Annotated in this window: 48 protein-coding genes; 28 read left to right on the plus strand and 20 right to left on the minus strand. The window is 68.5% G+C overall.

The window, feature by feature from the left end; translation table 11 throughout:
* Positions 1-1,616 (minus strand): Hsp70 family protein (locus NY1_RS38160; RefSeq protein WP_157762750.1); only part of this gene is annotated, 1,616 nt, incomplete at its 3' end.
* Positions 1,617-1,932: 316 nt separating this feature from the next.
* On the opposite strand from NY1_RS38160, the gene NY1_RS45255 reads away from it, so the two are divergent.
* The 3 genes from NY1_RS45255 (at position 1,933) to NY1_RS38175 (ending at position 8,465) form a co-directional block, all read left to right on the plus strand.
* A complete protein-coding gene (locus NY1_RS45255) occupies positions 1,933-4,407 on the plus strand; it encodes an IniB N-terminal domain-containing protein (protein WP_067722318.1) in 2,475 nt (824 codons plus the stop codon).
* A gap of 273 nt (positions 4,408-4,680) precedes the next feature.
* Positions 4,681-6,543: a dynamin family protein gene (locus tag NY1_RS45260; RefSeq protein WP_267888492.1), complete on the plus strand. Its 1,863-nt coding sequence runs from the start codon at positions 4,681-4,683 to the stop codon at positions 6,541-6,543.
* Positions 6,544-6,830: 287 nt separating this feature from the next.
* Positions 6,831-8,465, plus strand: a complete 1,635-nt coding sequence (locus NY1_RS38175; protein WP_067722399.1) for a dynamin family protein — start codon at positions 6,831-6,833, stop codon at positions 8,463-8,465.
* 17 nt (positions 8,466-8,482) lie between these two features.
* Here NY1_RS38175 and NY1_RS38180 read toward each other — a convergent pair whose 3' ends face one another.
* Both NY1_RS38180 and NY1_RS38185 read right to left on the minus strand, forming a co-directional pair.
* A complete protein-coding gene (locus NY1_RS38180) occupies positions 8,483-9,643 on the minus strand; it encodes a zinc-binding dehydrogenase (protein ID WP_067722320.1) in 1,161 nt (386 codons plus the stop codon).
* Between the two features lie 206 nt (positions 9,644-9,849).
* Positions 9,850-11,532, minus strand: a complete 1,683-nt coding sequence (locus tag NY1_RS38185; RefSeq protein ID WP_067722321.1) for an MFS transporter — start codon at positions 11,530-11,532, stop codon at positions 9,850-9,852.
* Positions 11,533-11,642: 110 nt separating this feature from the next.
* On the opposite strand from NY1_RS38185, the gene NY1_RS38190 reads away from it, so the two are divergent.
* From NY1_RS38190 to NY1_RS38200, 3 genes are all read left to right on the plus strand, one after another.
* Positions 11,643-12,152, plus strand: a complete 510-nt coding sequence (locus NY1_RS38190) for a MarR family winged helix-turn-helix transcriptional regulator (protein WP_233434667.1) — start codon at positions 11,643-11,645, stop codon at positions 12,150-12,152.
* A 72-nt stretch (positions 12,153-12,224) separates the two neighbouring features.
* A complete protein-coding gene (locus tag NY1_RS38195) occupies positions 12,225-13,088 on the plus strand; it encodes a haloalkane dehalogenase (protein WP_067722322.1) in 864 nt (287 codons plus the stop codon).
* 130 nt (positions 13,089-13,218) lie between these two features.
* Positions 13,219-14,082 (plus strand): RNA polymerase sigma factor, encoded by an 864-nt coding sequence (locus tag NY1_RS38200; RefSeq protein WP_067722323.1) that lies wholly within the window; start codon positions 13,219-13,221, stop codon positions 14,080-14,082.
* Between the two features lie 12 nt (positions 14,083-14,094).
* Here NY1_RS38200 and NY1_RS38205 read toward each other — a convergent pair whose 3' ends face one another.
* From NY1_RS38205 to NY1_RS43440, 3 genes are all read right to left on the minus strand, one after another.
* Complete coding sequence (locus NY1_RS38205; protein WP_067722324.1) at positions 14,095-14,988, minus strand: LLM class flavin-dependent oxidoreductase; 894 nt, start codon at positions 14,986-14,988, stop codon at positions 14,095-14,097.
* 236 nt (positions 14,989-15,224) lie between these two features.
* Positions 15,225-15,707 (minus strand): hypothetical protein, encoded by a 483-nt coding sequence (locus NY1_RS38210; protein ID WP_067722325.1) that lies wholly within the window; start codon positions 15,705-15,707, stop codon positions 15,225-15,227.
* 37 nt (positions 15,708-15,744) lie between these two features.
* On the minus strand, positions 15,745-16,218 hold the full coding sequence (locus tag NY1_RS43440; protein ID WP_067722326.1) for a hypothetical protein: 474 nt from the start codon (positions 16,216-16,218) through the stop codon (positions 15,745-15,747).
* 150 nt (positions 16,219-16,368) lie between these two features.
* Between NY1_RS43440 and NY1_RS38220 the strand changes: the two genes are divergently transcribed.
* The 7 genes from NY1_RS38220 to NY1_RS38250 all read left to right on the plus strand — a co-directional run bounded on the left by NY1_RS38220 (position 16,369) and on the right by NY1_RS38250 (position 24,312).
* Positions 16,369-17,460, plus strand: coding sequence for a DUF1707 SHOCT-like domain-containing protein (locus NY1_RS38220; RefSeq protein WP_218028546.1), 1,092 nt, complete (start codon positions 16,369-16,371; stop codon positions 17,458-17,460).
* 8 nt (positions 17,461-17,468) lie between these two features.
* Positions 17,469-18,242 (plus strand): DUF1707 SHOCT-like domain-containing protein, encoded by a 774-nt coding sequence (locus NY1_RS38225; RefSeq protein ID WP_067722327.1) that lies wholly within the window; start codon positions 17,469-17,471, stop codon positions 18,240-18,242.
* 315 nt (positions 18,243-18,557) lie between these two features.
* Positions 18,558-20,396, plus strand: a complete 1,839-nt coding sequence (dnaK, locus tag NY1_RS38230) for a molecular chaperone DnaK (protein WP_067722328.1) — start codon at positions 18,558-18,560, stop codon at positions 20,394-20,396.
* Positions 20,393-21,001, plus strand: a complete 609-nt coding sequence (gene grpE / locus NY1_RS38235) for a nucleotide exchange factor GrpE (RefSeq protein WP_067722329.1) — start codon at positions 20,393-20,395, stop codon at positions 20,999-21,001. Before dnaK ends, grpE begins: the two co-directional genes overlap by 4 nt.
* Positions 21,002-21,049: 48 nt before the next feature.
* Positions 21,050-22,225, plus strand: coding sequence for a molecular chaperone DnaJ (dnaJ, locus tag NY1_RS38240; protein WP_067722331.1), 1,176 nt, complete (start codon positions 21,050-21,052; stop codon positions 22,223-22,225).
* Positions 22,225-22,623, plus strand: a complete 399-nt coding sequence (locus tag NY1_RS38245) for a heat shock protein transcriptional repressor HspR (protein WP_157762751.1) — start codon at positions 22,225-22,227, stop codon at positions 22,621-22,623. Before dnaJ ends, NY1_RS38245 begins: the two co-directional genes overlap by 1 nt.
* Positions 22,624-23,142: 519 nt before the next feature.
* The gene (locus NY1_RS38250) at positions 23,143-24,312 is read left to right on the plus strand and encodes a globin domain-containing protein (protein ID WP_067722335.1); all 1,170 of its coding nucleotides are present in this window, start codon (positions 23,143-23,145) and stop codon (positions 24,310-24,312) included.
* 2 nt (positions 24,313-24,314) lie between these two features.
* On the opposite strand, the gene NY1_RS38255 is transcribed toward NY1_RS38250, so the two are convergent.
* The 3 genes from NY1_RS38255 to NY1_RS38265 form a co-directional block, all read right to left on the minus strand.
* Positions 24,315-25,100, minus strand: a complete 786-nt coding sequence (locus tag NY1_RS38255) for an FAD-binding oxidoreductase (protein WP_067722337.1) — start codon at positions 25,098-25,100, stop codon at positions 24,315-24,317.
* A 78-nt stretch (positions 25,101-25,178) separates the two neighbouring features.
* Positions 25,179-26,339, minus strand: a complete 1,161-nt coding sequence (locus NY1_RS38260; RefSeq protein ID WP_067722339.1) for an FAD-binding oxidoreductase — start codon at positions 26,337-26,339, stop codon at positions 25,179-25,181.
* A 135-nt stretch (positions 26,340-26,474) separates the two neighbouring features.
* Entirely contained in the window at positions 26,475-27,452 is a 978-nt protein-coding gene (locus NY1_RS38265; protein ID WP_067722341.1) for an NADP-dependent oxidoreductase, read from the minus strand.
* 246 nt (positions 27,453-27,698) lie between these two features.
* Here NY1_RS38265 and clpB point away from each other — a divergent pair, with 246 nt between their 5' ends.
* From clpB to NY1_RS38300, 7 genes are all read left to right on the plus strand, one after another.
* On the plus strand, positions 27,699-30,254 hold the full coding sequence (gene clpB / locus NY1_RS38270; RefSeq protein WP_067722343.1) for an ATP-dependent chaperone ClpB: 2,556 nt from the start codon (positions 27,699-27,701) through the stop codon (positions 30,252-30,254).
* A gap of 143 nt (positions 30,255-30,397) precedes the next feature.
* Positions 30,398-31,267: a DUF5666 domain-containing protein gene (locus NY1_RS38275; protein WP_067722345.1), complete on the plus strand. Its 870-nt coding sequence runs from the start codon at positions 30,398-30,400 to the stop codon at positions 31,265-31,267.
* A gap of 110 nt (positions 31,268-31,377) precedes the next feature.
* The gene (locus NY1_RS38280) at positions 31,378-32,478 is read left to right on the plus strand and encodes a TtfA family protein (RefSeq protein ID WP_067722347.1); all 1,101 of its coding nucleotides are present in this window, start codon (positions 31,378-31,380) and stop codon (positions 32,476-32,478) included.
* A gap of 223 nt (positions 32,479-32,701) precedes the next feature.
* On the plus strand, positions 32,702-33,514 hold the full coding sequence (locus tag NY1_RS38285; RefSeq protein WP_067722349.1) for an SDR family NAD(P)-dependent oxidoreductase: 813 nt from the start codon (positions 32,702-32,704) through the stop codon (positions 33,512-33,514).
* Between the two features lie 8 nt (positions 33,515-33,522).
* Positions 33,523-34,068, plus strand: coding sequence for an orotate phosphoribosyltransferase (gene pyrE, locus NY1_RS38290; protein WP_067722351.1), 546 nt, complete (start codon positions 33,523-33,525; stop codon positions 34,066-34,068).
* 88 nt (positions 34,069-34,156) lie between these two features.
* A complete protein-coding gene (locus NY1_RS38295; RefSeq protein ID WP_067722353.1) occupies positions 34,157-35,215 on the plus strand; it encodes a beta-ketoacyl-ACP synthase 3 in 1,059 nt (352 codons plus the stop codon).
* Positions 35,215-35,901, plus strand: a complete 687-nt coding sequence (locus NY1_RS38300) for a lysoplasmalogenase family protein (protein WP_067722355.1) — start codon at positions 35,215-35,217, stop codon at positions 35,899-35,901. Before NY1_RS38295 ends, NY1_RS38300 begins: the two co-directional genes overlap by 1 nt.
* On the opposite strand, the gene NY1_RS38305 is transcribed toward NY1_RS38300, so the two are convergent.
* From NY1_RS38305 to NY1_RS44935, 7 genes are all read right to left on the minus strand, one after another.
* Positions 35,902-37,353: a DUF1254 domain-containing protein gene (locus tag NY1_RS38305; RefSeq protein ID WP_169815467.1), complete on the minus strand. Its 1,452-nt coding sequence runs from the start codon at positions 37,351-37,353 to the stop codon at positions 35,902-35,904.
* 121 nt (positions 37,354-37,474) lie between these two features.
* On the minus strand, positions 37,475-38,566 hold the full coding sequence (locus NY1_RS38310) for a phosphotransferase enzyme family protein (protein ID WP_067722359.1): 1,092 nt from the start codon (positions 38,564-38,566) through the stop codon (positions 37,475-37,477).
* Positions 38,567-38,573: 7 nt separating this feature from the next.
* Positions 38,574-39,914: a purine-cytosine permease family protein gene (locus tag NY1_RS38315; protein ID WP_067722361.1), complete on the minus strand. Its 1,341-nt coding sequence runs from the start codon at positions 39,912-39,914 to the stop codon at positions 38,574-38,576.
* Between the two features lie 110 nt (positions 39,915-40,024).
* Positions 40,025-40,471 carry a hypothetical protein gene (locus NY1_RS38320; RefSeq protein ID WP_067722363.1) on the minus strand — a complete coding sequence of 149 codons (447 nt, stop codon included), beginning with the start codon at positions 40,469-40,471 and terminating at the stop codon, positions 40,025-40,027.
* Positions 40,472-40,505: 34 nt separating this feature from the next.
* Positions 40,506-41,108: a Uma2 family endonuclease gene (locus NY1_RS38325; protein WP_067722365.1), complete on the minus strand. Its 603-nt coding sequence runs from the start codon at positions 41,106-41,108 to the stop codon at positions 40,506-40,508.
* Between the two features lie 40 nt (positions 41,109-41,148).
* The gene (locus NY1_RS38330; protein WP_067722405.1) at positions 41,149-41,790 is read right to left on the minus strand and encodes a response regulator transcription factor; all 642 of its coding nucleotides are present in this window, start codon (positions 41,788-41,790) and stop codon (positions 41,149-41,151) included.
* 49 nt (positions 41,791-41,839) lie between these two features.
* Complete coding sequence (locus NY1_RS44935; protein ID WP_233434669.1) at positions 41,840-44,065, minus strand: sensor histidine kinase; 2,226 nt, start codon at positions 44,063-44,065, stop codon at positions 41,840-41,842.
* Between the two features lie 344 nt (positions 44,066-44,409).
* Between NY1_RS44935 and NY1_RS38340 the strand changes: the two genes are divergently transcribed.
* From NY1_RS38340 to NY1_RS38350, 3 genes are all read left to right on the plus strand, one after another.
* Complete coding sequence (locus tag NY1_RS38340; protein ID WP_067722367.1) at positions 44,410-44,748, plus strand: DUF4190 domain-containing protein; 339 nt, start codon at positions 44,410-44,412, stop codon at positions 44,746-44,748.
* Positions 44,749-44,766: 18 nt separating this feature from the next.
* The gene (locus tag NY1_RS38345) at positions 44,767-45,450 is read left to right on the plus strand and encodes a TrmH family RNA methyltransferase (RefSeq protein ID WP_067722369.1); all 684 of its coding nucleotides are present in this window, start codon (positions 44,767-44,769) and stop codon (positions 45,448-45,450) included.
* Positions 45,451-45,525: 75 nt separating this feature from the next.
* Entirely contained in the window at positions 45,526-46,668 is a 1,143-nt protein-coding gene (locus tag NY1_RS38350) for a glycoside hydrolase family 76 protein (protein WP_067722371.1), read from the plus strand.
* On the opposite strand, the gene NY1_RS38355 is transcribed toward NY1_RS38350, so the two are convergent.
* Positions 46,665-47,375, minus strand: a complete 711-nt coding sequence (locus NY1_RS38355) for a DedA family protein (protein WP_233035591.1) — start codon at positions 47,373-47,375, stop codon at positions 46,665-46,667. The genes NY1_RS38350 and NY1_RS38355 overlap by 4 nt on opposite strands.
* Before the next feature lie 7 nt (positions 47,376-47,382).
* The gene (locus NY1_RS38360) at positions 47,383-48,051 is read right to left on the minus strand and encodes a DedA family protein (RefSeq protein WP_067722411.1); all 669 of its coding nucleotides are present in this window, start codon (positions 48,049-48,051) and stop codon (positions 47,383-47,385) included.
* Positions 48,052-48,255: 204 nt separating this feature from the next.
* Here NY1_RS38360 and fbaA point away from each other — a divergent pair, with 204 nt between their 5' ends.
* From fbaA to NY1_RS38375, 3 genes are all read left to right on the plus strand, one after another.
* Positions 48,256-49,293, plus strand: coding sequence for a class II fructose-bisphosphate aldolase (fbaA, locus tag NY1_RS38365; protein WP_067722373.1), 1,038 nt, complete (start codon positions 48,256-48,258; stop codon positions 49,291-49,293).
* 105 nt (positions 49,294-49,398) lie between these two features.
* Positions 49,399-50,517, plus strand: a complete 1,119-nt coding sequence (locus NY1_RS38370; protein ID WP_067722413.1) for a BTAD domain-containing putative transcriptional regulator — start codon at positions 49,399-49,401, stop codon at positions 50,515-50,517.
* A 94-nt stretch (positions 50,518-50,611) separates the two neighbouring features.
* Positions 50,612-52,081: a glycoside hydrolase family 183 protein gene (locus tag NY1_RS38375; protein ID WP_067722375.1), complete on the plus strand. Its 1,470-nt coding sequence runs from the start codon at positions 50,612-50,614 to the stop codon at positions 52,079-52,081.
* 75 nt (positions 52,082-52,156) lie between these two features.
* Here the strand turns inward: NY1_RS38375 and NY1_RS38380 are convergent, their stop codons facing one another.
* Both NY1_RS38380 and NY1_RS44065 read right to left on the minus strand, forming a co-directional pair.
* Positions 52,157-53,200 (minus strand): fused (3R)-hydroxyacyl-ACP dehydratase subunits HadA/HadB, encoded by a 1,044-nt coding sequence (locus tag NY1_RS38380; RefSeq protein ID WP_067722377.1) that lies wholly within the window; start codon positions 53,198-53,200, stop codon positions 52,157-52,159.
* Positions 53,201-53,611: 411 nt separating this feature from the next.
* A complete protein-coding gene (locus NY1_RS44065) occupies positions 53,612-55,828 on the minus strand; it encodes an Rv0361 family membrane protein (RefSeq protein ID WP_157762752.1) in 2,217 nt (738 codons plus the stop codon).
* A gap of 81 nt (positions 55,829-55,909) precedes the next feature.
* Here NY1_RS44065 and NY1_RS38400 point away from each other — a divergent pair, with 81 nt between their 5' ends.
* Both NY1_RS38400 and NY1_RS38405 read left to right on the plus strand, forming a co-directional pair.
* Positions 55,910-56,353, plus strand: coding sequence for a DUF3151 domain-containing protein (locus tag NY1_RS38400; RefSeq protein WP_067722415.1), 444 nt, complete (start codon positions 55,910-55,912; stop codon positions 56,351-56,353).
* 68 nt (positions 56,354-56,421) lie between these two features.
* Positions 56,422-57,516, plus strand: a complete 1,095-nt coding sequence (locus NY1_RS38405; protein ID WP_067722417.1) for an FUSC family protein — start codon at positions 56,422-56,424, stop codon at positions 57,514-57,516.
* The last annotated feature ends 155 nt before the right edge of the window (positions 57,517-57,671 follow it).

The following is a 57,671-nucleotide window of genomic DNA, read 5'->3' on the forward strand; positions in this document are numbered from 1 at the left end:
GTCGTCGCCACCGGGTTGGCCGCGCCGCCGGGGCGGGCCGCCGCGCTCGTCGCGGGGTGTCCGGCAATGGCCCGGCCGGTCGCGCCGGATTGCGCGGCGGGGGTGTCCAGGGCGGCCACGGCGGTCGAAGACGGTTGCGGGGCAGTCGGATCCGAGGGGGCGGACTGCACGCCGGTGCCCATGGCCAGGGTGCCGGTGGCGAGCGCCGCCACCGCCGCGGCGGCCGCGCCGACGATCGCCACTCGCTTCCAGTGCGCGAAGCCGGTGGGTCGTTCGGCGGCCGTCGGCAGGGCGGGCAGGAGGGGGATACGGCGCTCGTCGTCGGTGTCGTCCGTGCCGGTACCGCTGCTGCACAGGGTGCCGTGATCGACGGCGATCGCCATCGTCTCGTCCGGCTGCTCGTCGTATCGCTCCGGTGCAGGCCTGTATTCCATTGCACCGGGACCGAGTTCGCTGATCTCCCGACGCAGCCGGTTCCGGCCGGCGGCCGAATCCTGGTACGGGACCGGGTCGTTCGGGTCCTCCAGATGATGCGGTGCGCCGAGTTCGGCATCACGGGCGGTGAGGCCCGGAATACGGCGCGGCAGGATGCGGGGCGCCGCGGACAGGGCCGGATGCGGTTCCGTCGCGGTGGTGTCGGCGAGCAGATCGGCGGCGAGCAGGGCCGCGCCGTGTGCGCTCAGGTGCGCGGGATCGGTGGCCGCGGCGACCGGGACGCCGAATTCGGTGGAGAGCAGTTCGGTGATCAGCGGGATGGCCGCGCCGCCGCCGGTCAGCAGGAAACCGTCCAGATCGCCCGGGCCGAGACCGGCGCGCCGGATGGCCTCGTGCACCAGATCGAGCGAACCCAGCAACGGGCCGCGGAACAGGTCCTCGAGTTCGTCGCGCACCAGGCGCACATCGACCGCGCCGAGTGCGGGCAACCGGACCGGGACGGTGGTCGCCGTATTCTTCGACAGCGTTTCTTTCGCGATTTTGCAGCGCACCCGCAGGGCGGCCAATTCCTGTTCCACCAACGGGTCGAAAGGATCGAAATCCTTTTCCCCCACCGCGAATGCGAGAACGTAACGCATGGTAAGTAAATCGAATTCGGCGCCCGCCACGGCAGTGGTACGTACCGGTTCACCGAGCAACCCGGACATTGCGCCGGTGCGCGCCACCGAAACGGTCAAACCGGTTGCGCCGAGGTCGTATACGACCATCGCACCGTCATGGGTGGATTCATGGACTTCCTGCAACCAGCGCATGGCCGCGGCCGGTTCCGGCACCAGCGCCACGCCGTCCAGACCGGCGGCGGTCAGCGCGGCCCGCTGCACCTCCACCGTGTGCTGCGACCACCACGCCGGATAGCAGGTCACCGCGGCGGCCGGGCGACCCGCGTCGTCCACCGCGCGCGCGACCGCCGCGACCACCAGATCCGCTGCGCGAACAGCGGATCCGTCGCGGGTGCGAATATCCACGGGATCCCCGACCCGGGACAGAAAACTCTCCGGTACCTCCGGTTCGGCGCCGAGCATGCTGGGCCGTACCGCTAGCCTGCGTTGTCCCCCCGAAGATGTCACGGCGACCGTGTTCGACGACCCGACGGTGATGCCGAGCGCCAGACCCTGACTCATTCGAGTTCCCCTGTCGATTCGAAACACGCGGCGAATGGATCGCGTGCGGCGTCGAAAGCTCTTGCGTCCGATTTGTGTGAAACGGCGTGCGGGCCGGGCGGCCCATGGTTCCTGTCGGTTGCTGCGGGGGCGTCGTTACCAATCTCCCCCCAGGTTCGGGGAAATTCCCCTAATGCCGCGAAACCCCCGTATCGGCGCGACACGCGATACGGGGGACTTCACCCCGTTTCGGCGTAACGGGTCGCGTTCCTAACGTGAAAGGCAATTGGAGCAGCGCGGGTCACCGGGGCCCGCCCCAGATAGGGAACGAGTTGTCATGAGCCCCAACGCAATTCTCGAGTTCATCCTCAACCTGCTGCGTGACCACGAAGCCGCCGTCGCCTACTGCACCAACCCCGGCCAAGCCCTCACCGCCGCCGGCCTCGACGCCGTCACCCCCGAAGACATCGCCGCCGTGGCCCCCATGGTCGCCGAATCCGCCCTGGTAGCCGGCGGTTCGCAACTCTCCGCCATCATCGCCGCCGGCCACACCGCAGCCGCCACCCTCAACGGTTCCAGCGCTCTCAACGGTTCCACCAGCGTCAACGGCTCCGCCGCCGTGACCGGTACCACCGCCGTGACTGGTGCCACCGCCGTGACCGGCACCACAACCGCCGCCACCACCGGCGCCGCCCTCACCACCGGCGCCGTAACCACCCCCGACCTCCACCTCGGCACCGAAGCAGCCGCCAACCTCGACCTCGGCCTCTCCACCGGCATCGGCGCAATTACCGGCGCAGCCACCAACCTGACCACCGCCCTCGACGCCGCCACCAATCTGAGCACCGATCTCCAAGCCGGCCTGACCGGAGTGACCGGCGTCGCCGCCACCCTCGGCACCGGCCTGGAAGCCGGTCTCACCGGCGCAACCAGCGTTGCCGCGACCCTCGGCACCGGTATCCAAGGCGGCCTCACCGCAGCCGCCGATGCCGCCGCAACCTTGGGCACCGGCCTGACCGCCGCCGCCGGCGCAGCCGCTGGAGTCGGCGCGACCCTCGGCGGCGGCGTGGACGCCGCCCTCTCCGGTGTAACCGGAGCCGCCGCAACCGCGAGCGCCACCCTCGGAACCGGCGTGTCCACAGCTCTCGATGCGGTCGCTGGCATTCATACAGGCGTGAATCTCGGCGCGGATCTGCACACCGCCGTGGCCGCCGCCACCCAAGCCGGCGCCGAACTTGCCGGAAATGTCGGCATCGCAGCGGATCTCGGTGGCCTGGCCGATGCTGCCGCCGGAGTCGGCACGACCCTCGGCAGCGGTCTGGACGCCGCGCTCACCGGCGTAGCCGGAGCCGCCACAGGCGCGAGCGCACATCTCGGGACCGGTATCGAAGCCGGCGTATCCACCGTTCTCGATGCAGTCGGTGGCACCCACGCAGGCGCGAACCTCGGCGCGGAAGTAAACGCCGCCACCCAGGTCGGTGCCGAGCTCGCCGGAAATGTCGGTGTCGCAGCGGGTCTCGGTGCGCAGACCGCAGCGGGCGCGAATGCGAGCCTCGCCGCTGCGGGCAATGCGGTCGCCGGAGCAGGTGCGAACCTCGGAAATGCCTTGGATGCCGGACTCTCCGGCGCGCTCGGTGCGGGCACCCATCTCGGAACCGGCCTCGAGGCAGGGCTTTCGACCGGTCTCGATGCGGTGGCCGATGCGGGGGCGCAGGCCGGGACGGGCCTCGATGCGGTTGTCGGCGCCGGAACGCAGGCCGGTGCGAACATCGGTGCAGGGCTTGGCGTGGCTGGCACAGCCGTGCACACGGCCGGTTCGACGACCACGAACCTCGGTACCGGCCTGAACGGTGAACTCGGCGGTGTGGTCGATGCGGGCACGCACGCGGCGGGTGTGGGGCTCAACGGTGGAGTCGATGCTGCAACCGGCTTCGGTGCGCAGGCGGGAGCAGGTCTCGGCGCAGGCGTGAACGCCGCCACCCAGGCTGGTGCCGAACTCGCCGGAAATGCCGGTGTCGCAGCTGGTCTCGGCGGAGTGGTCGACGCAGCAACGGACCTCGGTGTGCAGGCCGGGGCGGGTGCGAATGCGAGCCTCGCCGCTGCGGGCAATGCTGCTGCTGGCGCGGGCGCGAATCTCGGTGGTGGTTTGGATGCCGGACTCTCGGGCGTGCTCGGGGCTGCCTCCGATGCGGGCGCGAACCTCGGCACCGGGCTGAGCGGTGGTCTCGGCGGCGTGGTCGATGCTGGTACGCATGTGGCTGGTGGACTGGGCGCGGACCTCGGAAGTGGTTTGGATGGGGGGCTTTCCGGGGCGGTCGGGGTCGTGAATGGTGCGGGCGGTCAGTTCGGTACCGGGTTGGAGGCGGGGCTTTCGAGTGGGGTCGATGCGGGCACGCAGGTGGGTGGGGATCTCGGTGCGGGCATCGATTCGGTTGTCGGTGCCGGTACACATGCCGGTGCGGATCTCGGGGCGGGACTCGGCGGAAATGCCGGAGCTGTCGCTGGGGTCGGTGCGGATCTCGGGGCTCAGGCCGGGGGTGGCCTGGGGAGCGGGCTTACCGGGGTTGGGAATGCTGTGGCGGGGGTTTCGGATGGGGTGGCGGTTGGGTCGCATGGTGGGGGTGCGGTGGATGCGGGGCTTTCGGGGGGTGTGAATCCTTGGACTTCGGTGGATGTTTCGCAGGCGTTCGGGGCCGGGGTGCAGGGGAGTGGGATGGGGTCGGGGTTGTTCGGGGACGGTGGGGTGCACGGGGTCGGCGGTGCGGATGCGCAGGTCGGCGGCGACATCATCGGCGACATGCTGCATTCCTGACGGCTGCGGCCGTACTCGGGTGCGCTACCGAGATCCCGTTCACGGAACGGGATCTCGGGGCCGGCGGTGAGCCGGGACGGTGCGGCGCGGTGCGAGCTCCGGCGCGCCGGCCTCGTATTCCGGCGCGGGCCGGGTGCTTCGTGGCGGGCTTGGTGCTCCACGGCGCCCGCGTGTTCCGTGGCAGCCCGGCGTGGCTGGGCGAGCGCAGTCCTGACGGGTGTGGATCTAGGTAATGAAATCGCTGCTATCGGATGAGGAATGAGGTGTCGCGCGGTGAGCGGGATCGAGGCTGGGCGGCCTTTGCTGGGGTTGTTGGAGGAGGCCGTGGGGGTGGCGCGGGGTGCGGGGCGGGGGGATTTGGTGGGGCGGTTGGAGGGGTTGGCGGGGCGGGTTCGGGATCCGCGGCGGCGGATCGTGGTGGCGGGGTTGGGGAATCAGGGGAAGAGTCAGTTCGTCAATGCGCTGATCAATGCGGATGTTTGTGCGGTGGGGGATGACGTCACGACCACGGTGGTGACGCAGTTGGCGTATGGGGCGGAGGCGGGGGCGCGGTTGGTGGTGGAGGGTGAGGGTGGGGAGCCGGTGGAGGTTCCGGTGGCGTTCGAGGCGATTGGTGCGGATGGGAGCTGGGCGAGGGCGGCGCGGGGGCGGCGGGTGTTGCGGTTGGAGGTGGAGGTGCCCAATCGGCTGCTGGGGGATGGGGTCGTGGTGGTGGACACGCCGGGGTGGGGTGGATACGGGAAGGGCGGGGCGGCTGGGGTTTTGGGGAGTGTGCCGGGGGCCGATGCGGTGCTGGTGTTGAGTGATGCCTCGACCGAGTTGACCGCGCCGGAGGTGGATTTCCTGCGGCAGGTGCGGGAGTTGTGCCCGGCGGTGGCGGTGGTGTCGACCAAGGTGGATCTGTATCCGCATTGGCGGCAGGTGTTCGAGGCGAATCGAGAGCATTTGGCGCGGGCGGGAATCGACGCGCCGATGCTGCCGGTGTCGGCGGTGCTGCGGGCGCATGCCATGCGATTGCAGGATGAGCAGCTGGGGCGGGAGTCGGGGTTCGGCGCGGTGTTCGGGTTCCTGCGGGAGCAGGTGGTGGGTCCGGAGCGGTCGGCGCTGACGCGGGCGGTGGCGGTCGATATCGGTTCGGCGGCAGAGCATTTGGCGTTGACGCTGGGTAGTGAGCTGGTGGCGTTGCGAGATCCGGAGCGGGGTGCTGCGGCGATCCGGGAATTGCGGGCCGCCAAGGCTTCGGCGGAGCGGTTGCAGCGGAGTACGTCCGCGTGGCAGCAGACGCTGGGGGACGGGGTGACGGATCTGGCGGGGGATGTCGATCATGACCTGCGGAATCGGTTGCGGAATATCGCGAAGGAAGCCGAGGAGTGGATCGACGAGCACGATCCGGGCCGGCATTGGGACAGCATGGACGAATGGCTGACCGCGACCGTCGGCACCGCGGTCGGGGACAACCTGCTGTGGACGCGCACCCGGGCGGTGCGGCTGGCCGAACGGGTGGGCGGGCATTTCAGCGAGATCGAGCTGGAGTTGCCGGATGTGCGGGCGGGGTTGGATTCCGGTGCTTCCCGCACCGGCTCCTGCACCCTCGCCGACCTGGAACCCGATCTGGGTTTCGGGCACAAGGTGCTGGTCGGCGTGCGCGGTTCCTACGGCGGCGTGGTGATGGCAGGCCTGGTCGGCACCATGGCGGGCATGGCGCTGATCAACCCGCTGTCGCTGGGAGCGGGAGTCCTGCTGGGCGGCAAGGCCTTCCGCGACGACAAGCAGGCGCGGCTACTGAAACGCCGCGCCGACGCCAAAACCGCCGTACGCCGCTACCTCGACGATGTCGCCTTCCACACCGGCAAGGAAACGAAGGACCGCCTGCACCGCATCCACCGCCTGCTGCGCGACCATTTCACCGCCATCGCCGACCGCACCCTGCGTTCCCTCGACGAATCCCTGCGCGCCGCCCAGGAAGCCGCCAACCTCGAATCGGCCCGCCGCGCCGAACGCGCCACCGAACTCGAACGCCGCCTCCACGTAGTCGCCGAACTTCGCCGCCACGCCGACACCCTCCTCCCACCCGCTGCCCGGCCGGCCGTGACGGCACAACGGCCGCCGGCACTGCCGCCCGCCTCGGAAACGTGACCGGCGAGGCTCCGGCACGAGCCCGCCGGGACGACGACCGCGCGCCGGATGACGACCACGCGCGCGGGGAGGCCGTGCGTGCGGGGTGGGCCGTGCGTGCGGGGTGGCGACCGGGTGCGCGGGATGACGACGAGGCGCGTGGGCGGGGGTGGCGAGTGGGCGCACCTCGCGAGGACAACGGCGGCGGTGAGTGGGTGATGTGGTGCGGGTTCTGCTAACGCCGCGTAGGGTGCGCGCGAATGCCATGCGATGCGTGGAGGTGAGGTGTGCTCGGGAAGCGGGAGCCGATGAGCGGTGGCTTGGGAGAGGCCGGATACGGGCTGGTGCCGGAGACGCGCGGGTTGGTGGCGGCGGCCAGGCGGGCGCTGGGTGATCGTCCGCGGGTGCGCGCGCAGCTCGACGAATGCGCGCGGCGGTTGGACGAACCGCTGCGGGTGGCGCTGGCGGGGCAGCTCAAGGCGGGTAAGTCGACGCTGTTGAATGCGCTCGTCGGACAGGACATCGCGCCCACCGACGCGACCGAGTGCACGCGGCTCGTGACCTGGTATCGCGACGGCGCATCGCCGCGGGTGACCGCGTGTTCGGCCGATGGAGCCCGTGCCGATGTGGTGGTGCGGCGCGGTCGGACCGCCGAGGCCCCGGCCGCCGGTCTCACCTTCGATCTGTCGGCACTGCGCTGGAATGCCGCCGCCCCGCGCGCCGTCGACCATCTCGAAGTGGAATGGCCGTCGGCCGAATTGGCGCGCACCACGATCATCGACACCCCGGGCATCTCCTCGCTCTCCCGCGACGTATCGGCCCGCACCTCCCAACTGCTCACACCAGGCGAATCCGACGCACCGCTACCCAACGCCGACGCAGTCATCTACCTACTGCGCCGTCTCGATGCCGCCGATATCGACTTCCTCGAACACATCAACGTCGGCGGCAGCGGGGTTTCGGGATTCGGTGGGCCGGGCGGCCCTGCGGGTGGTGCGGGAACGGGTGGTGGGGTTTCGGGGTTTGGTGGGCCGCTCGGGGTGATCGGGGTGGTGTCGCGGGCCGATGAGATCGGGGCGGGGCGGATCGATGCGTTGCATTCGGCGCGGGAGGTGGCGGCGCGGTTTGCGGGGGAGTTGGAGCGGACGGGGTTGTGTCAGTCGGTGATTCCGGTGGCGGGGTTGCTGGCGTTTGCGGCGGCCACGTTGCGGCAGCGGGAGTTTGCGGCGTTCGAGGCGCTGGCCACGGTGCCGGCGGAGGAGTTGGGGGTGGCGCTGCTGTCGGCGGATCGGTTCGGGCGGGCGGAGCTGCCGTTGCCGGTGCCGGGGGAATTGCGGGTGCAGCTTGCGGAGCGGTTCGGGATGTTCGGGATTCGGCTGGCCGTCACGCTGATTCGGCTCGGGGTGCGTGACTCCGCTTCCCTTGCCGCCGAATTGGTGCAGCGCAGCGGGCTGGACGAATTGCGGACCGTGCTGGATGTGCAGTTCGCGCAGCGGGCTGAGGAATTGAAGGCGCATTCGGCGCTCACCGCGCTGGCGCGGATCCTGCTCGCGAATCCCGGTACGGCCGCGGATGCCCTGCTGCCCAGGGTGCGGACGCTGCTCGCCGACGTGCACGGGTTCGCCGAATTGCGTTTGCTCGGGCATCTACGTGCCGAGGAATTGCCTTTGCCCGCAGCGGATCTCGCGGAATTGCACCGGTTGGTGGGTGGGTCCGGAGTCGCCTCGCACCTGCGCCTGGGCTTGTCCGCGCACACCGATCTCGCCACCCAGCGGGAGGAAGCGCTGGCCGCCGTCAACAAGTGGCGCGCCCGCGCCCGCCACCCGCTCGCCGATCAGTTCACCGCCAACGCCTGCCTGACCGCGGCTCGCAGCGCCGAGGGCCTGCTCGACGTCCTGCACGAACCGCCGACCACCCCTTTCGTCAGGGTGCGACGCGGCTGAACGGTCCGGCGGCTGCCTTATACGCCGGTCGCGGGGCTGCGCGGGTCCACCAGGATTTTGGCGTGCTGGTCGGGGCTTGCCAGGGCGGTGAAGGCGGCGTCGATGCCTTCCAGTCCGACCGTGCCCGTCAGCAGGGGTGCGGGGTCCACCTTGCCGTCGGCGATCATGTGCAGGGTGTCGCGGAATTCACCTGGGTCGTAACCGAATACGAACCGCAGGTCGATTTCCTTGTTGATCGCCACCGCCGGATGGATGCTGTCGGCCTGCATGCACACGCCGACCACGATGACCCGGGACATGGGCGGAGCGGCCGTGAGGATCTGGTCGAGAATGCCGGGTACGCCTACGCATTCGAAGATGGCCGGTCCGCTCGGCCCCTGGTCGAAGGTGTGGGCGGCCCGGAAGAGATACCACCACGGCACCCCCGGAATCCGGCGCAGGCGCTCCATGGCGTCGAATCCGAGGTTGAGGATGTCGGTCGCCCCGGTGATGCGGGCCTGGCGCGGCGCGGCTTCCCAGGGCGAGTCGACGCCCGGGTCGACCACGTGATCCGCCCCGCAGCGCGCCGCCAGTTCGCGCCGGCGCGGTGAGAAGTCACTGGCCACGACCGTCCGCACACCCGCCGCTTTGAGCATGCTGATGACGGCGAGACCGATGGGTCCGCAACCGATCACGAACGCGGTGCGGTTCTTGTTCACCCGACCCCGGCGGACCGCATGCCAGGCCACCGCCATCGGCTCGGTCAGCGCGGCGTGGTCGGCGGACAGGCCGTTGGGCACCTCGAAGGTCATCGCTTCCTGCACCAGCACCTGCTCCGCGTATCCGCCGGGCGCGGCCGCCGACAGCCCGGTCAGGTGCGGTTCCCGGCCCTGCCGGACGATGGGCAGGGCGACCACGCGGGTGCCGGGCTTCCAGCGGCGGCGCGTCTTCGGCCCGTATTCCACTACCTCGCCGACGAATTCGTGCCCCATCACCACGCTCTGATCCGAGCGCATGAAGTGCTGGTATCCGGTGGCGGCGGCCAGGTCGGCGAGGGCGTCGCAGTGCACGCGGGCGTGCAGGTCGGAACCGCAGATGCCGCAGCGCAATACGTCGACCAGCAACTGGCCGGGGCCGGGCTGCGGCGTGGGCAACTCCTCGATCCGGAACTCGCCCTTGCTACATACGGCTGCGCGCATCTCGACTCCCTCGTACGACGGTGCCCCCGATTCTTCCGCGCTCCCGCCCGCCCGGTGGGGAAACGGCCCTCCGGAAGCAAGTTCGCGCACCCCGAGCTGTACGGCGTGTCGGCAGCGGCGAAGGGCCGGTCTCCACTCAACGTGGAGACCGGCCCTCGTCGCATCGAAGCCGTGTGGCCGGGCGTCGGCATCTCGAAGCCGAGCGATCAGACCCCGACCAGATCGTCTTCCACGACCTCGCTCTCATGCTGCTCCAACCGCACATTCCCCGGCAGCAGCAAGAATCCGACACACACCATCGCCATCAACGCGATCCCCCACCACAACGTGTAATTGAACGTGTGCGAGAAGTTGACCGCGTTCGCATCCATCCCCGCCCGCGAAAGCGTCTCGGCCACAGCCGAATCCCCACCGCCGGTCCGGCAGCTGGCGGGCACGACGGACGGATCGACCTCCGCCGACCGATCCTGCACGCAGGCCCGGAACCCGGCCAGGATCTCATCCTGCGCCGACACAGGCAGCCCGGCGGCGGCCAGTTCCGTGCGCGTCTGCGCCGTCACCGCATCCACTCCGCGCGCCGAATCCTGATCCAGCTGCGTGAAGAACAGAATCCCGACCAATGCCACGCCCAGCGCCATACCCAGCTGCTGCCCGGTATTGAGCAGCCCCGACGCCGAACCCGCTTCCCGATCCGGAATCTGCCCGAGCAGCATGTCGATGGTCGGCGCGACCACGATCCCGAACCCGACCCCGGTCACGACCAGCGGCAACACCATCTGCCAGGAGGCGAAATCGGACGTGTAGCGCATCGCCATCCACCCGTACAGCCCGAACCCGGCCGCGGTGATCAGCGTGCCGATCATCAGCACCCATTTGCCGAATTTCGGCGCCAGCGCGCTCACCGACACCCCGGCCCCGATGCCCGCGCCGACCGCGAAGAACACCGAGGTGAGCCCGGCGCGCATGGGCGACCAGCCCAGTCCCGCCTGCATGAACAGCGTCCAGATCAGGAAGAACCCGCCGAACGCGATCCAGAACAGCAGCCACGCGGACAGTCCGACGGTGAACGGCCGGGACCGGAACAGCTCCAGGTCGATCAGCGGTGAGCCGGTCGTGCGCGCCCGCCGCCGTTCGTAGGCGAGGAAGGCCGCGAACACCGCGAACGCCGCCGCGATCATGACGAAAGTCCAAGCGGGCCAATCCAGCCGGCGGCCTTCGGTGAGCGGGTAGACCAGCAGCAGCACGCCGGACACGGCCAGCACCATGCCCACGATGTCCAGCTTCGGCGCGTGCGCGGATCGCGAATCGCGCATGACGATCGACGCCGCGATCAGCGCCGCGATGCCGACCGGGATATTGACCAGGAAGATGGGCCGCCAGCCCAGCCCGAACAGATCCCATTGCACCAGCAGCCCGCCCAGCGACAGCCCGACCGCGGAGGCCGAACCGCCCACACCGCTGTAGATGGCGATGGCTTTGGCGCGTTCATGTTTGGGAAAGGTGACGCGAATGATGGCGAGGATCTGCGGCACCATCAGCCCCGCCATGGCGCCCTGCACGAACCGGGATCCGATGAGCATGGCCGGATCGGTCGCCAGCCCGCAGGCCGCCGAGGCGAGGGTGAACCCGGCCATGCCGAGCAGGAACAGGCGTTTGCGCCCGTAGATGTCGCCGAGCCGGCCGCCGGTGATGAGTACCGCGGCGAAGGACAGTACGTAGGCGGCGATGATCCATTCGATCTGCGAGTACTGGGCTTGCAGATCGTTCTGAATGCTCGGCACCGCCACATTGACGATGGTGACGTCGAGCAGATCCATGAAGCCCGCGGCGAGGACGACCGCGAAGGCGATCCAGCGGCGGGGGTCGAGGGGTGGGGTTTCGGTGTCCACGGCGAGCTCTCTTCGAGTCGGAGGAGGGTGAGACTCCTCAAACTATGCACCTGAAGTGATTATCAATCAAGAGAGCAATCACAATTTATGCATTGCTGTACCCTGGGGAGGTGACCGCTGCCGATCCCCAGTACCCGCCGCTGTTTCGCAGTCCCGCATTCCTGTTGGGGCAGTTGGGATCCCACTCCGCGTACCGGTTCGCGGAACTGCTCGCGCCGCTCGGGCTGCGGCCGCCGCAGTACGGCACACTGCGCATCCTCGAAGCCAATGACGGACAGTCGCAGCAGCAGCTGTGCGAGGCGCTGGGCATCCATCGCAATGTGATGGTCGGGCTGGTCGACGATCTGGAGAAGCGCGAACTGGTGGAACGCCGCCGGCATCCGGTCGACCGGCGCGCGCACGCCGTCCACCTGCTGCCCGCCGGACGCGAGATGATCGCCCGGGCGGCGGCGATCGCACTCGCCCTCGATACCGAGATGCTGTCCGCGCTGACGCCGCAGGAGCGTCCCGTACTGATCGACATGCTGCAGCGAGTCGCGGTCGGCAATGGCCTGACCCCGGGCATCCACCCCGGACTGGCGAACGCGAACAATGCCCCGGGGTGTGACGCGGCTCACTGAGCCCGCCGGTCACAGCGGCCGGAATCCCGTGTCCAACCAGGTGAAGGCAAAACACCCGGAAGGACCGAAACCATGGCCACCATCGACATTCTCGACTCGTTCATCAACTACACCGACACCGGCAGCGGCGACATCCCGGTGGTGTTCCTGCACGGCAACCCCACCTCCTCCTACATCTGGCGCAATGTCATTCCGTACGTGAGCGGCGAAACCCGGGCGCTGGCACCAGATCTCATCGGCATGGGCGCCTCCGGCAAACCGGACAGCGACTACCGTCTCGTCGATCACGCCCGCTACCTGGACGCCTGGTTCGAGGCCCTGGGCCTGGACCAGGTGATCCTGGTCGGCCACGACTGGGGCGGCGCGCTCGCCATGCACTGGGCGGCCCGGCATCCCGGACGGGTGCGCGGCATCGCCGTCATGGAGACCTTCCTGCGTCCGCTGGCCTGGAGCGAAATGCCGCCCACCGGCGCGGAACTGTTCCGCCGCTTCCGTTCTCCCGAAGGCGAGGAGATGGTGCTGGAGAAGAATATGTTCATCGAATTCAACCTCCCCGCCTCCACCCGCAGCCTGTCGCTGGAAGCCCTGGAGGAGTACCGCAAGCCGTACCCCACCCCGGAATCCCGCAAGCCGATGCTGGTGTGGCCGCGCGAATTCCCCCTCGACGGCGAACCCGCCGACGTGGTCGCGCTGATCGAGAACTACGGCCGCTGGATGGCCGAGAGCCCGGAGGTACCCAAGCTGGTGCTGGCCGTCGAACACGGCGTCGGTCTCGGCTCCCCCGAGGCGATGGACTGGGCGGCAAAGACTTTCGCCTCGGTCGAGATCGGTGATATCGGCCCCGCCGGGCACCACTGCCCGGAGGACCAGCCCGATGCCATCGGCAAGGCGGTGGCGGAATGGATCCAGCGGCACGGGCTGCTGACCGCCGCCTGAAGCACGGCGGTTCCGGCGGCCGCACGGTGCCGGTAATCTCGGAGACGCCGTGGCAGGGCTGATCGCGGGGCGAGCCACTCGCCCCGCGATCCCTTTTCACCAGGGCGATGCTCCGGGAAGGGAACACGAGGTGGATAGCGAGCCGGATGCGGGGCGGGGGCCGGACGAGGCCGAGCTGGCACTGGTGGCCCGGGCCGTCGCGGGGGATCGGACGGCGGTCGGGGAGATCGTGCGGCAGTTGCAGGATCCGATCTACCGGCTCGCGCTGCGCATGGTGTGGCGGCCGGCCGACGCCGAGGACGCCTGTCAGGAGATTCTGCTGCGGGTGGTCGGCAAGCTCGATACCTGGCGGGGTGAGGCGAAACTGCTCACCTGGGCGTATCGGATCGGCGTGAACTATCTGCTGAATCTGAAGCGGAAGACGCCGCAGGAGGCGGCGCAGCTTTCCCTCGATCAGTACAGCGAGGGGCTGAAAGACGGTCTCGCCGAAGAGGATTACCGGGGGCCGGAGTCGACGCTGCTGGTCCACGAGGTGCGATTGAATTGCAGCCAGGCCATGTTGCAGTGCCTGGCGCGGGAGGAACGGGTCGCGTTCGTGCTCTCGGATGTCTTCGAATTGAGTTCCGCCGAGGGCGCGTACATCTCGGGCACCACGGCCGTCGCGTACCGGAAACGGTTGGAGCGGGCCAAGAAACGGCTCGGGAACTTCTTGACCAGCACCTGCGGGGTGGCGAATCCGGCGGCGTTCTGTAAATGCCCGCGCCGGGTCGGTAAGGCGCTGGAGCTGGGGCGGGTGGATCCGCGCCGGCCCGCCTTCGCCGCGCATCCCATCACGCCGGGCGGGCGCACCGTGCAGGAGGCGGAATCGCAGATGGCGCGACTGCACGATGTGGCGGCCGTCATCGGCGCGCATCCGGATTACGCTGCCCCGCAGGCGAAAATGGACGCCATCGCCGGGATTCTGGGGTCGGGCCGGTTTCCGCTGCTGGACTGAGGACCCGCGGATTCAGCTCTCCCGCAGGCGTTCCCGGGCCGCGGGCACCACGTACCGCGCGAAACGCTGCACCTGGTCGACGTCGAAGCCGGGCGGCCAGTAGACGAAGGTATCGAAACCGACATTGCGGGCCAGGCCCTCGATGATGCTCGCCCATTCGTCCGGTGAGCCGTGGATGGGATCCGATCCGGTCGGATGCGGGTGCAGCGCACGATCGCTGATCGCGCCGGGCAGCGCCGCCAGCCGGGTGATCGAGCGCGGATCGCGGCCGACCGCGCGGGCGGCGGCGTCGATGCGCAGGTTCGCGGGACGCCATTCCTCCCACGGCATCCAGTTGGGCAGCGGGGCCACCCAGCCGTCGGCGGCCGAACCGATCAGGTCCAGGGCGTGCGGGCCCATCGCCCCCACCCAGATGCCGATCCGGTGCGCGGGCGCGGGTCCGCCCTCGATGCCCTGCACGGTGTATTCGGTGCCCTGCACCGAAACCAGTTGCCCCGTACGCCATTCCGCGCGAATGATCGCGATTCCCTCGGCCAGCGCCAGCAGCGCCGCCCGCCCTTTGCGCGCCGGGCCGCCCATGGCGACCACGCCGCTCTCGAATGCGCCCGAACCGATTCCGAGTTCGAAGCGGCCATTGCTGAGCAGGTCGAAGGTGGCGGCCTGTTTACCCAGCATGGCCGGGGTGCGCAGCGGCAGATTCGCCACCCCCGGATACACGCTGATGCGGCTGGTGGCGGCCAGGCAGGCCCCGATCACGGCGAAGGTGTCGGCGAATTCCGCGTTGTACGGGTGGTCCTGGATGGCGACCAGATCCAGGCCCTCGTCCTCGGCGGCGCGGGTCATGTCGAGCACGTCCGGCAGCGCGGCCGCGACAGGTGGGATGGAGATTCCGAACCGAGCTTGCACCGTGCCTCCTCACCTGGGAAACCCGCGAAGCAGACGCTGCCGATCTTGCTCTGCCGCTCCGGAAATACCCGGCATTTCGGACGTGGCGTGTCCGGGACGCGGCGGTCGCAGCTCCGCCGATATCGCGGTGGCGGCCGCCCGCGAACTCGTCACCGAGATACGCGCCGCCACCTCCTGAGCGCTCTCGCCGGGGAATTCCGACCGGAATCTCCCTGTGGGAGTGCGCGAACCAAGGGCTAGGGCACCTGGTAGAACGCGCCGTAGACCGAACCTTCGGGCACTAACCAGTGATTGGTCCCGACCACCGTCACGAACACCCGGCCGGATCCGGTCGGGAGGTCCACCGAGGTCGTCGGGCCGCCGTTGCGGTCGGCGTGCACCTGCGAGAACTGGTAGGGCCACCAGCGACTGGACGGCAGGTTGTCGTAGTTGGTGAACCGCACGTCCACCCAGCCGTCGCAACCGCCGGGAATGCCCGCTCCCGGTCCGAAACTATTGGTCGGCTGGAGCTGAAGGCTCACGTGACCCGGGTTTTCCGGGTTGTAGTCGACCGCGATCCGGTAGTGCACGCCGCAGATCCCGACGACCGCATTGCCTTCCCGCTGCGAGCCGATGGATTCGCCGGTCGGTTCGAGGGTGTAGGCATTCGCGGTGCCGGTGCCGGCGATGAGCAGGGCGAGGGCGGCGGCGCTCGCGCCGGCCAGGGGGAGGCGTTTCATTCGGGTCTTCCGGTGCAAAGGGCTGGGGGAGAGGCGATTACGGGACCACATAGGACGCGGAGAGGAACTGCTCCACGGCTAGGACCTGATTGGTGCCGTTCGCGACGATCGCGACCGTGCCGGATCCGGTCGGCAGCTCGACGGAGGTGATCGCGCCGCCGTTCTTCGTGGCGTGCACGGGCGCGTAGTTGTACAGCCACAGGCTGCTCGCGAGCGGGTTGTTCACGTTGAACCAGTAGTAGTTCACGAAGGCGTCGCAGCCGCCCGGGGTGTTCTCGCCGGGGCCGTAGGTGTTCAGGCCTTGCAGATTGAGCGTCACCGTTCCGGGGCGCTCCGGGTTGTGGTCCACCCACATGCGGTACTGCACGCCGCAGGCTCCGAGTAGGGCGCGGCCCTCGGTGCCGTAGGGGGTGGCGGTCGGCGGCAGTTCCGCGGCGGAGGCGGTGCCGGTGCCGGCAAGGGCGAGGGCGCCGGCGGCCGTGGCGGCTGCGGCGAGGGAGATCAGTTTCATCAGGGTGGTGTTTTCCGGATCGGTGGCAAACTTCTGGCGAATTCTCTCATGGCTCGGGTGGGGGCTGATCTCGCGGTACCGGGTGACCAGGGGATATCGGTTCGATCGACTGGTGGGCGCGGGTGGGCGGGGGGATCTACGATCCGGGGTGTGAGTGGAAGAACGTCCGGAGCGCCGGAGTGGTCGGCGGCGGCCGGGCGGATGCGGGCCCGGGACCTCGATCGGGTGAATGCGCGGGCTCGGCTCGATGCGGCGTATGAAGAGGGGCAGCTGGAGAACGACGAGTATCACCGGCGGTCGGAGCGGGCGCAGCGGGCCAGGACGGTGGGGGAGCTGGCGCGGCTGGTCGAGGATCTGCAGCCGGGGAAGGGCGGGCATACGGTCACGGTGCCGCCGGTCAAGAAGGTGCGGGGTGGGTATCCGAAGGGGACTCGGGCGCGGGATTCGGATCGGGCGGCGACCGGGGTGCTGTTGGATGCGGCGCTGGCCGATGGGCAGCTGACCGCCGACGATCATCGGACGCTTGCCGAACTCGCTTCGGAGGCAAAGACGCTGGGGGATCTGGGCGAACTCACCGATGATCTGCAGCGGCCCGTGGACGCGCCCGCTGAGGCCCGGCCGCCGAGGTCGTATCGCGGGCCGCTCTATACGGTCGCCGCGCTCGCCGTCTGCGCGCTGGCCTTCGCGGGCGGGTTCGCGGCGGTGCATCGGTCCGGCGACGTACCTTCGGGAGTGGCCGTCGCCGAATCCGGGCCCGTGCAGCCGCTTGTCATCAAGACGCCGAATCTGCATACGGCGGAGGGGATTTCGCTTTTCATCGAGCAGTACCGGGCCAAATTCGGTGACACGCTGGTGGACAAGCTGAACCTGTACGACAAGTACGCCATCGTGACCCGCCCGGTCGCCGGGCAGCCGAATCGTCAGGTGCGCTACGACTATCGGGGCGGGTTCGATCCGGACTCCGCGCCCGTCACGCGCAAAACCGATGAGCCCACTTTCGATCTGGCCGCCGTCGACGTCGCCGCGCTGAGCAAACTGCTCGCCGACGCGCCGGCGACCCTGCGCGTGCAGGGCGGAACCATCAGCCATGTCGGCTTCGAGACGGAGGCGGTGCGGACCGGGCGCGATACCGCCATGCAGTCCGTCGTCAGCGTGTACGTGAGCAATCCGGCCGGTGAGAGCGGTTTTCTCGAAGCGTCTCCGGCGGGCGCGATCCTGCGCAGTTACCCGTTCAAGGGATAGGACCCGTCATGGCCGACATCAGGAATCAGGGCATGCGGGTCCGCGACGCCGATCGCGTGGACGCTTGCGCGCTGCTCGACAATGCCCGCGACACCGGCGAATTGACCGCGGCCGAGCATGCCGAGCGCACCGCCGCCGCCATGGACGCCCGCACCTTCGGTGATCTCGACGCCCTCATCGGCGACCTGCAGATCCCCCGGAATCTGGTGCACAAGCCCCTGCTGCGCCCGCAGCGGCGAAACGACCTGCGGCGCTGGCAGTTCGGTGCGGCCGCGCTCGCCGTCGCGGTGATCGCGGGCGCCATGGGCGGCTGCATCTCCAATACCGACCCGTTGCGCCCGCCGATCCCGGACGCCACCACCGGGCAGGGCGTCGCCAGTTTCGTGGCCGCCTACCGGGAGCATTTCGGCGACACCCTGGCCGACGAGGTGACCCTCTATCCGCAGTACGTCCTGGTCACCCGGCGCGGCGGCGACAACGACCGCAACGACCGATACCGCTACGACAAGGGCGGGTTCAGCTCCTACGGCGATGCCTCGCGCTCGTCCGGCACCGAACCGATCGACATGTCGCAGATCGATCTGCCGAAGCTGGCGCGCCTGCTCGCCGGCGCGGGCGAGACGGTCCACGTCCCCGACGGCGCGGCCAAGTATCTGATCCTCGAGCACAAGGCGGGCGAGGATCCGGCCGTCAGCGTCTACGCGGGCAAGGGCGATCGTTCGGGGTATTTCAAAGCCACCCTGTCCGGCGAGCCGCTGATGGTCTACCCCGCCGGGGGCTGACCCCGAACCTGAGCGCACCACGATCACGATCCGGCACCGAACCCTGGTTCCGGACCGATCGGTGTGCACACAATGGCCCCGGCGTGGCCTCGCGAAAGAATTTTTCCGCGCCCGGGAATACCACGACCTGCACCACCTGTTGCAGCTGTTCGACAAGGTTGAGTGGCTCGGACTCAAGTTAGAGTTGCGCCGGAGGAGATCCGGAGGCAGGATTGAGCCGACCACGCTCAGTGTTGCTGTGGACCGTGCGCCGTGAGTGCTCAGGGGCGGGTCCAGCGCATGACAAGCAGGTACGTACAACTAGGAGGAACAACCATGGCTCGTGCGGTCGGTATCGACCTCGGAACCACGAACTCGGTTATCGCCATTCTCGAAGGCGGAGAGCCGGTCGTCGTCGCCAACTCGGAAGGATCGCGGACCACCCCGTCGATCGTCGCGTTCGCGAAGAACGGTGAGGTGCTCGTCGGGCAGCCCGCCAAGAACCAGGCCGTCACCAACGTCGACCGCACCATCAAGTCCGTCAAGCGCCACATGGGCGAGGACTGGTCGGTCGAGATCGATGGCAAGAAGTACACCCCGCAGGAGATCTCCGCGCGCACGCTGATGAAGCTGAAGCGCGACGCCGAGGCCTTCCTCGGTGAGGAGATCACCGACGCGGTCATCACCGTCCCGGCCTACTTCGAGGACGCGCAGCGCCAGGCCACCAAGGAAGCCGGCCAGATCGCGGGCCTGAACGTGCTCCGCATCGTCAACGAGCCCACCGCGGCCGCGCTGGCGTACGGCCTGGACAAGGGCGACAAGGAACAGTCCATCCTGGTCTTCGACCTCGGTGGCGGCACCTTCGACGTCTCGCTGCTGGATATCGGCGACGGCGTCGTCGAGGTCCGCGCGACCTCCGGTGACAACCACCTCGGCGGCGACGACTGGGACGAGCGCATCGTGTCCTGGCTGGTCGACAAGTTCAAGGCGTCCTCGGGCATCGACCTGACCAAGGACAAGATGGCCATGCAGCGCCTGCGCGAGGCCGCCGAGAAGGCCAAGATCGAACTGTCGTCCTCGCAGTCGACCTCGATCAACCTGCCCTACATCACGGTCGATGCGGACAAGAACCCGCTGTTCCTCGACGAGCAGCTGACCCGCGCCGAGTTCCAGAAGATCACCTCCGATCTGCTGGACCGCACCCGCAAGCCGTTCCAGTCGGTCATCAAGGACGCCGGCATCTCCGTCGGCGAGATCGACCACGTCGTGCTCGTCGGTGGCTCGACCCGTATGCCCGCCGTCTCCGAGCTGGTCAAGGAACTGACCGGCGGCCGTGAGCCGAACAAGGGCGTGAACCCGGACGAGGTCGTCGCCGTCGGCGCCGCCCTGCAGGCCGGCGTGCTCAAGGGTGAGGTCAAGGACGTCCTGCTGCTCGATGTCACCCCGCTGTCGCTGGGCATCGAGACCAAGGGCGGCGTGATGACCAAGCTGATCGAGCGCAACACCACCATTCCGACCAAGCGGTCGGAGACCTTCACCACGGCCGACGACAACCAGCCGTCCGTGCAGATCCAGGTCTTCCAGGGTGAGCGCGAAATCGCTTCGCACAACAAGCTGCTCGGTTCCTTCGAGCTGACCGGCATCCCGCCGGCCCCGCGTGGCGTGCCGCAGATCGAGGTCACCTTCGACATCGACGCCAACGGCATCGTGCACGTGACGGCCAAGGACAAGGGCACCAACCAGGAGAAGTCGATCAAGATCCAGGACGGCTCCGGCCTGTCCAAGGAGGAGATCGACCGCATGGTGAAGGACGCCGAGGCGCACGCCGCCGAGGACAAGGCCCGCCGCGAGGAGGCCGAGACCCGCAACCAGGCCGAGTCGCTGGTGCACCAGACCGAGAAGTTCATCAAGGACAACGAGGACAAGGTCCCGGCCGACGTCAAGGAGAAGGTCGAAGCGGCCATCGCCGAGGCGAACGAGGCGCTCAAGGGCACCGACACCGCGGCCATCAAGACCGCCGTGGAGAAGCTGGCGACCGAGTCGCAGGCGCTGGGCCAGGCCATCTACGAGGCGGCCGGTGCGGAGCAGGCGGCGCAGGGCAACGGCCAGGCCGCGCCCGACGCCGATGACACCGTGGTCGATGCCGAGGTCGTCGAGGAGCCTGAGAAGAAGTGACGAACCAGAACCCGGAACAAACGGTCGATCCGGCCACGGGTGAGGTTTACGAGGCCGCGGCGGAGGACTCCGCCGCGGCCCTCGGGCCCGAAGGTTCGGAGTTCGGCGAGGACGTGCTCGCCGACACCATCAGCGCCGAATTGGCCGAGCGCACCGCCGATCTCCAGCGGTTGACGGCCGAGTACGCCAACTACCGCCGCCGTGTCGAACGGGACCGCAAGGCCACCATCGACACCGCCAAGGCGCAGGTGGTCGGCGAATTGCTCGGCGTGCTGGACGATCTGGATCGCGCTCGCGCCCACGGTGACCTGGAAGCCGGACCGCTCAAGTCGGTCGCGGACAAGCTGGTCACCGCACTGCAGAAGCAGGGCCTCGAGGAATTCGGTTCGGAGGGCGATCCTTTCGATCCGACCCTGCACGAGGCCGTGCAGCACGAGGGCAGCGGCGCCGATCCGGTGATCGGCATGGTGATGCGCAAGGGCTACCGCTTCGGCGACCGGGTGCTGCGGCACGCGCTCGTCGGCGTCACCGACGGTGTGGCGGATTCGGCTGCGGCGCAGCCGGATACGACGAACGCTGGCACCGATGCCGCTGGCACTGATTAACAACCCACTCGCGCTACCCGCGCGGACTACAGAGAAAGGAGGAGATGCCTGGTGAATCGGGAGTGGCTGGAGAAGGACTTCTACAAGGATCTGGGTGTTTCCTCCGGCGCCACCCAGGACGAGATCAAGAAGGCCTACCGCAAACTGGCCCGCGACCTGCACCCGGACAAGAACCCGGGTGACGCCAAGGCCGAGGAGCGGTTCAAGGCCGTCAGCGAGGCTAATGCCGTGCTGTCGGATCCGGAGAAGCGCAAGGAGTACGACGAAGCACGAAAGCTGTTCGCGGGCGGCGGTTTCGGCCGCGGCGGCTTCACCCCCGGTGCGGGCTACGGCCAGCCCGGCGGGTTCTCCGGCGATTTCAATATCGGGGATATCTTCGGCGCCGGCGCCGGCGGCGCCGCCGACGGTGGGCTCGGCGATATCCTGGGCGGCCTGTTCAACCGGGGTGGCACCCGCACCTCGTCGCGGCCCCGCCGCGGCAGCGATGTGGAGACCGAGACGACCCTGGGCTTCCGCGAGGCCGCCCAGGGCGTGACCGTGCCATTGCGGATGACCAGTCCCGCGGCCTGCACCACCTGCCACGGCAGCGGCGCCAAGCCCGGGACCAGTCCGCGAGTCTGCCCGCACTGCAACGGTTCCGGCGTGGTCAGCCGCAACCAGGGCGCGTTCGGCTTCAGTGAGCCGTGCGAGGACTGCCGGGGCACCGGCTCCATCATCGACGATCCGTGCCCGGACTGCCGGGGCTCCGGCATCCAGAACCGGACCCGCACCATCACCGTGCGCATTCCCCCGGGGGTGCGCGACGGGCAGCGGATCCGGCTGGCCGGTCAGGGTGAAGCGGGCCTGCGCGGCGCACCGCCCGGTGACCTGTACGTCACCGTGCACGTCAGCCAGGACAAGGTCTTCGGCCGCAATGGCGACGACCTGACCTTGGTGCTGCCGGTCAGCTATGCCGAACTGGTGCTGGGCACAACGGTTTCGGTGCCGACCCTGGAGGGCCGCGTCGGCGTCAAGGTCCCCCCGGGCACCGCGGACGGCCGGACCCTGCGGGTGCGCGGCCGCGGCGTGCCCAAGCGCGGCGGCGGCGCGGGTGATCTGCTCGTCACCGTGAAGGTCGCGGTCCCGCAGAAGCTGGACGACAATGCCACCGAGGCGCTGCGGCGGTACGCGGAGGCCGAGAAGACCAGTGGTTTCGACCCGCGCGCGGGATGGGCAGGTGCGTGATGAGTTCCGATCCGAAGAAGAGCACCGAGGCGCAGTACTTCCTGATCTCGGTGGCGGCGCAGCTGGCGGGCATGCACGCCCAGACGCTGCGCACCTATGACCGCTTGGGTCTGGTGTCGCCGCAACGCACTTCGGGTGGCGGCCGCCGCTATTCGGACCGGGATGTAGAGCTGCTCCGCGAGGTGCAGCGCCTGTCCCAGGACGAGGGCGTCAATCTGGCCGGCATCAAACGGATCATCGAACTCACCAACCAGGTCGAGGAGCTGCAGCAGCGGGTCTCGGAGCTGAGTGCGGAGGTGGACAGGCTGCGGTCGGGCTACCGGCCGGACCTGACCCCACCGGCGCGCAGCACCGCGCTCGTGGTCTGGCAGCCCCGGAACCGGCGTCGGCAACAGTAGTTCACGGCTGTGGCGCAGGCGGCGATCCGAATCCGGGTCGCCGCCTTCGTCGTTCGCGGGGTGAAGTCGGGTGCGCCGATGATTTGCGTGAAATATGCTGGTTCGAGGTAATTTTCGCCTGTGGCGCGGTGTCTTTATCGGTTCGAATTACAAACGGACCGGTAGGTAAATTCATTCTGCAAATCATGAGTTTTGTCCGTATACCGCAAGGGAATTCAAGCCGGGTCGAGGTTGCGGTTCGGTCGCTGTGTACCTGAGTCTTGCAAAATGAATCCTCCTGGTTCCTTGAGTGAAACCCCGTGTCGTGCGGCGTGTTACAGGTGAACAGTCTGTTTTCTGCTCTGAATGCCCGCAAAGTTCAGGTTTTCGAGGATTAAAGGGCGTGTTATTGAAACGTCCCGTTCCGTTGCTGGCTAACCTCGCCTACACTTGCTGAGCAACGGCTGCTGTCGAGTGTCCCGCAGCACTGCACTCGCCGGTCTTGCTTGTGTTCGAGTGCGAAATGGGGTTGTGACACAAATGGATTCGCGGACCGTCGCATTGATAAGAACGACGTTCAAGGCGGTTGCTGCGGAGGATGGTGGCCCCGAGAAACTTGCCCGATCGTTCTACGCCATCCTCTTCACCGACTACCCACAGGTTCGCGACTTCTTCCCCGCCGCGCTGGACGCCCAGCGCGACCGGCTGGTGAAGGCCATCGCGTATGTGGTGGACCGGCTGGAGGAGCCCGACAAGCTGCTGCCCTTCCTCGCCCAGCTCGGGCGCGACCATCGCAAGTACGGCGTGGTCGCCGAACACTATGCGGCCGTGGGGAAGTCGCTGAAGTCCGCCCTGGAGGCCTACGCGGGCACCGAGATGTGGACCGAGGAGATAGGGCGGGCCTGGGACGAGGGCATCGGCGTCATCGCCGAGACCATGATCAACGCCGCCGATCAGGAGAGCACCCCGCCGGTCTGGACCGGCACCGTCATCGAACATCGGGAAGTACTGCGCAATCTCGCGGTCGTGCGACTGCAACTGGACCAGCCCATGCAGTACGCGGCCGGCCAGTACATGAGCGTGCAGATCCCCTCGCGTCCGCGCATGTGGCGTTATCTCTCACCGGCCATTCCGGCCAACCCCTCGGGTGAGATCGAGTTCCACATCCGCGGCGTCACCGGCGGCTGGGTGAGTCCGGCCATGGTCGGGCACACCCACGTCGGTGAGAAGTGGCTCATCGGTTCGCCGCTCGGCGGGCTCGGCGTGCCGCGCAATACCCGCCGCAAAATGCTCATGATCGGCTGCGGCACCGGTATCGCGCCGCTGCGCGCCCAGCTCATGGCCATGACGCAGCGCCGGTCCAATCCCAAGGTGGACCTGTTCGTGGGCGGGCACTACCCCTGCGATCTCTACGATCTCCAGGTGCTCAGCCAGATCGCGCAGGCCAACAAATGGCTGACGGTCACCCCGGTCACCGAGAGCAACGAGAACCCTTGGTGGCAGGCCGATGCGCCGACCGACCTGCCGGACCTGCCCTGCCTGCAACCGCGCCAGGTCGGGCAGATCGGCAAAATCGTTGCGGGCTACGGGAACTGGGACGACCGCGACGTACAGATCGTCGGCTCACCGTCCATGGTGCAGACCACCAAGTTCCGGCTGATGGCCGCAGGCACCCCCACCAAGAACATCCGCCACGACCCTCTGTTCTGAGGCTAAAACCCTTCGTAGCGAATGGCTTCCGGGGCCGTCCCGGTGGCGATCAGGCGTTCCACCGTGGCGTGCACGACCGCGGAACTGCCGCATACCAATACCCCGTGCTGATCCAAGGGAGCGAAGCGGCCGATCACGTCGGCGAGCGAGCCGGGCAGCATTTCCTCGGGGCTGAAGCCGATATCGACCCGGCACTGCTCGTACCAGTTGTCCATGCGCGGCGGATCGTATTCGTCCTGCACCACGGGAACGACCGTGAGCCAAGGTAGTTCGTTCGCCAGCAGGTAGAGCATGTCCGAGGCGTAGAGGTCGCGCGGATACCGCGCACCCACGAACAGCGTCACCCGCTGGGGATTCTCCCGGCGGGAGTGATCCAGCAGCAGCGCCCGTAGCGGCGCGAGCCCGACGCCGTCGGCGACCATGACGATTTCCGGCGCGTACGGATCCACGGCCAGCCATCCGGCCGGCGCGCTGATCCGCCATTCATCCCCGGCGCGGGTATCGGCGACCAGCGACCCGCTGCACCAGCCGCCCGGCACCGTGCGGACATGGAATTCCAGCTTGCCGTCCATGGACGGCGGCAGCGCGGGATACAGCCGCCGCACCATATTCGGATGCTGCGGCGTGCGCACCTCCACCGACTGCCCGGCCGCGAACGGCACGAATTCGCCGATCAGCCGCACCACGGTGGTGTCCTCGCGCAGCCGGTGCGCGCCGACCACGGTCGCCGTCCATTCGGTCTGCTCGCCGAGCGCGAGCGCGCCGGTCTCGTCCGGGCCGAGGGTCACCGTGTCCTCCTGATTTTCAACAACTCTCGGGCTTTCAGGGGTGCACCCCTGAAAGCCCGGTTCAGCTGGTCGGTCCCGCTACACGGGATCGCATTGGATGATCGTCTCGGGCGTGCCCACCGACATGAGCGCGCGTTTGGTGTCGGCGATCATCCGCGCCGACCCGGCGATCTGGATCTGCCGATCCGTCCACGCCCCGAAACTCGCCACCACCGCACCGAGATTACCGATCAACCGGCGGTGCATGCCGAACGGCGTGTCCGCGGGCGGATAGGGATGCCACCACGGATTGGTCTCGTTCTCGCACACCGGCACCACGGTCAGCCACGGATTGGATTGCGAGAGCTGCCAGAGGTTTTCGACATCGTAGAGATCGCACGGATAGCGCCCGCCCACGAACAGGTGCACCCGCGGATTGATCCCGCGCCGCCCCATCTCGATCAGCTGGGCGCGCAGCGGCGCGATCCCGGTGCCGGAGCCGATCATCAGCACATCGCGGCGGCTGCTCAGATCCACGTGCAGCCCGCCCAGCGGCGCGGCGATCATCCACCGGTCGCCCACCTGCGTTTCGTTCACGATGGCCGGGCTCACCCAGCCGGTCCGCACCTTGCGCACGTGGAATTCGATCTCGCCGTACGGGTTGGTGGGAATGGCGGGGGACAGGTAGCGCCACATCTTGGGCCGCTGCGGAATGGCGATCGGCACGTACTGCCCGGCCAGGTACGGGATCGGCGTATCGGACTGCAGGCGCACGATGGCCAGATCGTCCACCACCCGCCGGTGCCCGACCACCGTCGCCTCCCAGAAGGGTTGCGATTTGTCGGAATTCGCACCGATGGCCATCGAGGCCGAGATCAGGATGGTGATATCCCGCCAGCCCTCCTCCAGCCCGCGATTCCAGTGCGCCACCCCGTTGTAACTGCGGAACGCCGCCAGCAGCGCCCGCCCCGCGATGTCGTAGTGCGCGGCCTCCACCCCGTATTTGCGGTGGTCGCGCGCGAGCTGCTCCAGGAATCGCTGTGCGCGGTCCCAGTTCTCCAGATTGTCGAGAACGAACTGGATCGCGGTGACCAACCGCTTGGGCTGCATATCCATGGCCGAGGGGAACAGCTCCCGCAAGGCCGGAATCTCCGCGAACAAATGGCCGTAGAACGCGCTGATCAGTCGTTCGGGCCCGTGTGGGGTCTCGACGACTGTCCGGAAGTTTGCGCGGACCAGCGCTGCCGTACGCGCATCCACGACGACGAACTTTCCTTCCTGTGCTGCTAGAGCGGGACGCGCCAGGTTTCCGGCGATCCTCCGCGTTCAGTATCCCTGAAAAAACGGTGGTCGCACGGATATAGCCAACGCCGATCGGTTTGCGTAACCCGGGGTTCAGATGACCAGGACCGTTTTGCCCCGGGCGCCGGGCGCGCCGACCACCTTGCCGGCCGCCGCGAGGGGCGGGGTGGCGTCGATGGGGATGACCAGTTCGCCCTTGGCCGCGAGGTCCAGCAGCCGCGCCAATTGTGCTGCGCCGCCGCTGGACTCGAAATTACCACCGGAGATCCGGCGCGATCGCAGCAGCGTGTCGTCGGCCGCCCACACGGTGGAGTACAGCGCCCCGCCCTCGCGCACCAGCAGGGTCAGCTCGCGCAATTGGTCCGGCCCGTCGACCAGATCGAACAGCACATCCACCCCGCCCGGATGGGTGGCGCGCACCTGATCGGCGATGGTCGCCTCGTACCGCGCCGGCTCCGGGCTGTCCGACGCGGGCACCCGCACCCCGTAGTTGACCACCTCGGCCGCGCCCAGCCGGACCATCCGATCGGTGTCGTCGGGCCGGGCGGTGGCTATGACATTGCCGCCCGCGCCGGCCGCCAGCTGCACCAGGAAGGAACCGACCCCACCCGCCGCGCCGACGATGAGCACCGACTGGCCCGCCACGATGCCCGCCGCGTCGACCAGATCGAGCGCGGTGATGGCCGCCGTGGGCAGCGCCGCGGCCTGGATGGCGGTGACCTCGTCGGGAATGGCGGCGACGGTCGAGTTCTCGGGCACCACGATGTACTCCGCCCAGGTGCCGTGCCCGATCGGCGGCACCAGGAACTTGCCGACCACGCGATCGCCGACCCGGAACCCGCGCACGCCGTCCCCGATGGCGGACACCTTCCCCGCGCCGTCCACGCCCGGGATCATCGGAAAGTCGTACGGCACTTTGCCGTCCAGCAGCCCGTCGATGAGCTTCTTGTCGAAGGGGTTCACGCCCGCCGCTTCGAGCGCGATCTGGATCTGACCCGGCCCGGCCTCCGGTTTCGGCCGTTCGGAGGGCTGGATTTCGCCGCCGAATTCGTTCACGACGATCGCGCGCATAGGGCTGCTCCATTCGTTCGGGTGACCGGTACGGACGAGCTGATGTGATGCGTCAACGAACCGGACCATCCTAGGCGGCACCGGGAGCCGGTCGCCATGATTCGGGCTATTCGGTCTGTTGCGTGGCGCGTACCGTGAACGGTGGCCTAAGTCCCTTGGCGGATTGCCCGAAACTAGTCAGACTTGAGCGGAACAGACTCAACTCTTCTGGCGTTGAACCGAGCAACGACTAGTAGGAAGGTGCATGTGGACTCGTTCAATCCCACCACCAAGACCCAGGCGGCCCTGACCGCCGCACTGCAGGCGGCCTCCGCCGCGGGCAATCCGGAGATCCGTCCGGCGCACTTGCTGGTGGCGTTGCTGGATCAGACCGATGGCATCGCCGCCCCCTTGCTCAAGGCCGTCGGCACCGATCCCGCGACCGTGCGGGGCGAGGCCCAGGACATCGTCGACCGCCTGCCCCGGGCGAGCGGCCAGACCACCACCCCCAATCTCGGCCGCGAGGCCTTGGCCGCGGTGACCGCCGCCCAGCGCCTGGCCACCGAGATGGGCGACGAGTACGTCTCCACCGAGCACATGATGGTCGGCCTCGCGAGCGGCGATTCCGATGTGTCGCAACTGCTCCTGAAGTACGGCGCGACCGCCGACGCGCTGCGCGACGCGTTCACCACCGTGCGCGGCAATACCCGCGTCACCTCCGCCGATCCCGAGGGGCAGTACCAGGCGCTGGAGAAGTACTCCACCGACCTGACCGCCGCCGCGCGCGACGGCAAGCTGGACCCGGTCATCGGCCGCGATACCGAAATCCGGCGCGTCGTACAGGTGCTGAGCCGCCGCACCAAGAACAACCCGGTGCTGATCGGCGAGCCCGGCGTCGGCAAGACCGCCATCGTGGAGGGCCTGGCGCAGCGCATCGTGGCCGGCGACGTGCCGGAGTCGTTGCGCGGCAAGAAGCTGGTCTCGCTCGACCTGGGCGCGATGGTCGCCGGCGCGAAGTACCGCGGCGAGTTCGAGGAGCGGCTCAAGGCCGTGCTCGAGGAGATCAAAGACAGTGCGGGACAGATCATCACGTTCATCGACGAGCTGCACACCATCGTGGGCGCCGGCGCGACCGGCGAATCCGCCATGGACGCGGGCAATATGATCAAGCCCCTGCTGGCCCGCGGTGAACTGCGCCTGGTCGGCGCCACCACCCTGGACGAGTACCGCAAGCACATCGAGAAGGATCCGGCGCTGGAGCGCCGCTTCCAGCAGGTGCTGGTGGGCGAGCCGTCGGTGGAGGACACGGTCGGCATCCTGCGCGGGCTCAAGGAGCGGTACGAGGTGCACCACGGCGTGCGCATCACCGACTCCGCGCTGGTGGCCGCCGCGACCCTGTCGGATCGGTACATCACTTCGCGGTTCCTGCCGGACAAGGCCATCGACCTGGTGGACGAGTCGGCCTCGCGGCTGCGCATGGAGATCGATTCCCGCCCGGTCGAGATCGACCAGGTGGAGCGGGCCGTGCGGCGGCTCGAGATCGAGGAAATGGCCCTGGCCAAGGAGACCGACGAGGCCTCCAAGGCGCGGCTGGAGAAGCTGCGCTCCGAGCTCGCCGACGATCGCGAGAAGCTCAACCAGCTGATGACCCGCTGGCAGAACGAGAAGCAGGCCATCGATTCGGTGCGGGTGCTCAAGGAGCAGTTCGAGGCGCTCAAGGGCGAATCCGAGCGCGCCGAACGCGACGGCGATCTGGGCAAGGCGGCCGAGCTCCGGTACGGGCGAATCCCCAAGCTGGAGAAGGAACTCGCCGAGGCCGAGGCCAAGGCCAAGGGCGCGGCCGACGGTGACGTCATGCTCAAGGAGGAGGTCGGACCGGACGATATCGCCGAGGTGGTGTCGGCCTGGACCGGTGTTCCCGTGGGCAAGATGATGGAGGGCGAGACCCAGAAACTGCTCCGCATGGAGGACGAGCTGGGCCATCGTGTGGTCGGTCAGAAGGAAGCCGTGCAAGCGGTTTCGGACGCCGTGCGCCGCGCCCGGGCCGGGGTCGCCGACCCCAACCGGCCGACCGGTTCCTTCATGTTCGTGGGTCCCACCGGCGTCGGTAAGACCGAGCTGGCGAAGGCCCTCGCCGATTTCCTGTTCGACGACGAGCGCGCCATGGTGCGCATCGACATGTCCGAGTACAGCGAAAAGCATTCGGTCGCACGGCTGGTCGGCGCGCCCCCCGGGTACGTCGGCTACGACCAGGGCGGTCAGCTCACCGAAGCGGTGCGCCGCCGGCCCTACACCGTGGTGCTCTTCGACGAGATCGAGAAGGCGCACCCGGACGTGTTCGACATCCTCCTGCAGGTGCTCGACGAAGGCCGGTTGACCGACAGTCAGGGCCGGGCGGTGGACTTCCGCAACACCATCCTGATCCTGACCTCCAACCTCGGCGCGGGCGGTGACAAGGATTACGTGATGGCCGCGGTGCGCTCCGCGTTCAAGCCGGAATTCCTGAACCGCCTCGACGATGTGGTCATGTTCCACGCCCTGGACGAGGAGCAGCTGGAGCACATCGTGGACATCCAGCTGGACCAGTTGCAGAAGCGGCTGTCCCAGCGCCGGCTGAAGCTGGACGTGTCCGATTCGGCCCGCTTCTGGCTGGCCGTGCGCGGCTACGACCCGGCCTACGGCGCGCGGCCGTTGCGGCGGCTCATCCAGCAGGCCATCGGCGACACCCTCGCCAAGGAACTGCTGGCGGGCGAGGTGCAGGACGGCGACACGGTGAAGGTCAATGTCAGCCCCGACGGTGACACGCTGATCGTCGGCCGGTAATCGATCCGGCGATTCGCGCCCCGCCCGAGCTTCGGCTCGGGCGGGGCGTTTTCGCATGCGGGCGCGAGATTCGCCGCCCGGAAATCCACACCGCTCGGTCGAGTTCGCGGCCCGCCCGGGTCCGGCCGCATACCCTGGAGGCCATGACTGATCCGAGCGATCCCTGGTCGCGGCGGCCCGATGGCAATCCGGTGGACGGTCCGACCGAGAAGGTCGGCAAGGCGCCCGGTCCGTTCGGGCACACCTCGGAACCCGGTGAGGCGTACGGATCGGCGGAGACCGTGAACTATCAGGCGCCGACCGAGTACTTCGGTCAGCCGCCCGGTCCCAATCCCACCCAGGTCTTCCCGCAGCACGACGCCGGCTGGGGCGCGTACGACAGCGGCACCGGGTATCCGCCCACGGCGACATACGAATCCGCGCAACCGGGCTACGGCGGCGGTCCGCTGCAATACCCGCCCGCGCCGGGTGGCCCGGGCGGCTATCAGCCCGCGGGCTTCCCGCAGCAGCCCGGCCCGCAGCCGCCGAAGAAGAAGACCGGTCTGTGGATCGGGCTCGGCCTGGGCGCGATTCTGCTGGTCGCGCTGGTGGGCGTACTGGTGGGAGCCCTGCTCTCGGACAAGGATTCGGCGGACACCGCGTCCTCCGGCGGCACCACCTCGAACAATCCGCTGATCATCGTGCCGACCAAGCCCGGTAGCGGCGGGACGTCCTCGCTGCCGCTGCCCAGCGGCATTCCGCAGATTCCGGGCCTCGGCGATATCGACGACCTGGGCGCGAACATGGGCACCATCGCGAGCAACGACGGCAAGACGCTCACCATCACTTCGCTGTCGGGCACTACGGTGACCGTGAAAACCGATGACAAGACGCAGGTGATCTCGCTCGGCAGTACGAAGGTGGCCGATCTTCCGGTAGGTGAGATGGTGATGGTGCAGGGCGACAAGAACACTGACGGTTCGATTCAGGCCAAGATCATCATCAGTACCTCGCTGCCCGGTGGGACCCGATGAACACAGCATCGCGACAGCGATCCCGTGAGGGGTGGCGGTCGGGCGACGGGTTGGGCGAAAAGGCTGGCGCAGCGGGCATTCAGTCCCTCGGCTGGATAGGGTAGGCGGCGATGACGGCAATATGGTTCGGGTTGGCGGCGATCGCGCTGGTGGGTGCGATCGTGCTGCTCTATTTCGATCGGCTGCAACGGCAGCGCACCGGGCACGTCCGGCAGGTCTGGGCGAAATCCCAGGGCTACACCTATGTTTCGGTGGAGCCCGCGCTCGCCTCCACCTGGCGGCGCGGCGCGCTGGCCAAGCTGGGGTACCTGTCCGCCGTGGACGTGGTGTCCGGAAACCGCAAGGGCGAGAAGTTCGTCCTGTTCGATCTGGAGGACGCCGCCACCCTGGTCGCGGTGCGCCGGCAGATCGGCTCGGACATCGATATCGACCTGCGGCTCAAGACCGCGGCCCCGCCCAAGGATCACGATCTGGAGCTGCTGGGCGCCATCGGCGACCGGGTGGTGTTCGCCACCAATCCGGATATCGCCCGGCACGCGGTGGATCAGCGCATGGTGGCGTTCATCGAATCGCTGCCCGACACCGTGCAACAGCTGTGGTCCGAAGGCAATTGGACGCTCGGCATGCTGCCGGTCGGCGCGGTCGCCAAGGACTGGGAGATGGCCATCGACGCCGTGCTGCGGCTCTCCGGCCTGCTGCACGTGCTGCCCCCGGTCAACTCCGCTGATCGCGCCCGCGACGAGCTGCCCGAACCCGGCGGCCCGATATCGGTTTCGGACGACGAGGACTACGACGGCCATGACGAGTTCGGCGACTTCGGCGACGAACGCCCGCGCGCGGCGCGCGGTCCCGAACCCGAGGACGCCGCCGACGAATACGGCCCGCTGGTCAACGACATCGCGGGCGAGGACGCCGAGGAGCCCGAATCCTGGCGTCCCGCACTGAAAGTCGTGCCCGACCCGCGAAACCGCCCGCGCCGCAACTGGCCTCCCGCCCCCGAGGACGAGGAGGACCTGGACGACGAGGACCGCGATCGCCCCGCCCGCCCGCGCGGGGACGACTGGGACGAACGCGCCGAATGGCGGGACGAGGAACCAGAGGACGATCGCGAGCCCGAGGAGGGCTGGCGCAAGGATCAGGGCCGCAGCGCCCCGCCCGGCGGGCCCTTCCACCCGGGCTTCCGCCCGTATCAGGGACCCACGCCCCGGTGACCCGGAGCGTTCCGGCCGCCGCACTTTCCTCGAGTCATCGGGCCGCCCGCCGTCACGGCGGGCGGCCCGCTCTCGCCCGATCGAGCGGCCCCGGAACGCGGGGGCAGGATTCTCCGGCGATTGCGCGTGTATTCACCTCGGCGGTGCGCGCGAAGCACCAGAATGGGTGCGCAGTCTCGGTCATCGGCGACCGTGCCCGTGAGTCCCGAGTGATGGGTTGTCGATGACCGAGAGCTCTCCCGTTTCCCGCCTGCCCGGCGCGCACCGCCCGGTGGCCTTGGTCACCGGTCCAACCTCCGGCATCGGGCTGGGATACGCCTCGCGGCTGGCCTCGCTCGGCTACGACCTGGTGCTGGTGGCGCGGGACGAACAGCGGCTGGCGGCGCTCGCGCACGAGGTGGAGACCAGATACGGGGCGCGAGCGGAGATCATGCCCGCCGACCTCGCGAAAGACGAGGATCGGGAACGCGTCGCGGCTAGACTCGCCGCAGGTGTCGAATTTCTGGTGAACAATGCCGGTTTCGGTACTTCGGGCGAATTTTGGACTCTCCCGCCGGAACTCCTACAGTCTCAACTGGATGTGAACGTCACCGCCGTCATGCGGCTCACCCACGCGGCCCTGCCGCCCATGCTGCACGCCGCCAACGGCACCATCGTGAATGTGGCCAGCATGGCCGGGCTCGTCGCGGGCAGGGGATCGACCTACTCGGCCTCCAAGGCGTACGTCGTATCCTTCTCGGAAGGGCTGGCAGGCGGGTTGGCCGGAACCGGAGTCCGGGTACAGGCACTGTGCCCCGGACTCGTGCGTACCGAATTCCACGAGCGCGCCGGACTCGCGACGGCCGGCATGCCCCGGCCGCTGTGGCTGGGCGTGGACGAAGTCGTGAACGGTTCATTGCACGATCTCGAGAAGAACCGGGTGATCAGTGTGCCCGGCCTGCAGTACAAAACGATCGCCGCGGTCACCGGACTGCTCCCGCGGTCCGTGCTGACCCGCCTCAACCAGGGCCTGTTCAACGCACGCGGAAGGACATGAACACAGCAATGCAGGTAACCACGACCGACCGGGACAGACTCGCCGAACTGGTACGCGAACTCGCCGTGGTACACGGCAAGGTCACCCTGTCCTCGGGCAAGGAAGCCGACTACTACGTGGATCTGCGCCGGGCCACCCTGCACCACGAGGCCGCGCCGCTGATCGGCAAGCTGCTCCGCGAACTGGTGGCGGACTGGGACTTCGAATCGGTCGGCGGGCTCACCATGGGCGCGGACCCGGTCGCGGCGGCCGTCATGCACGCGCCCGGCCGGCCGATCAATGCCTTCGTGGTCCGCAAGGCCGCCAAGTCGCACGGTATGCAGCGCCAGATCGAGGGCCCGGACATCGTGGGCAAACGGGTGCTCGTGGTGGAGGACACCACCACCACCGGCAACTCGCCGCTGACCGCCGTGCGCGCGCTGCGCGACGCCGGCGCGATCGTGGTCGGCGTGGCCACCGTGGTGGACCGGGAGACCGGCGCCGACGGCATCATCGCGGCCGAGGGTCTGGAATACCGGTCCATCCTGGGGCTCAAGGACCTTGCGCTGAGCTGAACTCGACGTAGCTGTGGGCTGAACTGGTCACCTGAGTTAGCCTGAGGTGGTCATATTCTTCGATGGTGAAGGGTCGTGTGAGTCACCTGTGGTGAGCATTGCAATCAATCAGGGTCATCAGAATGTTGCGATGCTCGGCATCGGCGCTTACCGGCCCCAGCGCCTGGTCAGCAACGCCGAGGTGTGCGAAACGCTGGACTCCACCCCCGAGTGGATCTTCGATCGCACCGGCATCAACAACCGGCGCTGGATCAGCGGCGACGAGACCCTGCGCAGCATGGCGGTGGCCGCCGGCGATCGCGCGCTGAACAACACCGGCATCGACCGGTCCAAGATCGGCGCGCTCATCCTGTGCACCTCCAGCTGGCTCAAGCTCACCCCGCACGGCGCCCCGACCGTCGCCGCCGATCTGGGCATGAACGGCATCCCCGCCTTCGACCTGACCTCGGGCTGCGGCGGTTTCGGCTACGGCCTGGGCGTGGCCGCCGATATGATCCGCTCCGGTTCGGCCGAGTACATCCTGGTCATCGGCGCCGAGACGATGACCGTGGGCCTGGATCCCACCGACCGCGGCACCGCCATGATCTTCGGTGACGGCGCGGGCGCGGTCGTGGTCGGTCCCGCCGAGGAGAACGGCATCTCGCCGACCGTCTGGGGTTCCGACGGCGAGAACGCCGAGGCCATCGCGCAGGACGTGGACTTCCTGCAGTTCATGGAGAAGGCCCAGCGCCTGCAGGGCACCGATCCGGCCGTCGAACCGGTGGGCCGCATGTCGCTGCACATGGAGGGCCCCAAGGTCTTCCGCTGGGCCGCCGTCACGCTGCCGCGCGCGCTGTCGGGCGTGATCGAGAAGGCCGGCGTGGCCAAGGACGATATCGAGGTCTTCATCCCGCACCAGGCCAATGCCCGCATCAACGAGCTCATGAAGAAGAACCTCGGGCTCGCCGACGACATCCCGATGGCCAATGACATCGAGAACACCGGCAACACCTCGGCCGCCTCGATCCCGCTGGCCATGGAGGAGATGCTGGTGACCGGCAAGGCCAAGGGCGGACAGCTGGCGCTGCTGCTCGGCTTCGGCGCGGGCCTGTCCTACGCCGGCCAGATCGCCGTGCTGCCCCCGGCTCCGGCCGAACCCTCCTTCTGATGGCCCGCCCGTTCCGCGCCGCCTTCGTCGGCGCGGCGGCGGTGACGGTGTTCGGCGCCGTCACCGGCCGTGACAAATTGCAATGGGCCGCAAAGCCTTTGCTCATGCCGCTGCTGGCGGCCGACGTGGTGACCAACGGGTCCGAGCTGGATCCGGTGGATCGCGGCGTCCTGCTCGGCGCGCTGACCGCCGCCACCGTCGGTGACGTGCTGCTCATCGAACCGGACAACGACCGCCGATTGGTCGCGGGCGCAACGTCTTTCGCGGTCATGCAGACCGGCTACTCGTGGCTGTGGTTCCGGCGCGGGGGTCGTCCGCGCGCGCAGGTCGCGGCCCCGCGGCTGGCGGCCTGGCTGGGCGCCGGTGCACTGCTGCGGTTCCGGGCGCCCACCGTCGCCGCGCCGTTGACCGCCTACGGGGCCACCCTCGGCACCGCGGCCACCCTGGCCTCCGACCCGGGACTCGCGCCCGGCGCGAAAACCATTGCGGGGCTGAATATCCCGGGTCGCGACCCACGCAGCCGGCTCGGCCTGGGCGCGACGCTGTTCACCCTCTCCGACGGCCTCATCGTGCTGCGGCGGATCTTCGCGAAGAGCGAGCGGTCCCGCCGCGTCACCGAGGGCGTCATCCTGGGCACCTACGCCGCGGCCCAGTACCTACTGGCCGATCCGCGCGCCCACCGCTGATCAGTTCACGATGGTGACGGCGGGCGGATTCCACTCGCCGTCCACGATCCGCTGATCCGGCCAATAGGTGCGCAGGGTCAGGTTGAAATCACCCGACGCGGGCGCGGGCAGCCAATTGGCTTCCCGGTCCGAGCCCGGATTCTCGCGCTGAATGTAGATGTCGATGGACCCGTCGGCATTCTTGCTGAGCCGTTCGCCGCGCACGGCGTACCGATTGATCGGGTTCTCGACGAAGAAGCCCTTGTCGTCGTACACGGTGACCGACCAGAAGCCGTGCACCGGCGGAATCTGATCGGCGGCGAAGTGCAGCATGTAGTCGTGCTCCGAATTCAGCTGCGCATTGTGCTGATCCACATTGCTCTGCGGGTAGATCGCGTCCTGCGGCAGATTCGCGCCCAGTCCGATATAGGAGACGATGGCCCGGGTGCTGTAGTCGGTGCCGTAGTCACCGATGTGCTGGCGCAGCACCTGCCAGCCGTTCACCGGCGGCACCTGGACCCTGGTTTCGATGCGGCTCAACGCCTTCGGCCAAGCCTGCTCCCACTGCGCGCTCTCCGTGCTCGACAGCGTCGCCAGGTCCAGCTTGCGGTCCGGGGTCCACCCGATCTTCGCCAATTGCTCGAGCATCGGCCCGTCGCCCGGGCGGGGCTGATCGTGCGAGAGCGCGGAGTAGTACAGGTCCCAGTACTGCTGCGCGGACAGCGTCCGGATGTAGTCGGCGACAGGCTGTTTCGCGGGCCAGTCCGAATGAATGTCCGTGTTCTGCGGCGCGGTATAGGGCTTGCCGTACGAGCTGAGCGGAACGGCGGTCGTCTTGTCCTGGATCGCGATGACATTCGGCACATCGGCCTGGCCGTCTATGGAGATCCGGCCGATCATCCACCCGGCGTCGGTGGCCGACCGGTATTCGTGCACGTTCGCGGGCAGCTCGCCCTTCCAGTTCGGCCCGACAATGGCGAATTCGTAACCCTTTCCGGCATCGGGAATGGTGCGTGAGCCGGGCGCGGCATCGACATTGGTCCACATGTCGAGAATGGGGAACAGGTGGTAGCGGTCGCCCATGGCGGGCACGCTGATCACCAGCGGCTCGGCGGCCACATCGAACAGCAGCGACTCGTAGAGGGTGTCCACGTTCGGGCGCACCACGTTCTTGAAGTTCGCGTCGGGCAGGAACGCCAAGGGCGCCAACTGATTCAGCGGCGCGACGCCCTTGGACGAGTCCGGGGCGGGCACATTGGTCTGCTGGCGGCGGGTGACCTCCACCGAGACCAGCGGGTAGGTGTAGACGTAGGCGTTCACCATGGCTTCGTCGTCGCCGGACGCGGCGGGGGTGGTGGTGGACTCGGCGTCCGAGGAATCCGACGAGCAGGCCGCCGCCGCGACGGCCACCGCGAGTATGGCGAGCAGCGCGATCGCGGTGCGGGCGCGCGCGAACTTCGATGATCTTGCCAACGCATCCTCCATCAGTTGGTTTTGCCGGAGTACGACGTGAATCAGCTCACGTTTAGCTAATTCTCAGCAAGGGTAGCGTCGGTTCGGTGAACGGCGATTCAATCAATGAAATATTGGCGTGTCAGACCAGTATTTCGAGGATGGGCAGGGCCTCTGGCGAGTGTGACCACCAGTCGGTATGACCGAGGAAATAGTCCTCGTATGCGATTTCGGCATTCTTCTGGTTACCGCCGGGGACGACGCTCAGGAAGTAGTCGATCTCGGAGAGTTCGTATTCGGCGTGCACCAGCGGCAGCAGGGCGGGCAGGGCGCGGCGCTCCGGTTCGGTGAGGGGGCGCACGCGTTCGTATGCTTCCAGCAGGGCGCGCACCTGGTCGGCCCGGGTGTGCGCGGGACCGCCGTCGCGAATCGAAATCCAGTCCACGGCACAGCGTTCGACGGCGATGGCCAGATCGTGCACGGCGGTGGTGCGGTCGCAGAGCCCGAAATCGATGACCGCGGTCACGTCGCCGCCGCGCCAGAGCAGGTTGGTGCCGTGCCAATCATTGTGCGTCCACAGCGGTTTCAGGTCGGCGAGCAGGGGATACAGGCGGTCGTGGGCCGGCAGATGCACGCGTTCCAGATCGGCCCGCCAGTCCCGGGCCGCCAGGAAGGCGGCGAGCGCCGGGCGGGCGGCGGCCCGGTCCGCCACCGCCGCAAGGGGATCCACGGCGGCGAAGATCGAGAAGCCGCCGAGCAGCGGGCGCGCCGGCCGGGCGGGGGCGTCGTATCCGGCGGACGCCAGATGCAGCCGGGCCAGCAGGTGACCGGCCGCCGCGGCATCGCCGAGCGAGAGGTAGGGCGACCAGGAGAAGACGCCCTCGTACCGATCCGCGCCGTCGCCGAATTCCTGTACCTCGTAGGCGAATTCACCGGATTCGGTAGTGCGCGACACGGCGGGGACCGGGATGCCGCGGGCCCGCAGGTGGTCCATGAACCGGTGCTCTTCATCCAGCGCCGCCGCATCGCGCAGGGTGCGGGGGAGGCGTTTGACGATGACCGCGCGCCCGTCCGGCAGCCGCACCCGCGCCGTCGCCGACAGCGGGCGCGGGCTGCGCCATTCGATGACCGCGTCCGCGCCGACCACCTCATCCACTTCCGTGGAAGTCAGTGGCGGCCAATCGGGTTCGACCAACGGGTCGTGGCCCATGCCGTAGACGCGGCCGTCGGTCATGGGCGGGTCAGACCTCCCGGCGGCGTCCGGCGACCACGAGTATCGCGGTCACCAGGGCGGCCGACAGGAAGGCGAACAGGGAGGCGGAGGTCCACCAACCCGGATGAAATCCGATGGCGTCCTGCGCCTTCGTCCAGAAATCCGCCCACCAGCTGATCGAACCCGGATTGCACAGTTGGTACACCACGAACCCGATCACCCACGGCAGCAACATGATCGGCCGGGCCGGGGAGTTCTGATCGAGGTCCCAGAAGCCGCGCCCGCGCCCCAGGAAATAGTCCACGATGAGCACGGCGCTCAGCGGCACGAACACCGAGCCGATCAGGTACAGGAAGTTGGCGTAGGAGCTGAAATCATGGACCGGCAGTGCCAGCAGCGTGACGGCGACGCCCACCAGCCCGGCCAGGATGCGGCGGTCCACGCGCGGCAGCAGGTTCTGGATGGACATGGCGGTCGAATAGATATTGGCGAAGGACTGATCCGTCTCGCGCAGCACCAGCACAGCGAAGAACGCCCAGCCCGCGGTCACGCCCAGGAAGGTGTCGAAGATCTTCTCGGGGTCACCGCCGACCTGGAGGATGGCGATGATGCCGAGCAGGTAGCACCAGCCCTGGCCCACCGAGTAGCCGAGCACGGTGGCCCCGGCGGCGGACTTCGCCGAACGCGAGTGCCGGGTGTAATCGGCGGCCAGCGGCACGAATGACACCGAGACGGCCAGCGCGCTGTCCACGGCCGGGAAGAAGCCGCTCCAGCTGGTGCCGGTGAGTTCCGGAACCGGTTGCCGCAGTAGCTGAATCGTGAAATACACCAGCGCGATGCCGACCGCTACGGTCACGTACTTGCGCAGAATGTGCAGCACTCGCAACGGCCAGATGGCCATGACGGTGGACAGCAGGCCCGCCGCCACGATCACCAAACCGTGCGGAACCTTGTCATGGGTGAGCGCCGAGACGCCGAGCGCGATGACGGTCAGCTCGAACACGCCCCAGCCGATGCACTGCACGATATTGGCGGCGGTCGGCAGGTAGGACAGCTTCGTCCCGAACAATCCGCGTAGTACAGCCATGGCGGGCGCACCGGTGCGCGCACCGACGGCTCCGGCTCCGGCGACCATCAGAATGCCGACGACGGTGCCCACCGCGGTCGCCAGCAACGCCGCCGCGATCGACAGCGGCGGGTGCCCGACCGGCATCAGTACGGCCGCCGCACCGCTGAACCCGAGCAGGCTGACCCCGATATTCAGCCAGAATGCCGATTGATCGCTGAAGCTCAGCGTCCGCGGCGGCTCGGTGTCGAGCAGCAGCGGGGCTTCCTTGCGCTCGTCGGGTGTCACATCGGCAGTGCTCATGAGCTGTGATGCTACGGCGCGGACCGGACGAAACGGGCGGTCCCTTCCCTTCGGTCCCGGGTGTGCCCGCCGCGCGGTAGCGCGGCGGGCACGAGGTTTTTCGGAGCGAATCAGAGGCAGATGATGATGCGGCGGCGGTCTGCGGGGTCCACGCGAATCGAAATCGTCTTGCCCACGCCGATTTTCGGTCGCGCCACCGGTTCGAGGTCGAACACCACGCTGCCGTGATACGTCTCCGACCCCGGCACCACCAGTTCCAGATCCAGCTCGGTCAGCTCGGTCCAATGGTCGGTCGGGCTCAGCGGGTGCACGCCCTCGATGTTCGCCCACCCCTCCAGCCCGTGCCGCAGCAGTTTCCGGTCCGCCCGCGACGGCCGCTGCGCCAGCAGCATCCCGATGCCGAGGAAGCTTCCGAACAGCCCGACCAGGGCAATGCATTGATAGGGCACCGTGCCGGGCGGGCTGTGCTGAACGACGAATCCGAGCCAGAGCCCGAGAGCTATGAGGTACGCGGCGGTGACGCCGAGAATCGTATGGAGCATGCGCCGGTGGTCCATGACAACCTCCACCACGGCTTTTCGGAACTCCAGTTTAGTCCGGAATACGCAGCGCCGTGAGCGCATCCAGATCGAGATCGAGTTCCATTCCGGCCAATTCGAGCCGCGCACGCCCGCTTTGGACGCCGGTCACCTCGTAGTAATCCGCGCGCAGCCGATGCGTGGTGATGCGGACCGGATCGTCGGGGTCGATCAGCCAGTACTGCTCGATCCCGACCGCCGCGTACTCGACCAGTTTCATGATGCGGTCGGTGCGCCGCGAGCCCGGCGCCACGATCTCGATGGCCGCCAGCACATCCGCCGGCGCCACCCGCGCCGGATGCGTCGCCCCGGCCGTACCCCCGACGACCAGCAGGTCCGGGGTGCGCACCGTGGGCGGCGTGCCCTCGTCGATCAGCAATTCGACCCGGGCCAGCGCCGCCACCCGGCGCGGCAGCGACGGTTCCAGTTGCGCCGCCAGCCGCCACACCGCGAGCTGATGCCGCGGCGGCTGCGGCGCCACCACCAGCACCCCGTCCACCAATTCCCGGCAGAGCCGGTTGTCGGCCGGTAGCTGGGACCACTCCGCCAGCGTCAATAGGTGATCAGGCCAGGACGCAACCGTTTTCCGGGCTTCCGCGGAGCTGGACCTACGCATGCGCCCAGTCTTCCACGCCCGGCAACCGCACAGCGATGTTTCAACTCTTCAACCGCAGAACGGCGAGTACCCGCCGATGGTGCGCGTCCGACGGCGGCAGGTCCAGTTTGGTGAAGATATTGCCGATGTGCTTCTCCACCGCGCGTTCGGTGACCGTGAGCGCTTGCGCGATAGCCGAATTGGACAGCCCCTGCGCCATGGCCTCCAGCACCTCGCGTTCGCGCGGGGTGAGGCGGGCCAGCGAATCCTGTTGCCGGGAAGCGCCCATCAACTGGCTCACCACCTCCGGATCGAGCGCGGTGCCGCCGGTGGCGACGCGCTGCAGGGCGTCCACGAAATCGCCCACATCGGCGACCCGGTCCTTGAGCAGGTACCCGACGCCGCCCGCGCCGGACGCGAGCAGCTCGGTGGCATAACGGGTTTCGATCCACTGCGAGAACACCAGCACGCCGGTCTCGGGGTGGCTGCGGCGCAGGGCCAGCGCCGCCAGCAAACCCTCGTCGGTGAAGGTCGGCGGCATCCGCACGTCCACCACCGCCACATCCGGCCGCTGCGCGCCCACCACATCGGACAGTCCGGACGCATCGCCCACGGTCGCCACCACTTCGTGGCCGCGCTCGGTGAGCAGGGCCGTCAGGCCGTCCCGCAGAATCGCATTGTCCTCGGCGATCACCACGCGCAGCGGTGCGCTCGTAGCGGGATTCACCGTGTCCTCCATTCCCAGCGGCCGTTCACAGTGGCCCCGCGATCGGCAAAGTCATGGTGACCACGGTCGGCCCGCCGGCCGGACTGTCCACCAGTAGATAGCCGTCCACCGAGCGCGCCCGCGCCGCCAGACCCGAAAGTCCACCCGCCACAACGGTTTCCCGGGTGCCCGCGACCGGCTGCAGGGCGCCGCCGTGCCCGTTGTCGCGGACGCTCACCGCCAGCGAGCCCGCGCCGGTGGGCAGTACCGACACCCAGATCCGATTGGCCCCAGCATGTTTCACCACATTGGTCAGCAGCTCCGCCACCGAGAAGTACGCGATTGCCTCGATCGCGGGGCTCGGCCGGTGCGGCAGGAAGACCCGCAGCTCCACCGGAATCGAGCACCGCGCGGCGAGCGTCTCCAAGGCCGGCTCCAGCCCGAGTTCCAGTGCGGGCGGATGGATTCCGCGCACCAGCTCACGCAGTTCGGTCAGCGCTTCCTTGGAGCTGGCCCGCGCATCGGCGATGAGATCCCGTGCGTCGCCGCCGGCCGCCAGCCGCTCCTCGGCCCGCCCCAACGCCATGGCGATGGTGACCAGCCGAGCCTGTGTGCCGTCGTGCAGATCGCGTTCCAGCCGCCGCAGGGTGGCGGCGGAATCGTCCACGGCGGCCCGGCGGCTCTCCCGCAGTTCGGTGATCTGCAGGTCGCGGTTGGTGGGCCCGAGCAGCGTGGCCGTCAGCCAGCCCTGAACCAGGCACACCGCTCGAACCACCCACGGCATCAGCCACAGCGTGATCCACCCGAGCAGTGAGAAGGCGATCACCTTCGGCCAGGTATCGATGAACACGTCCCCGAACTGGGCGAGCGCGTGATGCTCCACCCCGTCCGCGTCCACCTGGCTCGGATAGCCGATGGCCCACGCGATCGGCGACAGCGCCGTGAACGCCGCCACCAGCATGGCCATCAGCACCACGTAGCCGGTGAACAGCGCGATCACGACCTGCGTGGCCAGGAATACCAGTGCCCGCCACGCGGTCCGATCGGTGAACGCGCTCTTGAAGAACCCGATCAGCCCGGTCGACCGGAACGGCGGCGGCGCGGCCACCGCCCGCCCCAGCAATGTCCGTGCCAGCCCCCGATACACCGTCCCCCACACGCGTCCGCCCAGCAGCACCAGCGCCACCACCGGAATCCCGATGAGGAAGATCGAAAGATAAAGCCCCCCACCCCAACCCAGGAACAGATAGGCGGCCGCCATACCGCCCAGCACGAAAGTGCAGACCAGATAGGCGAATTCCTTCCATGTCCGAGCCCGGAACGGCGCGGTCAGCATCGCCTTCGCAACCACCGCCGTCCGCTCCGCCGGTGTCACCGCATCCGCGAACCCCGCGGCGCCGGAACCGGGGAACCCGCCCGTGCCGAACTCTCCGCCACCCGGCGCACCGAAATCTCCGCCACCCGGCGCACCGAAATCTGCACCACCCGGCGCGCCGAACCCTGGCGCACCCACCGCCGGCTCGAAGCCCGCCCACTCCGAACTGTCCACGTCGGGTGTCGCGTCCAGCACCTTCGTCGCTGTCGGCCCAGGTAGCGCACCGCCTTCTGCCCCGCCCAGCACCCGTGTCGGCATCGGCCCCGCAGCTGCCGACGGCTGCCCACCCGGCGGCGTCCCGTACCCGAGCGCCATCGTCGGCTGATGCTCGGACCGTGCGCCCGGATCCAGCGCGAGGGTCGGATTGCCGCCCACCCCCGCCGTCGCGTGCCCGGATCTCGAACCACCGCCCCACGGGTTCGGTGCGAGCTCCGCGGCCGGATCAGTCCCGCGCGATGCCGCTTCGAGCGCGCGAGGCTGATCGATCGGCGCCGCCGAGTCGAGCGTGCGGCTGTCGTTCGCAGCGGTCGCTGGGTCGAGTGTGCGGGTGTCGTTCGCAGCGGTCGCTGGGTCGAGTGTGCGGGTGTCGTTCGCAGCGGTCGCTGGGTCGAGCGTGCGGGTGTCGCTCGCAGCAGTCGCGGCGTCGAGCGCGCGGCATTCGTTCGCAGCAGTCGCGGCGTCGAGCGCGCGGGTGTCGTTCGCAGCGGTCGCTGGTTCAAGCGTGCGGGTGTCAGTCGCAGCGGTCGCGGCGTCGAGTGTGCGGGTGTCGTTCACAGCCGCCGTCGGGTCGAGTTCACGGGTCGGGTGTTCGCCCCGGTGCGCGGATTTCGCGCGGTCCAGGGTGGGTCGGTCGGCCGCAGGGCTGGGGTTTTCCGCCGGTTCGGTCATGTCTCCCATCGTCTTCACCGTACGTCCCGCCCGCGATGGGGCAGCCCGGCGAATCGAGGGTGTGGCTAGCCCCACCCCGGGCGCGCGGCAGCGCCCGGGGCGACTTTCCGGTCGCGACCGGGCCGTACTCCGCGCCGTACCCGAACGCGATTCCCGTTCCGGTCCTCGGCGTCACGAACTCGGTGCGCCGCCCGTCACGTGGTCCGGCGGCTCGGCGCCGCGGCCGCCGCGCTCGGTCCGGCGCCGACGCTGCTCGCCGCGTCGTCCTCGCCCCCTTGCTCGGTCCGGCGTCTGCGGTGCTCGCCGCGCCGTCCACGCTCGCGGGAGCGGGTCCGGGACCTAGCATCGTGTGCATGACGTTCGAATCGTCTCCGCCGGAGGTCCCGCCGCCGGGCTACGGGCAGGCGCCCGGTTACTACCCGCCGCCGCCGGATCATCCGCAAGCCACCGTCGTGCTGGTGCTCGGCATTCTGAGCTTGATGTTCTGCCAGCTGCTGGGCCCGGTCGCCTGGGTGATGGGGCGGCGGGCGCGGGACGAGATCGACCAGTCGCGGGGTGCGATGGGCGGGCGCGGCATGGTGATGGCGGGGTACGTGTGCGGCATCGTCGCCACGGTCCTGCTGGTGCTCACGGTCGTCGTGGTGGCCTTCGCGCTGGCGATCATGCTGGTGGCCGGTTCGACCCCGAACTGACGCCACTACCATGACCGGGTGAGTTCCGCCCCGACATCCGACGAACCGCTGGCCCCCGGTCCCACCGAATGGGGTGAGCATCCGCACGGTGTCGGGCCGTGGCGGGCGGAGTTCGGGACCGAACCGCCGGCCGATCCGCGCTTGGATCCGGAGCTGATCGAACACGGCGATCGACGCAATGTGGTGGACGCCTACCGCTATTGGACGCGGGAGGCGATCATCGCCGATATCGACCGGCGACGGCATTCGTTCCATGTGGCGATCGAAAACTTCGGGCACGACGCGAATATCGGCACGGTGGTGCGGACGGCGAATGCCTTCGCGGCGGCGGCGGTGCACATCGTCGGGCGCAAACGGTGGAATCGCCGGGGCGCCATGGTGACCGACCGCTATCAGCACATCGAACATCACGCCGAGATCGGCGATCTGCTGCGCTACGCGGCCGAGCACGACCTCACCGTGGTGGCGGTCGACAACGTCCCGGGTTCGGTGCCGCTGGAAACCGCACGCCTGCCGCGCAATTGCCTGCTGCTGTTCGGGCAGGAGGGCCCGGGCGTCACCGAGGCGGCGAAAGACGCTGCGGTGCTTACCGTCTCCATCGCCCAGTTCGGGTCCACACGCAGCATCAATGCCGGGGTGGCGGCCGGAATCGCCATGCACGCCTGGGTGCGCCAGCACGCCGATCTCACCCATGCTTGGTAGACCGGCGGGGTGTGTGAGCTGAAGAGGTAACAAATCAGCCACGAATATGGGCGTCCGACTGGCACGATAAGTCCTATGACTACGCGGACCGGGCGCAACATCGAGCCGAACGCTGCGCTGTGGTCGGAGCGCGCGGACCTGGCGGAGTCGGCCATCGTATCCCGGCATATCCGGACCCTGTGGGCGATTCCCGGAACCCAGCTCGGGGTGGTCGGCTGGCCCGCGACCAAGCGCGAACGCGCCTTCGCGTTCTGGCACTACTGGTGGCAGGCGCACCTGCTGGACGTCGCGGTCGACGCCGCCAATCGCGCGCCCACCCCGGCCCGGCATCGCCGCTTGTGGGCGGTGGCCCAGGCGATCCGGATGCGCAATCTCAGCGGCTGGACCAACAACTACTACGACGATATGGCCTGGCTGGCAATCGCTTTGGAGCGCGCCGAGCGCACCCAGAACGTCACCGAGGTGCGCGGCGGGCTGCTGGCGCTGGAGAAGGAACTGCTGGCCGGGTACGTCCCGGAGTATCACGCCGTCCCGTGGCGCAAGCAGTCCGATTTCTACAACGCCCCCGCGAACGGCCCGACCGGCATCCTGCTGGCTCGGCTCGGCCGCTACGCGCTGGCCGCCGAGATCGCCGATTTCATCGACGACTCCTTGCGCGACAAGGAAACCGGTCTCATCTTCGACGGCATCCATCTGCCCGCCGGCGAGGTCGAGACGCCCGTCTACTCCTATTGCCAGGGCGTCACGCTCGGCCTGGAAACCGAATTGGCCGTGCACACCGGCGAACCCCGGCACGCCGAACGCGCGGTGCGCCTGATCGCCGCCGTCAACGAGCATTTCGTGGCGGGCGGCGTGGTCAAGGGCGAGAGCGGCGGCGACGGCGGCCTGTTCAACGGCATCCTCATCCGCTATCTCGGACTGGCCGCGGTCATGCTGCCCGGCGACGGCGACGAGCACGTCGAAGCCCGCCGCACCGCCGCCACCATCATTCGCGATTCCGCCACCGCCGCCTGGGAGAACCGCCTGGAGGTGGAGGGCGAACCGCTCTTCGGCCCCGACTGGAAACGCCCGGCCCGACTACCCGGCCTGGCCGGAGCCGGTGCGCTGGAAGGCGGTTCGGTGACCGGCTCGCGTAGCCCGGAACGCGATCTGTCCGTGCAGCTTTCCGGCTGGATGCTGATGGAGGCCGCGCACACGGTCACGGCGGCCGGACTCTAGGCGCTGCGCCGCACCTGCGGAATCGGCACCGTGGCGGGTTCCTCGTCGAGGTCGAAATCCTCGGCCGGACGCGACATTTCCAGGCGGTACTGCCGCACGCCCACCAGCGTGCCCAGGATCAGCCCGACCACCAGCGTCCCGATCACCGCGGGCATCAGCCACGAGATGTTCTCGATGAAACTGCCCGCGTAGTACCCGACCAGCAACAGCACCGGCGCCCAGATGATCGCCCCGATGGTCGAGGCCACCGTGTACTTGCGATGCTCCATCCCCGCCGCGCCCGCCACCAGCGGGCACAGCGTGCGCACCCACGGAATCCAGCGCGCCACCAGCACCGCCAGGAACCCGTGCCGGTGCAGCAGCTCCGCCACCCGCGCCAGATTCCGGGTGTTGATGTACTTGCCGTTCTTGCGCGCCACGATGTGATGCCCGGTGCGCTGCCCGACCACGTACCCCACCTGATTACCGGCGATGGCCGCGATCATGGTGCCCACCGACAGCGCCCACACGTGCGCTTCGCCGCCCGCCTGGGAGGCCAGCACCACGCCGGCGGTGATCAGCATGGAGTCACCGGGCAGGAACAGCCCGATGATGAACGCGCACTCCAGGAACACGAAGGTCAGGACGACCGTCCAGACGAGCACCGGCCCGGCTGTCTCGAGCGGCCCGAAGCTGCCCAGTGCGAGGTTTAGCGGGGTGCTGGACACCGTGGGCTCAGCGGTTCGGCTCGTTCGTCGCGGCGACGAACTCGGGGTCTTGCGGGGCCTTGCCGCGGTTGATCAGGTTCTTCACCACGTGGATGATGCCGGGCAGGATCGAGACGAACACGATCAGCAGGAAGATGGCTTCCACGTTCTTGCGGATGAACTCCACATTGCCCAGGAAGTAGCCGAGCACGGTGACGCCGCCGCCCCACAGGATGGCGCCGACGATGTCGAAGGTGACGAACTTGCGGTAGTCCATCTTCGACACGCCCGCCAGCACTGGCATGAAGGTGCGGACGATGGGCACGAAGCGGGCCAGAATGATGGTCTTCGGCCCGTGCTTCTCGAAGAATTCATGGGTTTCGGTGACGTACCGCTTCTTGAAGAAGCGGGTGTCCTCCTTGTTGAACAGCGCGGGCCCGATGGCCCGGCCGATCCAGTACCCGGACTGGTCGCCGAGGAACGCCACCAGGATGACCGCGGGCAAAAGCACCCAGATGGAAACGACCGGGTTCTCCTGGGCGCTCAGCAGACCGCCAGTGAACAGCAGCGAGTCGCCCGGCAGGATCGGGAAGAGCAGACCGGTCTCGATGAAGACGATCGCCAAGATCGCCGGAAGCACCGCGTTCTTCAACCACGTGTCCTGCAGCAGGTACATGGGGTCGAGAATCTTGGGCATCGACAGGGTGGTCGTCACGGCATCGGATACGGCCAGCAAGGTCACGGCCACCACCCTACCGGTGAAACGGACGTCACACCGAACGTCGAAGCAAGCTCACAAAGTTGTCAGGGATGTGAGGCCATTTGCCCGGCAAAAAGGGGCCTCGCCTATGGTGTGGCTGACAGAATTTGTTGTAGCCAGCACACACCATCGGAGGTCATTGTGCCCATCGCGACTCCGGAGATCTACGCCGAGATGATTGCTCGGGCCAAGGAGAACTCCTTCGCGTACCCCGCCATCAACGTCACCTCGTCGGAGACGATCAACGCGGCCATCAAGGGTTTCGCGGACGCGGGCAGCGACGGCATCATCCAGTTCTCCACCGGCGGTGCGGAATTCGGTTCCGGCCTGGGCGTCAAGAACATGGTCACCGGCGCGGTCGCGCTGGCCGAGTTCGCGAATGTCGTTGCGGCCGAGTACGACGTGACCATCGCGCTGCACACCGACCACTGCCCGAAGGACAAGCTGGACACCTTCGTGCGCCCGCTGCTGGCCATCTCGGCCGAGCGCGTGAAGAACGGCCTCAACCCGCTGTTCCAGTCGCACATGTGGGACGGCTCGGCCATCCCGATCGACGAGAACCTGGAGATCGCGAAGGAACTGCTCAAGCAGGCCCACGCCGCGAACATCATCCTCGAGGTCGAGATCGGCGTCGTCGGCGGTGAAGAGGACGGCGTCGAGAACGCCATCAACGACAAGCTCTACACCTCGCCCGAGGACTTCGAGAAGACCATCGAGGCGCTGGGCGCGGGCGAGAACGGCAAGTACCTGCTGGCCGCCACCTTCGGCAATGTGCACGGCGTCTACAAGCCGGGCAATGTGAAGCTCAAGCCCGAGGTGCTCGCCGAGGGCCAGCGCGTCGCGGCCGCCAAGCTGGGCCTGGGCGCGGACGCGCAGCCGTTCGACTTCGTCTTCCACGGCGGTTCCGGCTCGCTGAAGTCCGAGATCGAGGACTCGCTGCGGTTCGGCGTCGTCAAGATGAACGTCGACACCGACACCCAGTACGCCTTCACCCGCCCGGTCGCCGGCCACATGTTCGGCAACTACGACGGCGTGCTGAAGATCGACGGCGAGGTCGGCAACAAGAAGGTCTACGACCCGCGTTCCTACCTCAAGAAGGCCGAAACCTCGATGGCCGCGCGCGTCGTCGAAGCCTGCAACGACCTGAAGTCGGCGGGACGCTCGATCAGCGCCAAGTAAGGTAACTCCGAGCGGGGAAAACCTCGCGCATGTGCGGCGAGCCTGCCGCGGCGGTCGAAAACCCGTCGCGGCGAGTTCGTTTCGGTGACTTTCGAGGTGCAGGGCATGACTCTCGATGTGCGGGTCCTCGGGCCTGTGCAACTGCTGGTCGACGGCCGTCCGGTTACGGTCGGCGGCCCGAAGCCGCGTGCGTTGCTGGCCGCGCTGACCGTGAACCGGCGGCGCGCCGTGTCGTCGCAGGCATTGGCGGACATCGTCTGGAACGACGAACCGCCCGACTCGTATCAGGCGAGCCTGCAGGTGTTCGTCTCCAATATCCGTAAGACGCTGCGCAATGCGGGCGTCGACTCAGCGGCGGTGCTGCGCACCGAATCCTCCGGCTACCGGCTGGAGATCGAGGACGCCGACTGCGATCTGGGCCGGTTCGAGAACATTCGCCGGGCCGGGCAGGAGGCGGTGAACGCCGGCAATCATGCCGCCGCCGCGCGCCTGTACGCGGATGCCTTGGCGGAGTGGACCGGTCGCGCGCTCGACGATCTGTCCGGCCTGTCGTTCGCGGAGAGTTTCGCGACCGCCATGGACGAGGAGCGGCTGCTGGTCGCCTCGGCCCGCATCGACGCCGAGATCGCCTGCGGGCGGGCGTCTTCGGTGGTGGGCGAGCTGGTCTCGATGACCAATGCGCATCCGCTGCGCGAGCCGCTGTGGATGCAGCTGATCACCGCGCTCTATCTATCCGGCCGCCAGGCCGACGCGCTGGAGGCGTGCCGGCGGGTGCGCGGCGTGCTGTCCGACGAACTGGGCATCGATCCGGGCCCGGCGCTGGTGGCCCTGGAACAGAAGGTCTACCGGCAGGAGCCGTTGCAGACCGGGCAGATGGCCGAGGTGGATCGGATCGCCAAGGCCATGACCGAGACGGTGACCGAGATGCCGCGCGCGGTGCGGGCCGGGCAATTGCGGCTGCCGGACGGGCGGATCGCGCCGATCGGGACCCAGGGCATGAAGATCGGCCGGATGACCGACAACGATCTGGTGCTCGACGATCCCAAGGCCAGTCGCTATCACGCGCAGATCATTCCGAGCCGGGCCGGGCTGCTGATCAAGGATCTGCATTCGGCCAACGGCATCTACATCAACGAGGAGCCGATCGAGAGCGCCGCGGTGCTCGCCGACGGGAACGAGATCCGGATCGGCACCACGGTGCTGATCTTCCAGGCGCTGCACTGAAATTCTCGGCGAGTGCCGGGGATTCGCGGGCGGTCGCGGGTAGGGTCTCGCTCCGGATGTGTCCGGTGTGACCGAATGGCGAGAGGTTGAGGCATTGGCCAAGCGACTGCTGGCCGTGATGGGAGCGGTGGTCTTCACCACCGGCGCGCTGGTATCGGCGTCTCCTTCCACGGTGCGGGCGGAAACTGGTGAATCCGGTGCGGCGCAGGGCGTTCCGGGCGTCGGGCCCTGTAAGAGCGATCCGGCCCCGGTGCACGAATCGATCGTTCCCAAGAATCTCGAGGTGCCCATCTCGTATCCGGCGGTCACCGTCGATCCCGGGCCGCCGAAGGAGATCGTCGAGCGGGTGAAGATGGAGCTGCCCGCCGATCCGTGCGTGAGCCCGTGCCCCGACCTCACCGACGGCCCGGCCGCCGCGCCGAGCGTCTTCGAACAGCTCGGCCTGCCGCGCCTCTATCTGCGCCCGCAGCCGTTCTATTTCGCCTTCCCCAACCCCGACCCCCAACCGGTGCCGCCCGCGCCGGAGCCGGTCACCCCGGCCGTCGAAGCCGCCGCGCAGGCGCCCGCCCGGCCCATGCCGCAGGTGTCGCGGGTGCGCGAGGTGGCCAAGCTGACCGGCGCCAATTCCATCAACCGCACCGATAAGCGCTGGCAGGTACAGGGCACCGACCTGGGCATCATGTGGGAGAGCAAGCCGGGCGAGATCGCCATGGCCTTCGGCGACACCGTCGGCGCCAACTTCCATCCGCCGGGCGGCATGGGCGACGACTGGCGCTCCAACTTCCTGGCCTTCAGCACCGACCGCGAGCTGAGCGACGGGGTCACCATCGACCGGATGGTGACCGATTCGCGCTGCCACGCGGTGGAGCTGCTTTCCAGCAAGAAGCTCGACAATGTCGAGATCACCACCATCCCGACCTCGGGGTTCGCGCTCGGTGACCGGCAGTACATGAGCTACATGTCGATCCGCACCTGGAACAGCATTCCGGGCACCTGGTACACCAACTACGGCGGTCTCGCCTACTCCGACGACGGCGGCGAGCACTGGACCAAGGATCCGCATGCCAAGTGGGAGAACATCTTCGGGGTCTCCAACTTCCAGGTGGCGTCGATGGTGCCGCAGGGCGACTACGTCTACATGTTCGGCACCGCCAATACCCGGCTGGGCGCGGTCGGGCTGGCGCGGGTGCCGAAGGATCAGCTCCTCAACACCACGGCCTACCAGTACTGGCGGGACGGGTCCTGGGTGCCGGCGGTGAACGGGTTCGTGCACCTCAGCGAGATCGCCGAGGCGCCGGCGGCGGAACTGTCGGTGCGCTACGACGCCGATCGGAAGGTGTGGCAGATGGCGTACCTGGACACCGCCAAGGCGTCCATCGTGGTGCGCGAATCGGATACGCCGCAGGGCGTGTGGTCAGCGGGCGCGCCCATGGTGAGCGCACTCCAATTCCCGGAGCTGTACGGCGGTTTCATCCATCCGTGGTCGACGGGCGAGGACCTGTACTTCACCATGTCGACCTGGAACGACTACAACGTCTACCTGATGCACGCCGAAATGAACTGAGCCGCAGACGAAAAAGGGCGGTCCGCACCGAATGTGCGGACCGCCCTTCGTTTTTCGAGCCTCGTTGGTCGAGCCTCAGCTCAGGCGCACCTCGGCGATGGCGCGGCCGAAGAGCTTCTTGCCCTCCGAGGTCGCGCCCAGCACGATGGTCGCCGCGCCGGATTCGGCATCCACCGACTTCACCTTGCCGGTGAATTCGACGATGGTCGGGGAGGTGGGCTCCACGGCGACGTAACCGGAGAACCGGACGCTGAACTTGCTCAGCGCGGACGGATCGCCCAGCCATTCCACCAGGTAGCCGGCGGTCAGGCCCATGGTGAGCATGCCGTGCGCGACCACGGTGGGCAGGCCGACCAGCTTGGCGGCGGCATCGCTGAAGTGGATGGGGTTCGGGTCGCCCGAGACGCCCGCGTAATTGACCAGGTCGCCGCGGGTGACGGGCACCTTGGCGGCGGGCAGCTCGGTGCCGGCGGTCAGGGTGGCGGCCTGCGGGGTGGTGTGCACCGGGCGGGCGGGGGCGGGGGCCTGGGGCTCGCCCACCTCTTCCGGGGCCAGCAGGATCAGCCCGGACGGGTCGTCGAGGTCGCGCTCGGCGTCGGCCACATGCCCGTGCATGACCACGCCGGCGACCGTCTGCACGGTGGCCGGATCGATCTCGACGCCCTTGCGGGCCACGATGGTGGTGGTGGCGACCAGCACCGGCAGCGCCTCGGCATCGGCCAGGGTGACCTTGATGGTGATGAAGTCGTTGTCGCCGAACGCGCGAATGCTGTCCACCGCGACGTCGACGGCCAGGTGGTCGTCGGCCAGGATCGGCCGGTAGTACTCGAAGATCTGATCGGTCTGCAGGATCTGCGACACGTCGTATTCGGTGAGCACGGTGCCGATCAGCGAGCGCGTGGTGGCGGCGCCGATCACCGAGGCGAAGGTGGGGGAGGCCAGCAGGCTCTCGTAACCCAGCTTGCGGGCGTCGGTCTCGTTGTGATGAGCCGGATGGTCGTTGCGCACGGCGCGCGCGAACTCGCGGATCTTCTCGCGACCGACGTCATAGTGATCACGAACTCGAAAGTGCCGGCCGACCAGTGCGGTGGCGGCGGCGGCTTCAGCCGTCTCCGGCATGGTGTTCAGCTCCCTGCAATTCGAAAACCGGTGGGCCCGCGCGCCTTCGGCAACGCACACGACAGCAGCGGCGAGGTCCCGCCGAGGCGTCGAAAGCCGGAGGGCAGGCCCAGACAATCCGGGCCATGCTACCGACGTGGTGGTCTGTTGACCAGGTGTATGTGATGTTCATCGCGAGGGTGGGCGTCAATGCGTCAGGCTCACAGGAAAGCCACCGGAGACTCCCAGAAATGGGCGCGGCTGGGCGGTCCCCTTCCGGCGTCGTTCCGGCCGTTGTCGCGTTCTAAAGCCGCGACACGGGACGAGTGGCACATGAGTGGGGGGATGGTGGGCGTGTTTCCGCGCTCATGTGCCACTGATCTTGGACGGGGGTGGTTTCCCGGGATGGTGTTTCAGATTGGTGCGGGTGGGTCAGTTCTGGGGGTCGCAGACCTTCCAGTCGCCGTCGGTCTGGCGGAGGTCGAAGGTGCGGGCGGATTGCTTGCCGGGGTCGGCTTCGGTGTAGACGGTCGCGGAGGCCATGGCGGTGTCGCCGGTGATCTTGATGGCGTCCACGCTCTTCACGACCGGGATGCTCTTCTGTTCCTTCGAGGTCTTGTAGACGCCCGCGAATTGCTCCGCCGAGATCTTCGAGTAGAAGTCGTGCTGGGTACCGCAGGTGATCCCGCGCAGCTTCTCCAGATCCCCACTGGACAACCCGTCCGTATAGGTGCTGATAGCCCGCTTGACCTTCGCCTCCGGCGAGTTGTCGGTCCCACCCGACGTCAACCCGACCACAGCCCCGATCACCACGACCACAGCCAGAATCGCCCCACCGATCAACAGCAACTTCTTCTTCGACCCACCGTCCGCAGGAGCATCCACCCCACCCGCCGGCACCCGCTGCGGCTGCGCGATCTGCTCCGCCCCAGCGCCCTGCTGCTGCACACCGCCATCACCATCAACCGGCCGCCGCGGCGGCGCACCCGCCTCCCCCGCAGCCGGAATCCGCTGCGGCGGAGCAATAACCCGAGGCTGCGGCCGCCCAGCCTGCGGCCCACCCTGATTCTGCCCACCTTGATTCGGGCCGCCCTGGTTCGGGCCGCCCTGGTTCGGGCCGCCCTGGTTCGGGCCGCCTTGGTTCGGGCCACCTTGGTTCGGGCCGCCCTGGTTGGGGCCACCTTGATTCGGCCCACCCTGGTTCGGGCCACCTTGATTCGGCCCACCCTGCTTTGGGCTGCCTTGGTTCAGGCCGCCTTGGTTAGGCCCACCCTGATTGGGCCCACCCTGGTTAGGGCCACCCGGTCGACCCGGCCCCTGCGGTCCGCCCTGACCGGGGCCTTGCGGCGTACCCGCCCCGACCCGCTGCGGCCCGACCGCGCGCGGTCCGCCCATCGGAGAGACGGGTGCGGTCGGCTGATTGTCCGCAGGCGACGGCGCACTACCCGGCCGCCGTGGCCCCATCGGCGGCCGCGGCGGCGCGGGCCGAGTCTCCTCGACACCCGCCCCCTTCGAATCCTGAACCTGCGCACCGCCACCCGGTGCACCGCCACCCGGCGCACCGCCCGGCGCGCTGATGCTCGGCACCCCACCCGGCGCGGCCCCGCGCGGCCCGGCATTCCGCGGACCGGGGTTCCCACGCGGCGTCACGGGCGGCTTGCTGACCGCCCGCCCCTGCGGCCCGGAAACCCGCATCTTCTCGGTCGGCGCATCTCCGGAAACCACGGGCAGCATGGTCGTGGCCGCATCGTCCGCATTCGGAAGCTTCTGAATCGCAACGGTCTTCGCATCCGCGGCGCCACCGCTGGGCTGCTCGGGTGAGTTCGAGGCTGACGGCTCGGTCTTGTCGGCAGCTTTCGCGTCCGCTCCGGGCTTACTCTGATCGGGGCCGGTTGCCGTTGCGTCCGAGGGCTTTTCGCCCTGTGGGCGAACTGCCTGGAACTGCATGGTGGCGTCGGCGTCCGCCTTGGCCGCCTGGCCTGCTCCCGACGGCTGGCCGGCCGGAGATGCGTTTCCGTGGGAATCACCCTGGGGCGCAGCCCCGGTCCGACTGCCCGGTTCCGCGGGCTTCGGATTGCCCTGCCCGGAAGCAGATCCCGCGTTCTTACCGGGGCGTCCGCCCAGGCCGGTGCTCGGTCGTCCACCGGCCTGCGGCGGTTCGTACTGGATTGTGGCGAATCCGGGCTTGCCCGCCGGACTGGAGCCACCGGAGCCTGCGTTGCCTTCGGCATTCGGGTTTCCGGGGCCGGACCCTGCCGGATCGCCACCCTTCCCGCCGGTCCCTGCCGGTGCGGACGGGCCGGGGGTGGGCTGGGTGGACTGGGTGCCGCCGGTGCGGATCACTTCGGTGGCGGCGGTGGGGGAGACCACGGGGGTTGTCGGCATGGCCGCGGTGGATTCGGCTCGGGTGTCGCGTCGTTCGCCGGGGTTCTTCGGGTCGGCTGCGGAGGCGGCTTTGTCGCCGGTGGGGTGTGCGACGGTGGCGTCGTCGGAGTTGTCGCGGGCCGGGGCTGCGGCGGGCGGGGTCGACACGCCCGGGGCGGCGGGGGTTGTGGGGTTGGCTGCGGTGGTGTCCGGTTCGGCGGCCGCGCCCTGGGCTGCCTTGCGGGCAGAGTCCTGCGGCTGCTGGTCGTCTTTCGGCTCGGACACGCGCTACCCCTCGGTTCGGCTGAACTGTGATTCGACGGTCAGCCTACTGAGCATTCGGGCAGTCGGTGCAGAATGATCGGCATGACCTCCTTCGGTGATCTGCTCGGACCGCAGCCGGTATTGCTTCCGGAAAATATCGACGCCGAGGGGGCGTTGCTGGAAAACCAGGATCCGGTGCAGGTCGCGGGACAGTATCCGTCCGCTTCCATCGCCTGGGCCTACCTGGCCGAGGCCGCGCTGCAGCGCGGCGAGAACGAGACCGGCGCGGTCAACCACGACATCATCGCCGCGTACGCGTTCGCGCGCACCGGCTACCACCGCGGCCTGGACCTGTTGCGCCGCAACGGCTGGAAGGGCTTCGGCCCGGTGCCGTGGAGCCACGAACCGAACCAGGGCTTCCTGCGCTGCGTGGGCGCGCTGGCCTGCGCCGCCCGCGCCATCGGCGAATCCGACGAGTACGCCCGCTGCCTGGATCTGCTGGAGGACTGCGACCCGCGCGCCGCCGCGGAACTGGGCCTCGACTGAGTCCTGCGGACTTGACGACCGGATTCAGCGACACCTTCGACGCCGCCAAGGAGAGCGGCGCGGCCCGGATGCGCAAAGCCTCGGGCCGGGTGCGCTCGTCCCTGCTGCCGATCGTGCAGTGCGCGATCGGCGCCGGCCTGGCCTGGCTGATCGCGCACGACATCATCGGCCACGAACACCCGTTCTTCGCCCCGATGGCGGCCATGATCTCGATCGGCGTCTCGTTCGGCGCCCGCCTGCGCCGCGCGGTGGAATTGATCGTCGGCGTGGCCGTCGGCATCGGCGTCGGCGACCTGTTCGTCTCGCAATTCGGTTCCGGCGTCTGGCAGATCTCGCTGCTGGTGCTGGCCGCGATGAGCACCGCGGTCTTCCTCGACGGCGGCCCGGTGATCACCATGCAGGCCGCCAGTTCGGCCGTGCTGGTCGCGACCCTCATCCCGCCCAGCAGCGGCGGCTCCGGCCTGCGCATGGTCGATGCCCTGGTCGGCGGCCTGGTGGGCATCATCGTGGTGGCGGCGATTCCCTTGCATCCGGTGCGCCGCGCCCGCCAGCAGGCCGCCGACATCCTGAACGTCATGGGCGCCGCCCTGGTCGAATGCGCCGACGGCCTGCTCGAACACGACGCCACCAAGATCAAGAACGCGCTGGAGGCGGCGCGAAAGACCCAGGCTCCCATCGATTCCCTGCGCAATACCCTCGAAGGCAGTTCGGAGATCATCCGGATCTCCCCGCTGTACTGGAACTCCCGCACCCGCCTGGACCGCCTGCGCCAAGCCGCCGACCCGCTCGACAATGCCGTCCGCAATTCGCGCGTCCTGCTCCGCCGCGCCCTCACCTCGGTCCGCGACGACGAGGTGCTCGACCCGCGCCTCATCCAGGAGGTCGCGAAACTCGGCCAGGCCGTGGACGTGGTACGCCGCATGATGCTCGCCGACCCGGGCGATCAGCCCGACGCCGCCGAGGCCACCCGCGTCCTGCGCACGGTCGCGAAGGGCGCCACCAAGGACCTCGTCGACCACGCGGGCGTCTCCGCCCACGTGGTTTTCGCCCAGCTGCGTTCCATCGTGGTCGATCTCATGCAGGTCTGCGGCATGCGCCGGCTGTCCGCCATCGCATTGCTCCCGCCCACCGTCGCCCACCCCTACGTCACCCCCATCGACTGACCCCGCGTAGACCCGCCGCCACCTGCGGGATCGCGTACCTGATCAATGAGTAGTGCACTACTCGGGTGTATCCGCCTGTGCCGCTCTACCGTTCGAGACAGTTCGGGCCGGCGAGGGGTTGGTCCGGCTCCGGTATCGCGGCGGCGGGACGTGTC

The organism is Nocardia yamanashiensis NBRC 100130, assembly GCF_001613325.1.
Lineage (GTDB): Bacteria > Actinomycetota > Actinomycetes > Mycobacteriales > Mycobacteriaceae > Nocardia > Nocardia yamanashiensis.

Bases quoted from the DNA above. Each gene is read 5' to 3' on its own strand.
- NY1_RS38320 (WP_067722363.1), bottom strand. From the start codon at position 40,471: ATGGACCACCGGCGCATGCTCCATACGATTCTCGGCGTCACCGCCGCG.
- NY1_RS38195 (WP_067722322.1), top strand. From the start codon at position 12,225: ATGGCCACCATCGACATTCTCGACTCGTTCATCAACTACACCGACACC.
- NY1_RS38380 (WP_067722377.1), bottom strand. From the start codon at position 53,200: ATGCCGGAGACGGCTGAAGCCGCCGCCGCCACCGCACTGGTCGGCCGG.
- NY1_RS44935 (WP_233434669.1), bottom strand. From the start codon at position 44,065: ATGGGAGACATGACCGAACCGGCGGAAAACCCCAGCCCTGCGGCCGAC.
- NY1_RS38225 (WP_067722327.1), top strand. From the start codon at position 17,469: ATGGCCGACATCAGGAATCAGGGCATGCGGGTCCGCGACGCCGATCGC.
- pyrE (WP_067722351.1), top strand. From the start codon at position 33,523: ATGCAGGTAACCACGACCGACCGGGACAGACTCGCCGAACTGGTACGC.
- NY1_RS38285 (WP_067722349.1), top strand. From the start codon at position 32,702: ATGACCGAGAGCTCTCCCGTTTCCCGCCTGCCCGGCGCGCACCGCCCG.
- NY1_RS38400 (WP_067722415.1), top strand. From the start codon at position 55,910: ATGACCTCCTTCGGTGATCTGCTCGGACCGCAGCCGGTATTGCTTCCG.
- NY1_RS38405 (WP_067722417.1), top strand. From the start codon at position 56,422: ATGCGCAAAGCCTCGGGCCGGGTGCGCTCGTCCCTGCTGCCGATCGTG.
- NY1_RS38250 (WP_067722335.1), top strand. From the start codon at position 23,143: ATGGATTCGCGGACCGTCGCATTGATAAGAACGACGTTCAAGGCGGTT.
- NY1_RS38325 (WP_067722365.1), bottom strand. From the start codon at position 41,108: ATGCGTAGGTCCAGCTCCGCGGAAGCCCGGAAAACGGTTGCGTCCTGG.
- NY1_RS38265 (WP_067722341.1), bottom strand. From the start codon at position 27,452: ATGCGCGCGATCGTCGTGAACGAATTCGGCGGCGAAATCCAGCCCTCC.
- NY1_RS38280 (WP_067722347.1), top strand. From the start codon at position 31,378: ATGACGGCAATATGGTTCGGGTTGGCGGCGATCGCGCTGGTGGGTGCG.
- NY1_RS38370 (WP_067722413.1), top strand. From the start codon at position 49,399: ATGACTCTCGATGTGCGGGTCCTCGGGCCTGTGCAACTGCTGGTCGAC.
- NY1_RS38310 (WP_067722359.1), bottom strand. From the start codon at position 38,566: ATGACCGACGGCCGCGTCTACGGCATGGGCCACGACCCGTTGGTCGAA.
- NY1_RS38210 (WP_067722325.1), bottom strand. From the start codon at position 15,707: ATGAAACGCCTCCCCCTGGCCGGCGCGAGCGCCGCCGCCCTCGCCCTG.
- NY1_RS38315 (WP_067722361.1), bottom strand. From the start codon at position 39,914: ATGAGCACTGCCGATGTGACACCCGACGAGCGCAAGGAAGCCCCGCTG.
- NY1_RS45255 (WP_067722318.1), top strand. From the start codon at position 1,933: ATGAGCCCCAACGCAATTCTCGAGTTCATCCTCAACCTGCTGCGTGAC.
- NY1_RS38175 (WP_067722399.1), top strand. From the start codon at position 6,831: ATGAGCGGTGGCTTGGGAGAGGCCGGATACGGGCTGGTGCCGGAGACG.
- NY1_RS38360 (WP_067722411.1), bottom strand. From the start codon at position 48,051: ATGCCCAAGATTCTCGACCCCATGTACCTGCTGCAGGACACGTGGTTG.
- NY1_RS38300 (WP_067722355.1), top strand. From the start codon at position 35,215: ATGGCCCGCCCGTTCCGCGCCGCCTTCGTCGGCGCGGCGGCGGTGACG.
- dnaK (WP_067722328.1), top strand. From the start codon at position 18,558: ATGGCTCGTGCGGTCGGTATCGACCTCGGAACCACGAACTCGGTTATC.
- NY1_RS38245 (WP_157762751.1), top strand. From the start codon at position 22,225: ATGAGTTCCGATCCGAAGAAGAGCACCGAGGCGCAGTACTTCCTGATC.
- NY1_RS38340 (WP_067722367.1), top strand. From the start codon at position 44,410: ATGACGTTCGAATCGTCTCCGCCGGAGGTCCCGCCGCCGGGCTACGGG.
- NY1_RS38350 (WP_067722371.1), top strand. From the start codon at position 45,526: ATGACTACGCGGACCGGGCGCAACATCGAGCCGAACGCTGCGCTGTGG.
- NY1_RS43440 (WP_067722326.1), bottom strand. From the start codon at position 16,218: ATGAAACTGATCTCCCTCGCCGCAGCCGCCACGGCCGCCGGCGCCCTC.
- NY1_RS38180 (WP_067722320.1), bottom strand. From the start codon at position 9,643: ATGCGCGCAGCCGTATGTAGCAAGGGCGAGTTCCGGATCGAGGAGTTG.
- NY1_RS38275 (WP_067722345.1), top strand. From the start codon at position 30,398: ATGACTGATCCGAGCGATCCCTGGTCGCGGCGGCCCGATGGCAATCCG.